Source organism: Streptomyces sp. NPDC085900 (assembly GCF_044540925.1).
Classification (GTDB): Bacteria; Actinomycetota; Actinomycetes; order Streptomycetales; family Streptomycetaceae; genus Streptomyces; species Streptomyces gilvifuscus.
Genome location: NZ_JBITSP010000001.1, coordinates 901,158 through 957,261, shown reverse-complemented (window position 1 = coordinate 957,261; position 56,104 = coordinate 901,158). Strand labels below are relative to the sequence as shown.

The following is a 56,104-nucleotide window of genomic DNA, read 5'->3' as shown; positions in this document are numbered from 1 at the left end:
TGGCTGGTGCAGCCCTCCAGCGCCTCGAGACCCGTCAGCCCCGCCCGCGCGGAGGCCGCTCCCCTGGGCGCCCGTGCCGTCGCCAGGACGGCCCGCACGTCGTAGTGGGCGATCGGCCAGTCCGAGCCGAGGGCGACCGTCGCGCCCGCGTCCCGCAGGTCCCGCAGCCGCCAGGCGTGCCCGGCGCGGGCGGTGCCCAGGCGGCGGGACCACTCGTCGGTGCCGTCGGCCCGGGTGTACGCGGTGTGCGGCGGCTGCATGGACGCAGCCACTCCCAGCTCGGCGAACCGCGGCAGCAGCGCGTCCGGCGCCGTCTCGATGTGCTCCACGCGGTGCCGGCCCCGGGCGTCGGGCCCGAGCCCCGCCACGACGTCCAGGACGTGCCGTACCGCGGCGTCCCCGATGGCGTGCGTGGCGGTGCGGACGCCGGCGGCGTGCAGGTGCCGTACCGCGGCCGCGTACGCCTCGGGGTCCGGCCAGAAGGCATCCGTTCCCTGGCCGTGGCAGTCCGCGTGCTCCAGCCATGCGGTGCCGCCCTCCACGGTGCCGTCCATGAAGAACTTCACCCCGCCGACCCGCCAGTGCCGGCCCCCGCGCCCCTGCACCTGCACGAGCTCCGCCAGCGCGGCCGCGTCCGCTCCGGGCATGCACCAGGGCGCGAACCGCAGCCGCACCGGCAGCACCGTCTCCCGGGCGACCGAGCCGACCAGCTCCATGTCCCCCGCGTCCATGACGTGCGCACCGGTCAGCCCGGTCGCGGCCATCGCCGTGAGCAGCTCGACCAGGCGGGTGCGGCGGGCCTCGTAGGAGGGCCGTGGCAGCACCTTCGTGAGCAGGTCCATCGCCGCGTGTTCGACGAGGTGCCCGGTGGGCCGCCCGGAGGCGTCGCAGACCACCTCCGAGCGCTGGGCGAAGACCCGCGGCCCGGTGACGCCCGCCGCGGCCAGCGCGGCGCCGGTCGCGAGGGCGGAGTGGCCGTCGTAGAGGCGCAGGAAGACGGGGGTACCGGCGCCGGTCACGTCCTCGACGAGGGCACGGTCGACCGGCCGCCCCTCGAAGGCGTTGTGGTCGAGGCCGAATCCGACGACCCACCCGTCGATCCGCTCGGCCCCGGCCAGCGCGGCCCGCAGCCCCGCCAGGTCACGCACCCCCGACAGGTCCACGCCGGTGGCCATGTCCAGCCCCCACACGGGATGGCTGTGCGCGTCCACGAGCCCGGGCACGAGATGCGCCCCCTCCAGGGCCACGACCTCGGTACCGGGCCCGCGCCACGCGGGTACGTCCGCCTCGTCCCCGACCGCCGAGATCACCCCGTCGCGGACGGCGACGGCGCCGGCGTAGGGGCGTTCGGGGTCGAGGGTGCGGATCTCGGCGCCGGTGAGGATCAGATCGGGGGCGAGCATGACTGGGGTGAACTCCCTTTTCTCGTACGGCTTTCTCGTACGGCTTTCTCGTACGGCTATTCGGCGGGCTCGGCGGCGAAGTCCCGGTACACCTCGGGCCGTTCGCGGCGCAGCCACCAGGCCAGGGCCAGGCCCGCCACGAACACGGCGGGGGCCGTGACGATCAGGACGGTGTCGACGGTGGACGAGGCGCCGGTGAACAGGTCGATGTGGGTGATGACGAGCCCTATCGCGGTGGCGAGCAGCACCGCCGCGACCACCGGCGCGACGATCGTGCGCAGGGCGCCCTCCTGGTGGCTCACCCGCCGGAAGTAGCAGGGCACGGCGATCGCGGCGAGCAGCTGGAGCAGGAACAGGCCGATCATTCCCGGGGTGTTCACCCACAGGAGCAGCTGCTGGTAGGGGTCGGCGCCGACGGCCCAGAAGGCGACGACGACGGCCGCGCCGAGGGCGGTCTGGGCGATCCCGGCGACGTACGGGGAGCGGTGGCGCGGGTGGACGCGGCCCAGCGCCTTCGGCAGGACGCCCTCCTCGGCGAGGGCGAGGGCGTACCGGTTGATCGCGTTGTGGAAGGCGAGGAGCGAGGCGATGACGCTGGTGACGATGAAGACGTGCATCAGGTCGGCCGCCCAGCCGCCGACGTAGGTGGTGATGGCGGAGAAGAACAGCCCGCCGGGGTCCTTGGCGGCCGCGGCGATCACGTCGGCGTTGCCGAAGGCCTGGATGACGATCCAGACGATGAAGGCGTAGAAGAGGCCGAGGAACGCGACGGCCACGTAGGTGGCACGCGGGATGGTGCGGTCGGGGTCTCGGGCCTCGCGGCGGTAGATGACGGTCGACTCGAAACCGGTGAACGCGGCGAAGGCGAAGGCCAGGACGACCGCGGTACCGGAGACCATGACGTGGCCCGGGGCGAAGGAGGCGCCCGACAGGCCGTGCGCACCGCCCTTGACCAGTACCCCTCCCGCGAGGAGCACCAGGATGCCGGTCTCGGCGAGGAGCAGTACGCCCAGCACCTTGGCGCCGAAGTCGATCGAGCGGAAGCCGCCGTAGCCGATGAGGAGCAGGCCGGCGAGGGAGATGGGCAGCCAGGGGACGCCGGTGCCGAACAGGGCGTGCAGGGTGTCCTTGGTGGCGGAGGCGAGGAGGCCGTAGACGCCGATCTCCATGCCGTTGTAGCCGATCAGGGCGAGCAGGGCGGCGCCGATGCCGACGGGGCGGCCGAGGCCGCGGGTGATGTACGCGTAGAAGGCGCCGCCGCTCTTCACGTGGCGGCTCATGGTGGTGAAGCCGACGGCGAAGACGGCGAGGGTGATGCCGGCGATGAGGTAGCCGGCCGGGGCGCCGATACCGCCGAGCAGGATCGCGAGCGGGGCGACGCCGGCCATGACGGTGAGCGGGGCGGCGGCGGACACCACGAAGAACGCGATGTCGGCGCTGCCGAGGGAACCGGAGCGGAGAGTCGCCGTGGCGGCCGGCGTTCTCTCCTCGGGGGTGGTGACGGACATGGGCAAGCCCTTCGGGCGCGGCGGACGGGGAGGATTCCGGGCGTGCGGGTCGGCCGACGGCCCCCGGGCGGGAGGATGGCACCCGGGACCGTAAACCTAAAGGCTTTCGGTTTCGGCAATGTAGCCTCCTCGTGGGCATCCGGGAAGACCTCAAGGGGGACCGCCAACCATGGGACGGCCGCGCACACCGCTCCTCGACCGCGAGCGCATCACCACGACGGCTCTGCAACTGGTCGACGAGCAGGGGGACTTCAGCGTCCCGCAGATCGCCAAGCGGCTGGGGGCGCAGACCGGCTCGGTGTATCACCATGTGGACGGCCGGGACGGGATCGTGGAGCTGCTGCGGGAGCGGGTGGCCGAGGCGATCGACCCCGGGACGCTGGACCTCGCCCCCTGGGACACGGCGCTGGAGGCCTGGGCCCGCTCCTACCGCGCGGCCTTCGCCGCCCACCCGAGGGCGATCCCGCTGCTCATGACCTCACCCGTGCGGGCGCCCCGGGTGCTGGAGCAGTACGAGCGCGCGGTGAACCTCCTGCTGACGGCGGGCTTCGCGGCGAGCGAGGTGATGCCGCTGATCATCGCCCTGGAGAACCTGATCCTGGGGTCCGCGCTGGACCTCGCGGCGCCGGAGACGATGTGGGAGCTGACGGAGCGGACCCCGACGCCCCGGCTGGCGGAGGCGCTCGCCGCGGTGGGCGAGGGGCGGGCGGACCGGGCCTTCGAGGTGGGGCTGGCGGGGTTTCTCGGGCATGCGCGGGCTCTGCTGGGCAGGTGATCCGAGGGCTCGCTCAGCCCCGTGCGCTGCGTTCAGCCCGCGGAGGACCTCGCTCAGCCCCGTGAGTTCTGCTCAGCCCCCTGTAGGACCTCGCTCAGCCCCCGTAGAACAGCTCGTCCACCACCGACCGTGCCCTGCGCGCCGTGCGCCGGTAGGCGTCGAGCATGTCGCCGACCATTCCGTCGCCGAAGCCCAGGTAGCGCCCCACGGCGGCCAGCTCGCGACCGTCCGACGGGAAGGTGTCCCCGGCCCGGCCGCGCACCAGCATCACGGCGTTGCGCACGCGCGTGGCCAGGACCCACGCCTCGTCCAGGATCTCCGCGTCCTCGGCCGAGATCAGCTCGGCGGCACGCGCCGCCGCCAGCGCCGCGCGCGTCCGTGTCGTGCGCAGCCCCGGCTCCGCGTGCCCGTGCCGAAGCTGCAGCAGCTGCACGGTCCACTCGACGTCGGACAGGCCGCCGGGCCCGAGCTTGGTGTGCAGCTTGGGGTCGGCGCCGCGCGGCATCCGCTCGGCCTCCATCCGGGCCTTCAGGCGCCGGATCTCCCGTACGGCCTCGTCCCCGAGCCCGCGCGCCGGGTACCGCAGCGGGTCTATCAGCTCGACGAAGCGGCGGCCCAGGTCCTCGTCGCCCGCGACCGGTTCGGCCCGCAGCAGCGCCTGCGACTCCCAGCCCAGCGACCAGCGGCGGTAGTACGCCTCGTACGAGTTCAGCGTCCTGACGAGCGGGCCCGACTTGCCCTCGGGCCGCAGGTCGGCGTCGATCAGCAGCGGCGGGTCCGCGCTCGGGATCTGCAGCAGCCGCCGCATCTCGGAGACGACCTTGTTCGCCGCCTCGGATGCCTCCCGCTCCCCCACGCCCTCGCGCGGCTCGTGCACGAAGACGACGTCGGCGTCGGAGCCGTAGCCCAGTTCGTGTCCGCCGAAGCGGCCCATGCCGATGACGGCGAACCGGGTCGGCAGCTCCTCCCCCCAGCCGTCCCGCACCACCGCGCGCAGGGTGCCCGCGATCGTCGCCGCGGTCAGGTCGGACACCGCCGCGCCGACGCGGTCCACCAGCGCGCCCGGATCGGCCTCGGCGGGGTGCGTCTCGGTGCCGTAGGAGCCCACGATGTCCGCGGCGGCCGTGCGGAACAGCTCCCGCCGGCGTACGCCACGCGCCGCCGTGACCGCCTGGACCGCGCCGTCCGCGCGGCCGACCGCGGCGAGGATCTCCTGCTCCAGATGGTCCCGCCCGCGCGGCTCCAGCCCCCCGCCGTCGCCGTCGCCGAGCAGCGCCACCGCCTCCGGGGCGCGCATCAGCAGATCGGGGGCGAGCCGACCAGCGGACAACACGCGCGCGAGGTTCTCGGCGGCGGCGCCCTCGTCCCGCAGCAGCCGCAGGTACCAGGGCGTCTTGCCCAACGCGTCCGACACCTTGCGGAAGTTGAGCAGGCCCGCGTCCGGGTCGGCGGAGTCCGCGAACCAACCCAGCAGCACGGGCAGCAGGGTCCGCTGGATCGCGGCCTTGCGCGTCACGCCCGACGCCAGCGCCTCCAGGTGGCGCAGGGCGGCGGCCGGGTCGGCGTACCCGAGCGCGACCAGCCGCTCCCTCGCCGCCTCCGGGCTCAACCGCGCCTCTCCGGGCGCTAGTTGGGCGACGGCGTCGAGCAGCGGCCGGTAGAAGAGCTTCTCGTGCAGGCGGCGTACGACGGCCGTGTGCCGCCGCCATTCGCGGGTCAGCTCGGCGACGGGATCGGCGCGCAGGCCGAGGGAGCGGCCGATGCGGCGCAGGTCGGCGTCGTCCTCGGGGACGAGGTGCGTGCGCCGCAGCCGGTACAGCTGGATGCGGTGCTCCATGGACCGCAGGAACCGGTAGGCGTCGTCGAGTTGCACGGCGTCCTGCCGACCCACGTACCCGCCGGCGGCGAGCGCCTGCAGCGCGTCCAGCGTCGTCCCGCTGCGCAGCGACACGTCCGCCCGCCCGTGCACCAACTGCAGCAGCTGGACGGCGAATTCGACGTCCCGCAGGCCGCCAGGGCCGAGCTTCAGCTCGCGGTCGACCTCGGCGGCGGGGATGTTCTCGACGACCCGGCGGCGCATCTTCTGCACGTCCGCGACGAAGTTCTCGCGCTCGGCGGCCTGCCAGACGAGCGGTTCGAGGGCGGCGACGTACTCCTCGCCGAGCTCGATGTCGCCGGCCACCGGGCGGGCCTTGAGCAGCGCCTGGAACTCCCAGGTCTTGGCCCAGCGCTGGTAGTAGGCGAGGTGGCTGGAGAGGGTGCGCACCAGGGGGCCGTTGCGGCCCTCGGGGCGGAGGTTGGCGTCCACGGGCCAGATGGAGCCCTCGACGGTGGTCTCCGAGCAGACCCGCATCATGTGCGAGGCCAGCTTGGTGGCCGCCCTGAGGGCCTTGCCCTCGTCGGCGCCCTCCGCCGCCTCGCCCACGAAGATGACGTCGACGTCGGAGACGTAGTTGAGCTCGTGGCCGCCGCACTTGCCCATCGCGATCACCGCGAGCCGGCACAGCGCGGCGTCCTCGGGCGCGGCGGCGCGGGCCAGGGCGAGCGCGGCGCGCAGGGTCGCGGTGGCGAGGTCGGCGAGCTCGGCGGCGGTCTCGGCGACATGGGTGGTGCCACAGACGTCACGGGCGGCGATGGCCAGCAGGCAGCGGCGGTAGGCGACCCGCAGGGAGACCGGGTCGGTGGCCTCGGCGAGGCCCCGCTCGAACTCCTCCACGCCCGGGTGCAGGTCGCGCGGTTCGTACGTGACGAGCGCGTGCCAGTCCCGGGGGTGCCGGGCGAGGTGGTCGGCGAGCGCGACGGAGGCGCCGAGCACGCCGAGGAGGCGGTCGCGCAGCGGCTTGGCCGCTATCAGGGTGTCGAGCAGCTCGCGGCGGGCGGTGGGGTCGGGCTGCGCCTCGAGCAGTCGTACGAGACCGAGCAGCGCCTGGTCCGGGTCGGCGGTGGCACCCAGGGCCTCCAGCAGCACCGGGTCGTTGCGCACGGGCATCAGCTCGGCGCTGTCCAGCAGCCGCTCGGCGGCCGAGGCATCGGTGAAGCCGTGCCGCAGCAGCCGTGTGAAGGTACTGCTCCTGCGCCCCGGCGCCGTCATCCGCGGCCTCCCCTCGGATCAAGGTCGTACTGGCCCGAGCCTAACCGCAGGCAGTGACACGAGCGCCCGGGCGGAGACCCCGCCTTCGGCCTGTTCGTCGCCGGACCGGCCGCTGTTCGGTAGCGCCCCGACCGCTGTCCGGTGACGCCCCGGCCCGCTCTTCGGTGGCGGCCCGGACCGCTGTTCGGTGGCACCCGGGCCGCTATTCGGTGGCGCCCCGGCCGGTTTTGGGCTTCGGTGAGGAGCAGCCGTACGACGACGAGGGAGTCGTTTCCATGGACATGAGCCTTGAAGTGATCATGCTGCCGGTCTCCGACGTGGACCGGGCCAAGGAGTTCTACCGGGACAAGGTCGGATTCCACGTCGACCTGGACGGCGACGTGATGGAGGGGGTGCGGATCGTCCAGCTGACGCCGCCCGGCTCGGGGTGTTCCATCGCGCTGGTCGACGGGTTGCAGGTGCCGACCGGTATGCCGCAGCCTGGTACGTACCACGGGATGCAGCTCTGTGTGACGGACGCGAAGGCCGCGTACGAGGAGCTGACCGCACGTGGTCTCGAGGTCAGCGAGCCGCAGCGGTTCGCCGACCAGGACGGGGCCACTTTCATGTACTTCAAGGACCCGGACGGCAACGGATGGGCGATCCAGGAGTACCGGCGCCGGGCGCTCGAACCGCTGCACGAGGTGCTGGCGCGGCAGGCCGCCGAGCGGCTGTAGTTCATCCGCTCTTCATCCGTCCGGTTGGGCGCCGTGGGGTACGGGAATGTTGGCGTGTGCATGCTCTGTCCGCACCGCCAGCCCCGCCCTTCCCCCCTCCGGAGGTTGATGTGTCCGGCAGTACCGCAAGTCCTGCCCGTCCGAGGGCCCGCCGCGGCCGCGCCGCACTCGCGTCCACGTTCGCCTTCACGGCCGCGGCCGTCGGTCTGTGGACCGGTCTCGGCGGCTCCTCGTCCGCGGCCTCGGCCGTGCCGACCCCGGACCACGTGGTCGTCGTGGTCATGGAGAACCACGCCTACAGTCAGGTCATCGGCTCCTCCAGCGCGCCGTACATCAACTCGTTGAAGACCGGCGGTGCGAACCTGACCCAGTCGTACGGCATCACCCACCCGAGCCAGCCGAACTACTACGCCCTGTTCTCCGGCTCCACCCAGGGCGTCACCGACGACAGCTGCGTCACCCCGGGCTTCTCCTCGGCCGCCAACCTCGCCTCGGAGGCCATCGCGGCGGGCCGCACCTGGGCCAGCTACAACGAGTCGCTGCCCAGCCAGGGCTCGACCACGTGCAGCAGCGGCAACTACGCCCAGAAGCACGACCCGTGGTTCGGCTTCAAGAACGTGCCGACGTCCAGCGCCAAGACGTTCGCGCAGTTCCCCACGGACTACTCGACGCTGCCGCAGATCTCCTTCGTGACCCCCAACCTGTGCAGCGACATGCACGACTGCTCGGTGTCCACCGGCGACACCTGGCTGAAGAACAACCTGGGCGGCTACGCCACCTGGGCCAAGACCCACAACAGCCTGCTCGTCGTCACCTTCGACGAGGACAACCGGCTGTCGGGCAACCGCATCCCGACGGTCCTGTACGGCCAGCCGGTGACGGCGGGCTCGTCCTCGTCCACCACGTACAACCACTACGACCTGCTGCGCACCCTGGAGGACACGCAGGGGCTGTCCACGCACGCGGGCAACGCGGCCTCCGCGACGGACATCACCGGCATCTGGGCGTCCTGACGTGTACGTAGCGGACAGCCGGGCGACCCCGCCGGCGTCCGCGGAAGGCGCCGCCCGGCCTCCTCGCGCCGGGCGGCGCCGTGCCGCGGTCGCCCCCACGGTCCTCGCGCTCGGCACCGTCAGCCTGATCACCGACGTCTCGTCGGAGATGGTGACGGCGGTGCTCCCCCTGTACCTGGTGACGGGCCTCGGCCTGTCCCCGCTGGGATTCGGGCTCCTGGACGGCATCTACAACGGCTTCTCGGCGCTCGTACGCCTGGCCGGGGGCCATCTGGCCGACCGGGGCGGCGGCCGCCACAAGTGGGTGGCGGGCCTGGGCTACGGCATCTCGGCGCTCTGCAAGCCCCTGCTGCTCCTGGCCCACTCCCTCACTCCCATCGGCCTGGTCCTGGCCGCCGACCGCACCGGCAAGGGCCTGCGCACGGCCCCGCGGGACGCGCTCATCTCCCTGTCGTCGACGCCGGAGACACGCGGCCGCAGCTTCGGCGTGCACCGCGCGATGGACACGGGGGGCGCGCTGCTGGGCCCGCTGGTGGCGTTCCTGATCCTGCGAGCGACGGTGGACGGCTACGACGCGGTGTTCACGGTCAGCTTCTGTGTGGCGGCGGTGGGGGTGCTGGTGCTGGTGCTGTTCGTGCCGGGGGCGCCGGGAGTGTCGGGGGGACCGGCGGCACCGGCGGTCGGGCGGGCGGGTGACGCCAGGGACGGGGCTGCGCCACGTCCCACCCTGCGCGCCGCTCTGGGCCTCCTGCGCCGCCGCGACGTCCGCCGTGTCACGGTCTGCGCGCTGCTGCTGGGCCTGGCGACGGTGGGCGACTCCTTCGTCTATCTCCTCCTCCAGCGCCGACTCGGCGTCCCCGACCGCTGGTTCGCGCTCCTCCCCCTGGGCACGGCGGCGGCGTTCCTGCTGCTCGCGGTGCCGCTCGGGAGACTGGCGGACCGGGTGGGCCGGTGGCGGGTGTTCCTCGCCGGCCACGGCGCCCTGCTGACCGCGTACGTGCTCCTGCTCACCGCCTGGCACGGCCCCGCGCTCCCCTACGCCGTCCTCCTCCTGCACGGCGGCTTCTACGCGGCGACCGACGGCGTGCTGATGGCGGTGGCCTCGGACGGCGTACCGGAGCACCTGAGGTCATCGGGGCTGGCGGTCGTGCAGACCGGCCAGGCACTGGCCCGTTTCGCCTGCTCGCTGGGGTTCGGCGCCGCGTGGTCGCTGTGGGGCGACCGTACGGCGCTGCTGGCGTCGACGGCGACGCTGGCGCTGTGCGCGGCGGTCTCGGTCGGCTTCCTTCGACCCACCACGGCCCGGGAGGTCCCCGCATGATCCTGCGCAACCGCATCCTCGTCCTGCTGGCGGCCCTGGCCGCGCTCGCGGCGGTCGCCGTGGCCTCGGTCCTGCACGCCTCGGCGCGCGCGGATCGCCGTGACCGGGCCCAGCCGGGCGGCCCGCGGGTCACCTCGGGGACCGTCACCCTGACCACCCCCGGCCGCATGGTCTTCCGCAACATGGCGTGGGGCCCGCACCGCGACGAGCTGACGACCGTCCCGGCGACCGACCCCTCCGGCCCCCGCATCGCCTCCGGCGTCAAGTGCCTGCGCTTCTACGCCGCCTCGGGCACCGGAGTGTGCCTGCGGGCGGTGCACGGCGCGGTCTCCGACACCTACCGGGCGGTGATCCTCGACGCGCACCTGAAGGAGCGGGCGAGGTACGACGTCCCCGGCATCCCGTCCCGCGCCCGCGTCTCCCCGACGGGCCACTTCGCCGCGTGGACGGCCTTCGTGGGCGGCGACTCGTACGCCGGCACGAACTTCTCGACCCGCGCGGCGATCGTGGACGTCCGCACCGGGAAGCTGACCCCGTCCCTGGAGGCCTACCGGGTACTGAAGGACGGCCGCGCCTACCGCGCCGCGGACCTGAACTTCTGGGGCGTGACGTTCGCGCGGGACGACCGCACGTTCTACGCGACGATGGCGACGAAGGGCCGGACCTACCTGGTCCGGGGCGACCTGCGCGCCCGCACGGTCACCACGCTCCACACGAACGTCGAATGCCCGTCCCTGTCCCCCGACGGCACCCGGATCGCCTTCAAGAAGCGGGTGCGGGGCCTGCCGAAGGACGCCCCCTGGCGGCTGTACGTCCTGGACCTGCGCACCATGCGGGAAACCCCGCTGGCCGAACCCCGCAGCGTCGACGACCAGGCGGTCTGGCGCGACACCCACACCCTGGTCTACGCCCTCCCCGGCGACTACGGAGCAGACCTGTACACGATCCCCGCGGACGGCAAGGGAAAGCCGCGGCGCATCAGCACCGCGGCGGTGTCCCCGGTGTTCGTGGGCTAGTTCTGTCCGGCCGTCAGAAATCCGCGTGCGGAAATACGGTGAACTTGCCCAGCCGCGCACGCGGAAACGGCCGCACCAGCGGAAGAACATTCCGTGCGGCGCTCTCGGCGATTCCCGCAGCGAGCATTCGCCGATATGCCTCCAGCGCCTGGCGGTACCCCCGCACCAAAGCCTCCTGGGCCGACCTGTCCATCTGCGGCAGCAGATAGCAGCGGTCCGCGCTGAACTCCACAAAAGAAAGCCCCTCGCGAGACACGAAGTCGTCCGCCATCAGCGCCTTGAATTTCAGCTCGAAACCCGCTCGCCCCGCCGGGGTCATCCACGAGGCGTCGATCGACTGAATCTGATTGTCGTCGATCATGATGCCGTCGGCGCCGGTGACCGCGTCGAGGATCGGCTTCATGACGTTGTCGAGGTCGGCCACGAGATGGGTCCGGTAGCGGCGGGACTCCTCGAGGAGCCACACCAGGGACACTTCGACGTCGTGCGTGAACACACCTGTTGTGGCCTTCTGAACAGCCGAACCGAGCGCAGCCTTGAAACCGGCCTTCCGAGCGGGGTCGGCCTGAAGCGATATGGGGTCCACCGCGCTACGGATCTCGACCCGACCGTAATCGCGAAACTCCTCCACCACGAAGTCACGTTCGGTCACCACAGAACTGGACATGGGGGGCATGCTCTCAACGCGCGCCGATCACCACAAGCGAGTGGGGGCTTCCGGTCCACGACCGTCAGCCCCACTCGACGAACCGATCCGCGCTTACAGCACCGGCAGATTCTTCCGCAGCTCGAACGCCGTCACCTCGGAGCGGTACTCCTCCCACTCCTGCTTCTTGTTGCGCAGGAAGAAGTCGAAGACGTGCTCGCCCAGCGTTTCGGCGACCAGGTCGCTGCGTTCCATCAGGGTCAGGGCCTCGCCCAGGTTCTGCGGGAGCGGTTCGATGCCCATCGCGCGGCGCTCGGCGTCGGAGAGGGCCCACACGTCGTCCTCGGCGCCCGGCGGGAGTTCGTAGCCCTCCTCGATGCCCTTGAGGCCGGCGGCCAGCAGCACCGCGTAGGACAGGTACGGGTTGGCGCCGGAGTCCAGGGAGCGGACCTCCACGCGCGCGGAGCCGGTCTTGCCCGGCTTGTACATGGGCACGCGGACCAGGGCGCTGCGGTTGTTGTGGCCCCAGCAGATGTAGGAGGGGGCCTCGCCGCCGGCGCCGGCGGTGCGCTCGGAACCGCCCCAGATGCGCTTGTAGGAGTTGACCCACTGGTTGGTGACCGCCGAGATCTCCGCCGCGTGGCGCAGCAGGCCCGCGATGAAGGAGCGGCCGACCTTGGAGAGCTGGTACTCCGAGCCGGACTCGTAGAAGGCGTTGCGGTCGCCCTCGAAGAGGGAGAGGTGGGTGTGCATACCGCTGCCCGGGTGCTCCGAGAACGGCTTCGGCATGAACGTCGCCTGGACGCCCTGCTCCAGCGCCACCTGCTTCATGACCAGGCGGAAGGTCATGATGTTGTCGGCCGTCGAGAGGGCGTCGGCGTAGCGGAGGTCGATCTCCTGCTGGCCGGGGGCGCCCTCGTGGTGGGAGAACTCGACCGAGATGCCCATCGACTCCAGCATGGTGATCGCCTGGCGGCGGAAGTCCATGCCGATGTTCTGCGGGGTGTGGTCGAAGTAGCCGGAGTTGTCGGCGGGGGTGGGGCGGGTGCCGTCGAGGGGGCGGTCCTTCAGCAGGAAGAACTCGATCTCGGGGTGGGTGTAGAAGGTGAAGCCCAGGTCGGAGCCGCGCGTGAGGGCACGCTTGAGGACGTAGCGCGGGTCGGCGAAGGACGGGGAGCCGTCCGGCATGAGGATGTCGCAGAACATGCGGGCGGTGCCGGGGGCCTCGGCGCGCCAGGGCAGGATCTGGAAGGTGGACGGGTCCGGCTTGGCGATCATGTCGGACTCGTACACGCGGGCGAAGCCCTCGATGGCGGAGCCGTCGAATCCGATGCCCTCGTCGAAGGCCTGTTCCAGCTCGGCCGGGGCCACGGCCACGGACTTGAGGAAGCCCAGCACGTCCGTGAACCACAGGCGTACGAACCGGATGTCGCGCTCCTCCAAGGTCCGGAGCACGAACTCCTGCTGCTTGTCCATCTTCCGCTTCCCCATCCTTGCTGGTCAGGCCGCCTGTCTCCCTGTCCCACAGGAGGCGGTCGGGCACCTGAGCATCACACCACAACAGCATTTCATGCGCGTTGCCGACCTTGATCGTCGAGACGGCCTCGGTCTGAACGCCTCACATACGGCGGGTGTACGGCTCCGCAGCCCATCTTGCCTGCTCGGACTGACATCCGTAACGCCCGGACCCCCTCCATCCGTGGGCGACGCCACTCCCCGATAATTTGCATCTCAAATGCAAGTTTAACTACGGTTCCGAGCAGCCGAGTTCGCAGGACCGGGCTCGGACGACCATGAGGAGCCCCCGATGCTGTCCGAGCAAGCCGCCGCCACCGTCCGCGCCACACTCCCCGCCGTCGGCGCGCACCTCGACGAGGTCACCGAGCGCTTCTACGCCGGCCTGTTCACCGCCCGCCCCGAGCTGCTGCGCGACCTGTTCAACCGCGGCAACCAGGCGGCGGGCACGCAGCGCCAGGCGCTCGCCGGTTCGATCGCGGCCTTCGCGACGCACCTCCTGGAGCACCCGGAGTCGCGTCCGGACGCGATGCTGGCCCGCATCGCCCACAAGCACGCCTCCCTGGGCGTCACGCCCGAGCAGTACGCGCTCGTCCACGAGCACCTCTTCGCCGCCATCGCCGGCGTCCTCGGCGAGGCCGTGACTCCCGAGGTCGCGGCCGCCTGGGACGAGGTCTACTGGCTGATGGCGAACGCCCTCGTCGCGATCGAGAAGCGCCTGTACGAGGAGTCCGGCGAGCCGGGCTGGCGGAGCTGGGAGGTCGTCGAGCGCGTCGCCGAGACCGCGGACGTCGTCACCTTCCGGCTGCGCCCGGCCGACGGCGGGCCGGTCGACGACTTCCGCGCCGGCCAGTACGTCTCCGTACGCGCCGAGCTCCCGGACGGCGCCCGCCAGATACGCCAGTACAGCCTGTCCGGAGCGCCCGGCTCGGCCCTCCGGCAGATCAGCGTCAAGCGGGTCCGGGACGCCGGGGACGCGCCCGACGGCGAGGTGTCGAACCACCTGCACGCGCGCGTGCGCGAGGGCGACGTCCTGGAGCTGTCCGCCCCGTACGGCGACCTCGTCCTCGAGGACGCCGCCGACACGCCCCTGCTGCTCGCCTCCGCCGGCATCGGAGTGACGCCGATGGTCGCCATGCTGGCGCGCCTCGCGGAGACCGGCCACCGCGCCCCGGTCACGGTCGTCCACGGCGACCGCTCCCCCGCCGACCACGCCCTGCGCGCCGACCACGAGGCCTACGCAGGGAAGCTCCCCGACGCGGCCGTGCACTTCTGGTACGAGCGGGACGCGACGGAGGGCACCCGCGCCGGCCTGGTCGACCTCGACGCCGTCGACGTACCGGCGGGCACGCGCGCGTACCTGTGCGGACCGCTGCCCTTCATGCGAGCGGTGCGCGCCGGTCTGCTCCAGAAGGGCGTCGCCGCGTCCGACATCCACTACGAGGTCTTCGGCCCCGACCTGTGGCTGAGCCGGGCCTGACCCCAGGTCCCGCACCCGGCCCCGATCCCGACCGCGGGCGACGGGCCGGGAGCGACCACGCCCCGGAAGCAGCCACAGCACGGAAGAGCCCACAGCCCGGGAGCAGCCACGACCCGGGAGCGGCGACCGCCCGCCGCCCCGGGCCCCCACCAGGACGCCCGACCCGAGCGCTCATCCGCTCGTGCCGCCGGACGCCCGGAACCCCCACCCCCGTTCAGGACGCCTGCGCCCCCGGCCCCACGCCGAACCCGAAAGCCCCGCCCCCCTTCAGATCCCCCGCTTCAGACCCCCCGCGAAATCCCGAGCAGCAGCGGCCCCGTCGGTTCCGCGACCATGTCCGTCACGGTGAGTGGGTCCAGGGTGGCGAAGAAGGCCTCCTGGGCCCGTCGCAGGGCGCCGCGCAGGCGGCAGGCGGAGTTCAGGGGGCAGGGGGTCGAGCCCTCGCAGTCGACCACGTCGCCGTCGCCCTCGAAGGCGCGGACGACGGCGCCCACGGACGCCGTACGGCCCTGCTCGGTGAGGGAGAGTCCGCCGCCCCGGCCGCGGCGGGCGTCGACCAGCCCCATGTGCTGCAGTTCGGCGACGACCTTCGCCGCGTGGGTGTAGGGCACGTCCACGCCGGCGGCGACCTCGCGGGTCGTGGGGCTGGAGTCGCCCGCGACGGCGAGCCTCATCAGGACGCGCAGGGCGAGATCGGTGGAGCGCAGCAGCCGCATGAGGCCAGCGTAGATAATACGCATCTCCGGTTCAAATTATCGGTTCGCCTCGGTTGGCCGTGACCCGTCTACGAGATCACCCCCGGGCCCCACTACGATCAGGCACCCGACCGTCCCTTTCCCCAGAAGGACACCGCGATGGCTTCCGGCAACAAGAGCAGCGGCGCGGCACGCAGAGCGCGCATAGAGGAGATGCGGCGCGCCGAGCAGGCCCGCGAGCGGCGCAACCGGATCCTGACCATCTGCGCGAGCGTGGTCGTGGTCGCCGGTCTGGTCGTCGGCGGTGTCTTCGTCGTGAAGTCGCAGAACGGTGGCGACGGCAAGGAGGACACCGCGAGCGACGCCAAGGGCGGCAACTCCGGGGACTCGGGCCACTTCGTCACCGGCAAGGACGGCGTGCGGGCCTGGACGGGCAAGCTGTCGCGCACGCATGTCACCGGGACGGTGAACTACCCGATGCACCCGCCGGTCGGCGGCAACCACAACCAGGTGTGGCTCAACTGCAACGGCGACGTCTACACCAAGGCCGTGCACGACGAGAACGCCGTGCACGCGCTGGAGCACGGTGCGGTGTGGGTGACGTACACGAGCAAGGCGAAGAAGGCGGACGTGGACACGCTCGCCGCGAAGGTGAAGCAGACGCCGTACACGCTGATGAGCCCGTACGAGAAGCAGACCTCGCCGATCGAGCTGTCGGCCTGGGGGCACCAGCTCGGTGTGACGAGCGCGAGCGACCCGAAGGTCGCCAAGTTCTTCGAGACGTACGTGCAGGGCAAGCAGACTCCCGAGCCGGGTGCCTCGTGCACCGGCGGGACGATGTGACGTGAAGCGGCACATCGGCTGGATCGCGGGGGCCGCCGCCGCGGTGCTCGTCGCGGCCGGCGCGGTCACCTACGCGGTCGCCGAGGACGACGGTACCGGCCCGAGCACGCCGTCCGCCGACTCCGCGGACGCCGGGTTCGCGCGGGACATGGCGGTGCACCACCAGCAGGCCGTCGAGATGTCGTACATCGTGCGGGACCGCACGAAGAACGAGGAAGTGCGGCGGCTCGCCTACGACATCGCCCAGACGCAGGCCAACCAGCGCGGCATGCTGCTGGGCTGGCTGGACCTGTGGGGGCTGCCGAAGGTGTCCGCGGATCCGCCGATGACCTGGATGGGCATGGGTGACATGGCGTCCGGCAAGGACGGCGCGCTGATGCCCGGAATGGCCACCAACACCGAGCTGAAGAAGCTGCAGACGCTCAGCGGCAAGCAGGCCGAGGTGCTGTACCTGCAGCTCATGACGGACCATCACAAGGGCGGTATCCACATGGCCGAGGGCTGTGTCGCCAAGTGCGCGGTCGGGGTGGAGAAGCGGCTCGCGCAGGGCATGGTGGACGCTCAGCAGTCGGAGATCCAGTTGATGGCGGACATGCTCAAGGAGCGGGGCGCGAAAGCGCGTTCCTAGCAGTCCGGACCCCACCACCGCAGGGACGAAAGCCCCAATTCGCCCTTCCTGACCGTTCCTTGGGGTTCTCTTGGCCTGCGATTTCCCCTGGCATGAACGGTTCATCGAAAGAGTGGCCCCCATCGCTTGATCCACACCCCGCGCCTCCGCCGCGGAGCGGGATGTCTACGCGGATCAACGCGACGAGACGACCACACATGCGAAGAACCGCATCGCAGGGGGTTCCATGAGATCCAACCGCGCCAGACTGCGCGCCACGAGCATGGCGGCAACTCTGCCCATGCTCGCCGGTGCGTTGGCGCTCGGCATACCCGCGGCGCACGCCGCGGACAACCCGGCCAGGGACGCGCTCGCGGGCACCAAGCCCGCGTGGGCGACGGCCAAGGCGGACAAGGGCGATGCCTCCAACGGCGCCCAGGTCTCCCTCCGGGTCTATTTGGCCGGCAAGGACGCGGCGGGCCTCTCGGCCTACGCAAGGGCCGTGTCCGACCCGAGCTCGCCGCTCTACGGCAAGTACCTCAGCTCCAAGAAGGCGCAGACCCGCTTCGGCGCGACCAAGGCCCAGGTGGCCGCGGTCAAGTCGTGGCTGACGTCGAACGGCCTGAAGGTCACCGGCGTCACGCACCACTACGTCTCCGTCTCCGGTGACGTGGCCGCCGCCGAGAAGGCGTTCGGCACCCAGCTGCACAACTTCACCAAGGGCTCGAAGACCTACCGCGCGCCGTCGAAGACGGCCTCGGTGCCGGACAGCCTCAAGGGCGCCGTCCTGACCGTCACCGGCCTGGACAACGCCCCGCACATGTCGCGCCACGACGACCAGCTGCCGCCGCCGGAGACCGTGTTCCGCAACTCCGGGCCGTTCTCGTCGTACTACGGCTCGAACATCGCGAGCACGCTGCCGGACGCGTACGGTTCGAAGATCCCGTACGCCATCAAGGGTTACACCGGCAAGCAGCTTCGTGCCGCCTACGGCGCGGGCAGCTACACCGGCAAGGGTGTCCGCGTCGCCATCACGGACGCCTACGCCTCGCCGACCATCGCCCTCGACGCGCAGACGTACGCGACGAAGCACGGCGACGCCAAGTGGACGACGGGTCAGCTGCACCAGGTGCTGCCCACGAAGTACACGAACACCAAGGACTGCTCCGCCGCCGGCTGGTACGGCGAGGAGACGCTGGACGTCGAGGCCGTGCACGCGGTCGCGCCGGCCGCGGACGTCACCTACGTGGGCTCGGCCTCGTGCATGGACGCCGACCTGCTGGACTCGCTGAGCAAGGTGGTCGACAACCACCTCGCCGACATCGTCTCCAACTCGTGGGGCGACATCGAGGCCAACCAGACGCCGGACCTCGCGGCCGCCTACGACCAGGTGTTCCAGTTCGGCGCGGTCGAGGGCATCGGCTTCTACTTCTCCTCCGGTGACAACGGCGACGAGGTCGCCAACACCGGTACGAAGCAGGTCGACACCCCGGCCAACTCGGCCTGGGTGACGGCGGTCGGCGGTACCTCCCTCGCGGTGGGCAAGAGCAACAACTACCAGTGGGAAACCGGCTGGGGCACCGAGAAGGCCGTGCTGTCGGCCGACGGCAAGAGCTGGACCAACTTCCCCGGCGCCTTCACCTCGGGCGCGGGCGGCGGCACCAGCAAGACGGTCGCCGAGCCGTACTACCAGAAGGGCGTCGTCCCGGACGCGCTCGCCACGGCCAACAACGCCGAGGGCAACCGCGTGGTCCCGGACATCGCGGCCATCGCAGACCCGAACACCGGCTTCCTGGTCGGCCAGACCCAGACCATGCCGGACGGGAAGACCCAGGCCTACGACGAGTACCGCATCGGCGGCACCTCGCTGGCGGCCCCGGTCATCGCGGCCGTCCAGGCCCTGGCCCAGGAGGCCCGCGGCGGCAAGGCCATCGGCTTCGCCAACCCGGAGATCTACGCCCGTTACGGCAAGGGCGTGTACCACGACGTGACCGACAACCCGACGGGCTCCGGCCTGGCGGAGGCCCGCGTGGACTTCGCCAACGGCTACGACGCCACCGGCGGCCTGGTCACCTCGGTCCGCAGCCTCGGCAAGGACAGCTCGCTGTCCGCGGTCAAGGGTTACGACGACGTCACCGGCGTGGGCTCGCCCGCGAACGGCTACGTGGAGTCGTACAAGCGCCACTGACGTCCCCGCGACACCATTGGCACGCGCGCGCCCGTTCCCTCCGGGGAGCGGGCGTTCGCATACCCGGCGGGGGTAGGGTGCGAACATGACCGGATCGAGGAGCGGGGCGCACGGGCGGCTGTTGCTGCTCGCCGTGCTGCTTCTCGGCATCGTGACCATGCACACCCTGGGGCATCCCTCGGAGCAGGGCTCGGGATCCCCGTCACCCGTCGGGACGCACGCCGGTCACCGGACGGCGGCACCGCCGTCACCCGTCCCGGCGCACGTGTCGGTGACCGGTTCCGACTCCGCTGCCATGAGCGGCATGGACCCCGGGTCCGTGTGCCTGGCCGTCCTCGGCGCCTTCACGCTCGTCCTGCTGCTCGCGGCGGCGTTCGGCAGCACCCTGCCCGCGCCGCTCTCCCCGCCCCGGCCCGCCCGTCTGCTGCGGGCCCTGTGGCCGAACCCACCTCCCGCCGGACCGTCGTTCAACGGTCTGGCGGTGCTGCGCATATAGGCCTCGCACCGGCCGCTTCGGCCTGCCCTCATGGAGGGGCCCCCCGAAGCGGCAGACGCGTCCGGCCCATCTTCAGCACCCTTCAGACGAGGTGTCAGCACATCATGCGTACTCCCACACGCCGTTCCGTTCTCGGCGCGTCCGTCGCCCTCGCCGGGACGGGAGTCCTGGCCGCCTGCTCCGACTCGGTCGCGAGCACCACCAGCCGGGGCGGCTCCACCGTCAACGCCCCCAAGGGCTATGTCGTCCCGGACGGCGAGGAGGTGGCCGCCGCCGAGAAGAAGCGCGCCGCGAGCGGCGGCACCGTCCGCGACGTCCGCCTCACCGCCGTCGAGAGCCGGCTGGACCTCGGCGAGCGCACGGTCAGGTCCTGGTCCTACGGCGGTGACCTGCCCGGCAACGAGATCCGTGTCACCGCGGGCGACACCCTCGCCGTGACCCTGGCCAACCACCTCCCGGACAGCACCTCCATGCACTGGCACGGCATCGCCCTGCGCAACGACATGGACGGCGTTCCCGGCCTGACCCAGCGCCCGATCGACTCGGGCGCGGAGTTCGACTACCGCTTCACCGTGCCGCATCCGGGCACGTACTGGTTCCACCCGCACACCGGGGTCCAGCTGGACCGGGGGCTGTACGCCCCGCTGATCGTGGACGACCCCAGGGAGCCCCTGTCGTACGACAAGGAGTGGGTCGTGCTGCTGGACGACTGGGTCGACGGGGTGGACGGCTCCACCCCGGACGCCGTGCTCGACGAACTGCGCGGGGGCATGGGCGGCATGGACATGGGCGGCTCCATGTCCGACATGTCGATGCGGACGGAGAGCGCGGCGTCGTCTGACTCCGGCCCCTCCAGGAGGCTGACGGGCGCCCACAGCGACCTGCTGGGCGGCGACCCCGGCGACGTGGCGTATCCGTACTACCTCGTCAACGGGCGTACGGCGAACGCGCCTTCGGTCTTCCGGGCCCGTCCCGGGGACCGCATCCGCATCCGGTTCATCAACGCCGGCGGGGACACCGCCTTCCGCGTCGCCCTCGGCGGCCACGAGCTGACGGTGACGCACACCGACGGCTACCCGGTGCGGCACGCGAAGGGGGACGCGCTGCTGATCGGCATGGGCGAGCGGTACGACGTGGTGGTGACGGCCGGCGACGGCGCCTTCCCGCTGACCGCGCTGGCCGAGGGCAAGGACGCGTCCACGATGGCCGTCCTGCGCACCGGCGGCGGCGCGGCGCCCACCGCCGAGGCCCGCCCGCAGGAGCTCGACGGAAGGCTCCTGGCCGCGCACAAGCTCCAGGTGGACGAGTCGGTGGCGCTGCGGCGGAAGTCGCCGGACCGGACGATCAGGCTGCAGCTGACCGGCACGATGATGCACTACGACTGGGCCTTCGACGGCAAGCCCTACGACGCCTCGCAGCGCCACCCCGTGCGCGAGGGGGAACGGGTCCGGCTGGAGTTCCACAACCGGACCGCCATGTGGCACCCGATCCATCTGCACGGCCACACCTTCGCCCTGGCCACGGCAGAGGACGGGGTACGCAAGGACACGGCGCTCGTGCTGCCCAAGGGCACGCTCACGGTCGACTTCGACGCCGACAACCCGGGCCTGTGGATGCTGCACTGCCACAACGTCTACCACGCGGAGTCGGGAATGATGACGGTGGTGGGGTACCAGAGCTGAGGACGCGGGGCGCCCGGCGGGGGGTGCGGGAGTGGCGCGAGCCACCCCCGCACCCCCCATCGCGTCGCTTTGACGATTACACTGGGCGCCTGCCTCGACTCCGCCTTCACCCGAGGAAGCACCCTTGAACTTCTGGTCGATCTATCAGCACGGCTTCGCACGCGTCGCCGCGTGCACGGGCCACACCGTCATCGCCGACCCGCCCGCCAACGCCGAGGCGGTCCTGCGCCATGCGCGCAGGTGCGCCGAGGAGGGTGTCGCGGTCGCCGTCTTCCCGGAGATGGTGCTGTGCGGCTACTCGATCGAGGACCTGCTGCTGCAGGACGCCCTCCTCGACGAGGTCGAGAGCGCGCTGCGGGAGGTGGTGGCCGGTTCGGCCGACCTGCTGCCGGTCCTGGTCGTCGGCGCCCCGCTGCGGCACCGCAACCGGGTCTACAACTGCGCGGTGATCGTGCACCGCGGCCGCGTCCTGGGCGTGGTGCCCAAGTCGTACCCGCCGAACTACCGCGAGTTCTACGAGCGCCGGCAGATCGGTGACGGCGCCGACGAGCGCGGCGGGTCGATCCGGGTGGGCGGGCAGAGCGTGCCGTTCGGCGTGGACCTGCTGTTCGCGGCCGAGGACGTGCCCGGTCTGGTGCTGCACGCGGAGATCTGCGAGGACATGTGGGTGCCGGTGCCGCCCAGCGCGGAGGCGGCCCTCGCCGGTGCGACGGTCCTGGTGAACCTCTCGGGCAGCCCGATCACGGTGGGCCGCGCCGAGGACCGCAAGCTGCTGTGCCGCTCGGCGTCCTCCCGCTGTCTGGCCGCGTACGTCTACGCGGCGGCCGGTCTCGGCGAGTCGACCACCGACCTGTCCTGGGACGGGCAGGCCATGGTCTACGAGAACGGCGTGCTGCTGGCCGAGACCGAGCGCTTCCCGCTGGGCGACGAGTACGCGGTGGCCGACGTGGACCTCGACCTGCTGCGGCAGGAGCGGCTGCGGATGGGCACGTTCGACGAGAACCGCCGTACGCACCGGACCCGCACCGCTGACTTCCGGACGGTGGCGTTCGAACTCGAGCCGCCCATGGGCGACCTGGGCCTCAAGCGCCGTCTCGAACGCTTCCCGTTCGTGCCGGCCGACGCCGAGCGGCTCGCCCTGGACTGCTACGAGGCGTACAACATCCAGGTCGCGGGCCTGCAGCAGCGCCTCGCGTCGATCGGCGGCCCGAAGGTCGTCATCGGGGTGTCCGGCGGTCTGGACTCCACGCACGCGCTGATCGTCGCCGCCCGCGCGATGGACCGCGCGGGCCGGCCGCGCAGCGACATCCTGGCCTGGACCCTGCCCGGGTTCGCCACCAGCGACCACACCAAGGACAACGCCCACAAGCTGATGAACTCGCTCGGCGTCACCTCGGCCGAGCTCGACATCACGCCGACCGCGCGGCTGATGCTGCGGGAGATGGACCACCCGTTCGCCGCCGGCGAGCCGGTGTACGACGTCACCTTCGAGAACGTGCAGGCCGGTCTGCGCACCGACTACCTGTTCCGGCTGGCCAACCAGCGCGGCGGCATCGTGCTCGGCACCGGTGACCTCTCCGAGCTGGCCCTCGGCTGGTCGACGTACGGCGTGGGCGACCAGATGAGCCACTACAACGTCAACGGCGGTGTGCCGAAGACGCTGATCCAGCATCTGATCCGGTGGGTCATCAGCAGCGGCCAGTTCGACGAGGAGACCGGCAAGACGCTCGCCGCGATCCTCGACACCGAGATCAGCCCGGAGCTGGTGCCGGGCGAGGAGATGCAGTCCACGGAGTCGAAGATCGGGCCGTACGCGCTGCACGACTTCACGCTCTTCCATGTGCTGCGCTACGGCTTCCGGCCGTCGAAGATCGCGTTCCTGGCCTGGCACGCCTGGCACGACCCGGAGGCCGGCGACTGGCCGCCGAACTTCCCCGACGCCAAGCGGGTCGCCTACGACCTGCCGGAGATCCGGCGGTGGCTGGAGGTGTTCTGCCGGCGGTTCTTCGGGTTCGCGCAGTTCAAGCGGTCGGCGATGCCCAACGGTCCGAAGGTGTCGGCGGGCGGTTCGCTGTCGCCGCGGGGGGACTGGCGGGCGCCGAGCGACAGTTCGGCGCGGGCCTGGCTGCGGGACCTGGAGCGGTTCGAGGAGTTGCGGGCGGGAGAGTAGGCCGCCCGTGGGGGCGCGGCCCGGGGGCCGCGCCCCCGTCGGCGCGAGGGCTTCGTCCTCAGACGCCGGACGGGCTGGACGAGCGCTGCGGCACGTGGGAGGCGACCACGCGTTCCCGTGCCGCTGCCGGAACGGTTCGGCGCCGGTCCACCGCGTACGCCACCGCCGCGACGCCCAGCCCCAGCACCGCCAGCATCGCTCCCGCCGGGGCCGGGGACGTGACCCCGAAGCCCGCGGCCAGGGCGACGCCGCCGATCCAGGCTCCGCCCGCGTTCGCCAGGTTGAAGGCGGCCTGGTTGGCCGAGGACGCCAGGGACGGGGCCGCCGACGCCTTCTCCATGACCATCAGCTGGAGCGGGGAGCCGGTGACGAAGGCGGCCGCGCCGAGCAGGGCCACCGCGAGGGCCGCGCTCCACTGGGTGGACATCAGCAGGGGGAACAGGGCCAGGACGACCGCCAGGGAGAGCAGGCCGCCGAAGAGGGTGCCGCGCAGGGAGTGATCCGCCAGGCGTCCGCCGAGCAGGTTGCCGATCGTCGCGCCGACGCCGAAGAGGGCGAGGAGCAGGGTGACGCTGGTCTCGGCGTATCCGGCGGCATCCGTCAGCATCGGCGTGATGTAGCTGTAGGCGGAGAACAGCGCGCCGAAGCCGGCGACCGTGGTGCCCAGGGCCAGCCACACCGGCAGCGACCTGAGGGCGGTCATTTCGCGGCGCAGCCCGGCGGACGGGGCCTGGGTGTGGTCGTGCGGGATCAGCAGGGCCAGCGCGACGATCGCCGCGATGCCGATCGTGCTGACTCCGAGGAAGGTGGCCCGCCATCCCAGGTGCTGGCCCATGAGCGTGGCGACCGGCACGCCCGCGATGTTGGCGACCGTCAGGCCGAGGAACATCAGCGAGACGGAGCGGGCCTTGCGCTCGGGCGCGACCATGTTCGTGGCGACGACCGCGCCCACGCCGAAGAAGGCGCCGTGCGGCAGGCCGCTGAGGAAGCGGGCCGCGAGCAGGGAGTCGTAGCCCGGGGCGAACGCCGAGAGCGCGTTGCCCGCCACGAACAGCGCCATCAGGCCGATCAGGACCGTGCGCCGGGACATCCGCGCGGTCAGCGCGGCGAGCAGCGGGGCGCCGATCACCACGCCCAGCGCGTACGCCGAGACCAGATGACCGGCGGTGGGGATGGAGACGTGCAGGTCGGTCGCGACGTCGGGCAGCAGGCCCATCATCACGAACTCGGTGGTGCCTATTCCGAAAGCGCCGACGGCCAGAGCGAGCAGGGCCAGGGGCATGAAGGGGCCTGTTCCTTTCCGAGATCGGGAAGTCAGAGGGACGCGTGTCCCGCCAGTGTATGTTCACTGGCGGAACAAAGTCTCTCAGGCCCACTATTCCGGCAGGTTAAGAGCCGGTGTCGAGGTTCACACGGGCCGCCACCGGCAGGTGGTCGCTCCCCGTCGCCGGCAGCGTCCACGAGCTCACCGGCTCGACGCCCTGGACCATGATCTGGTCGATCCGCGCCATCGGGAACGAGGCCGGCCAGCTGAACCCGAAGCCGTTGCCCGCCGCGCCCTGCGTGGAGCGCATCTGGGAGGTGACGCCGTTGAGGGAGCGGTCGTTCATGGTGCCGTTGAGGTCGCCGAGCAGCACCTTGCGCGGCAGCTTCTCGTCGGCGATGGCCTCGCCCAGCGCGTCGGCACTGGTGTCCCGCTGGCGGGCGGTGAACCCGGCCTTCAGCTTCACCCGGACCGACGGCATGTGGGCGACGTAGAAGGCGACCGGCCCCTGCGCGGTGGTGACCGTGGCCCGCATCGCGCGCGTCCAGCCCAGCTTGATGTCGACGGCCCTGACGCCGCTCATCGGATACTTGCTCCACAGGCCGACGGTGCCCTGCACCGAGTGGTACTTGTAGGTCGGCGCCAGCGCCTTCTCGTAGACCGGGACGACCGAGGCCTTCAGCTCCTCCAGGGCCAGCACGTCCGCGCCGGAGGCCGCCACGTCACGGGCGGTGCCCGCGGGGTCGGGATTGTCGGCGTTGACGTTGTGCGTGGCCACGGTGAGGTCGCCGCCGCCGCCGGTCTTGTCGGTGAGCAGGCCGCCGAAGAGGTTCAGCCACACGACGACCGGCAGGATCAGCGCGATCAGGGCCGTCGCCGATTTGCGCACCAGGGCGAGCAGGAGCAGCACCGGGATCAGCAGGCCCAGCCAGGGCAGGAAGGTCTCGGTGAGACTGCCCAGGTTGCCGATGGTGTTGGGGACCCGCGCGTGCAGCAGCATGACGAGGGCCAGGACCACCCCGAGGGCGGCGAGGACGATGCCGCGGCGCCAGATTCTGGGGTCGCCGCGCCAGCCGGAGATCAGACGGTTCATCAGGCGCCGGAACCGGTCTCCCCGACGCTCGGGCCCCGAGCCGCCGTTGTCCGTCTCCGTCATGTATGCCTGCTGCGCCATACCGCGTCGCCTCACTGCCTGCCGTGCACACCGTTCGTCCCCCGAGAAGGGGGAGGCCCCTTAAGACCCTAGGGGATGATCGGCGTCGTTCCTGCCGCCCCGCGGCGGCCGTACGGGCAGTGGGACGAAGGGGCCGACGTCACGGGTTCCGTGTGCATGGGCGGAAAGCGCGCTCTGTGACACAACGCGCACATTCGGGTTACGCGGACGGCGAACTGACGGGCCGTAGTCCTTCGAGGAGTGCGTCCACGATCTGCTCCGACAGGCCCTCGGAGAGGTCGGGCTCCGTCGCGGCCTGTGGGCGCATGACGGTGCGCACCAGCATCGGGGCGACGAACAGGTCGTGCAGCAGGTCGATGTCGACGTCCTCGCGGAGTTCGCCGCTCTGCTGTCCGCGGCGCAGGATCTCGATCTGCATCCTGCGCCGCGGCGCGACGACGGAGGCGTGGTAGGCGGCCCAGACCTTGGGGCTGCTCTTCATCTGTGCGAACACGTTGTGCAGCAGCGCCGAGCTGCGGGTCATGACACCGCGCTGGCGCAGCGGCTCCAGCAGGGCCACCAGGTCGTCGCGCATGGAGGTGCCGGGCAGTTCGGGGTCCGGCGGCTCGGCGGCGCGTACGACGTCGACGAACAGCTCCTCCTTGCCGCTCCAGCGGCGGTAGATGGTGGCCTTGCCGACGCCGACCGTGCGGGCGATGCGCTCGATGGAGAGGTCGGCGAGCGGCACGCCCTCCTCCAGGAGCTTCAGCACGCCCTCTATGACAGCGCGTTCGACCGCCTCGCTGCGGGGACGCCCCCGTGCGGGCGCCCCGGAGGCGGCTGGACTGTCGGCAAGACTCACTTCTGCGTCCCTTCCTCGTACTGGAGCGATTCTCCCCGCTGCCACCCGGTGCCGCGGAAGGTGTTATTCCGCCGCCGCCACCAACTGCTGCTCCTCCTCGCCCTCCTGGCGGGCCGGCGGCTTGCCGGGCAGGAACAGGAACACCACCAGCGCGCCGAGCAGGGCGACGACCGTGCCGCACAGGGCGGTGACGTGCATGGCGTGCAGGAAGGCGTCGTTGGCCGGTCCGACGAGTCCCTTGCCGCGCGGGCCGAGCTTGGCGGCGACGCCGAGCGTGGACTCGATGGACTCGCCGGCCGCGTCCCTGAGGCCGGCCGGCAGGAGGGAGAGATGGCCCTCGATGCCGTTGCGGTACGCCGTCGACAGCACCGAGCCGAGGACGGCGATGCCGAGGGCGCCGCCGACCTGGCGGAAGGTGTTGCTCAGCGCGGACGCGGAGCCGGCCTTCTCGCGCGGCAGGGCCTGCATGATGACGACGGACGTCGGGGTCATGACGTGCGCCATGCCGGTGCCCATGAGGAAGAACACGACCTCCAGGACCCAGATCGGGGTGTCCGCCTCGAACCCGGCGAACGCGGCCAGCATGCCCGCGAGCAGCACCAGGCCGCCGCCGGTCGTGGCCTTGTGGCCGAACCGGTCGACGACGAGCCGGGCCCGCGGCGCGAAGATCATCTGCGCGGCGGCCAGGGGCAGCATCAGCAGACCGGACTGCAGCGGCGAGTAGCCGCGCACGCTCTGGGTGTAGAAGACCGAGAAGAAGGTCACGCCCATCAGCGCGAAGAAGACCAGAGCGATGGCGGCCATGGCGGCCGAGAACACCTTGTTCTTGAAGTAGGAGACGTCCAGGGAGGGGTGGTCGCTGCGCTTCTCGAACACCACGAACGCCGCGAGGATCAGGACACCGGCGCCGATGGTGGCCAGCACCTGCGGGTCGGTGAAGTCGGCGAGCTCGCCGCCCTTGATGATGCCGTAGACGAGCAGGACGAGACCGACCACGGACAGCACCACGCCGACCGGGTCGAGGCGGCCGGGCCTCGGGTCGCGGGAGTCCGGCACCAGCCAGACCATCAGCGCGAGGGCGAGCAGCACGATCGGCACGTTGATCAGGAAGACCGAGCCCCACCAGAAGTGGTCCAGGAGCACGCCGCCGGTGATCGGGCCGATGGCGATGGCGAGGCCGACACCGCCGGCCCAGATGCCGATGGCCTTGGGCTGCTCCTCGCGCTCGAAGACGTTCATCAGGACGGCGAGGGTGGCCGGCATGACGAACGCGGCACCCAGCGCCATCAGCGCGCGGAAGGCGATGAGCTGCCCGGGTGAACCGGACTCGGCGGCCAGCGCGGAGCCGATGCCGAACACGACGAGCCCGCCGAGCAGCACCTTCTTGCGGCCTACCCGGTCGCCGATGAGCCCGGCGGTGAACAGCAGGCCGGCGAAGACGAGGGTGTAGGCGTTGATCGCCCACTCCAGCTCGCTCTGCGTGGCGCCCAGGCCGGTGGGGGCCGGGGTGGAGATGGTCTTGATGGCGACGTTCAGGATGGAGTTGTCCAGAACGACGATCAGCAGGCTCAGCATCAGCACGCCGAGGATCGCCCAGCGGCGCCGGTGCACCGCTTCGGGTATGCGAGGAGCTGGGGCGGCAGGAGTGGTCATGTCCCCACGTTAAGCAATTCCGATACGAGACGGTGCCGTATCGAAAATGTTTTTACCCAGCCCTTACCCATCGCGTCACGTGACGCAGGTCCTCTTGGCCGGGCCCGGCACGAGGTGCCACCATGGGGGTGATCCGGGGACGCCGTCAGGGCGCCTCGAGATGACGAAGGAGCCGTTGCCATGACGCAGCTTTCGGCTGCCCAGACCGCGCAGCACACCCCCTCCGACGGCAGCAAGGCGCTGTACGGGGGGAAGGGCACCCGCCGCATCACGGTCCGCGACATCGCCCTCGCCAAGGAGCGGGGCGAGAAGTGGCCCATGCTCACCGCGTACGACGCGATGACCGCATCCGTCTTCGACGAGGCCGGCATCCCGGTGCTTCTCGTCGGCGACTCGGCGGGCAACTGTCACCTCGGGTACGAGACGACCGTGCCCGTCACCATGGACGAGATGACCATGCTGTCGGCCGCCGTGGTGCGCGGCACGCAGCGCGCCCTGATCGTCGGCGACCTGCCCTTCGGCTCCTACCAGGAGGGCCCGGTGCAGGCGCTGCGCTCGGCGACCCGGCTGGTCAAGGACGCCGGGGTGGGCGCCGTGAAGCTGGAGGGCGGCGAGCGCTCGCACGAGCAGATCCGCCTGCTGGTGGAGTCCGGCATCCCGGTGATGGCCCACATCGGGCTGACCCCGCAGTCCGTGAACGCGATGGGCTACCGCGTCCAGGGGCGCGGCGAGGAGGCGGCCCAGCAGCTGCTGCGGGACGCCAAGGCCGTCCAGGACGCCGGCGCCTTCGCCGTGGTGCTGGAACTGGTCCCGGCGGAGCTGGCGGCCGAGGTCACGCGCGTGCTGCACATCCCGACCGTCGGCATCGGCGCGGGCCCGGAGACGGACGCGCAGGTGCTGGTGTGGACGGACATGCTGGGCCTGACCTCGGGCCGGGTGCCGAAGTTCGTCAAGAAGTACGCGAACCTGCGTGAGGTCATGGGCGACGCGGTGAAGGAGTTCGCGCAGGACGTGGTCGGCGGGGGCTTCCCGCTGGAGGAGCACAGCGTCCACTAGAGCCACTGCGGCACAGAGGCAGCCCGCCGATCTTCCCCCGTCGGCGGGCTGCTGCTTTGTGGGGGCACGGGCCGAAGGGTGTCGGTGGCCTGTCGGTGAGTCTGTCGGTGGCCTGTCGGTGCTGTCGGTGGGCTGTAGGCCGTTTGTCGGTGGGGGCTGGGAGCGTCTTCTCCATGACGCGAATCGACAAGAACTCCAGCGGCGGCGGCAACGCCGTCACCGTGCGGGGGATGGTCAAGCACTACGGCGAGACCAAGGCGCTGGACGGCGTCGACCTGGACGTGCGCGAGGGCACCGTGATGGGTGTGCTCGGGCCGAACGGGGCCGGCAAGACCACCCTCGTACGGATACTTTCCACCCTGCTCTCCCCTGACGCGGGCGAGGCGACCGTCGCCGGCTACGACGTGCGGCGCCAGCCCCGGCAGCTGCGCCGGGTCATCGGCCTCACCGGTCAGTACGCCTCGGTCGACGAGAAGCTGCCCGGCTGGGAGAACCTGTACATGATCGGGCGGCTGCTCGACCTGCCCCGCAAGGAGGCCCGCGCCCGCGCCGACGAGCTGCTGGAGCGGTTCTCGCTGACAGACGCCGCCAAGCGGCCCGCGAGCACCTACTCCGGCGGTATGCGGCGGCGGCTCGACCTCGCGGCCTCGATGATCGGGCGGCCCCAGGTGCTGTTCCTGGACGAGCCGACCACCGGTCTGGACCCGCGCACCCGCAACGAGGTGTGGGACGAGGTCAAGGCCATGGTCGGCGACGGGGTGACCGTCCTGCTGACCACCCAGTACATGGAGGAGGCCGAGCAGCTCGCCTCCGAGCTGACCGTGGTGGACCGGGGCAAGGTCATCGCCGGCGGCGCCATCGACGAGCTGAAGGCGAAGGTCGGGGGGCGCGCCCTGCGCGTGCGGCCCGCCGATCCGCTGCAGCTGCGCCCGCTGGCCGCCGCCCTCGACGAGCTCGGCATCACCGGGCTCGCCGCCACCACGGTCGACACCGAGAGCGGCGCGGTGCTCGTGCCGATCCTCAGCGACGAGCAGCTCACCGCCGTCGTCGCGGCCGTGACCGCCCGGGGCATCACCCTGTCCTCCATCACCACCGAACTGCCCAGCCTGGACGAGGTGTTCCTGTCGCTCACCGGCCACCGTGCCAGTGCCCCGCAGGACACCGTGCCCGCCGAGACCCGCGAGGAGGTCGCCGTATGAGCGCCGCAACCGCCACCGCAACCGCTCCGGCCGCCGTGACCGACGCCCGCATCACGCTGCGCGGCCACCTGCGCCACACCGGCGCCCTGATCCGCCGCAACCTGCTGTGGATCAAGCAGGACCCCGAGTCGATGTTCGACGCGGTGCTGATGCCCGTCGTCTTCACCCTGCTGTTCGTGTACGTCTTCGGCGGCTCCATCGGGCAGGCCCTGGGCGGCGGCCAGGACGGATACGTGCAGTACGTCATCCCCGGCATGATCGCGATGATGAGCATGACGCTGTCCCAGGGCGTCGGCACCGGCTTCAGCCAGGACTTCAACTCCGGTGTCATGGACCGCTTCCGGTCCCTGCCCATCGGCCGCGGCTCGGTGCTCTTCGCGAAGATCTCGGTGGAACTGGCGCGGATGCTGTTCGCGACCACCGTGCTGATGATCGTCGCCGTGCTGGTCGGGTTCGACATCCATCACTGGGGCGGTCTGTTCGCCGCCGTCGGCCTGTCCGCGGTGTTCGCCTCCTCGATCATGTGGGTGTTCCTCACCCTGGGCGTGGTGCTGAAGAACGCGCAGTCCGTGCAGGCGATGGGCTTCCTGGTGCTGTTCCCGCTGCAGTTCGGCTCGTCGATCTTCGCGCCGACGAAGTCGATGCCGGGCTGGCTGCAGGCCTTCACCGACTACAACCCGCTGTCCACGCTCGCCGACGCGGCGCGCGGGCTGATGATCGGCGGCCCGGTCGCGCACGACCTGTGGGTGACGCTGGCCTGGTCGGTGGCGATCACGGCGGTCGCTGCACCGTACGCGATCCACAAGTTCCGTACCAAGAACTGACGTTCGTCCGGACGGTTCAGACCAGGGCGGTGGCCTCCACGAGGGAGAGGCCGCCGCCCTCGGCGTGTGCGGCCTCGTAGTCCTCGTCGCCGAGCGCGGCGCGGGTGTGCCGCCGGGCCCGCTCGTACACCTCGCGCTCCAGCGAGGTCGGCGCGTGGCGCGGCGGCAGGGACGCCTCCGCGGCACCGAGGACCCGGGCGCCGTCACGGGCCCGGCGGCCGCCGTCGGTCTCGGCGAGGCCGATCGCGGCGAGGGCCAGGTAGAGCGGGTGCATGTGCGGGGCGATGGCCTTGGTCAGCGGGTCGGCGGCCCGCTCCAGGGTCTGCCGGGCCTTGGCCAGGGAGAGGTCGTAGTTGCCGTCCACCGCCTCGACCCAGGCCTCCGCGCCGAGGATGAAGGCCTCGAAGACGACGAAGTGGGCGACTTTGAACTCCTCGCGCAGCAGCCGCAGTTGCTCCCGCGCCTCGGCGATCCTGCCGGTCATGGCGAGACGGCCGGCGAGGAACATCCGGGCGGCCGGCATCGCCTCGTTGCCGGCGCCGTCCCGGCTGTCGATCACCTCGCGCAGGATCCGCTCGCCCCGCTCGGCCTCGCCGGCCTCCAGCAGGGCGCTGCCCAGCCGGGCGCCGAGCGCGGCCCGGTGGGCGCGGACGCCGAGGCGCTTGGCGAGCTCGATCGCGGACTCGTAGTCGGCGGCGGCCAGGCGGTACTCGCCGGTGCGCTCCAGGGACTCGCCGCGCGCGGACAGCGCCTCGGCGGTGCCCCACAGGTCGCCGATCCGCCGGTAGATCTCCAGCGACTCGTCGGCGTCGCGGGCGGCGTCGCCCGCCCAGTCGCTGCGGTTGGCGAGGAGGTTGGCCCGCATCTGCAGGGTGGCCGCGAGGTCCCACTCCATGCCGGGGGTGGTACGGCAGGTCTCGACGCAGGAGTCCAGGATCCCGGGCAGCCGGTCCACGCTGCCGCTCAGCATCACGGCGTAGAACCAGAGCATGCCCGGTGCCCGGCAGGTCTGCGGCAGGCCCGGCTCGTACACCTCGGTGATGACGCGCAGCTTCTCCTTGGCCGCCGGGGATTCCCAGGCCTCCAACTCGGTGTCCATGCAGGCCAGATGAGCGAGGTGGACGCCGCGCCGGGCCTCGGTGAGGAGTTCGCCGGACCACGGCGGCGGGGTGTCGGTGCAGCGCTGCCAGACCGGTTCGGCGCGCCGGACGGGGGTGGTGAAGGGGTCGGGGCCCAGCGCCATGACCTCGACACACCAGTTGCGGGTCTCGACCCTCACGTCGCGCATCTGCCAGTACCAGGCCAGGGAGAGGATCAGGCAGAGGGCTTCCTGCTCGTCGCGTTCGTTGACGGCGTGCCGCAGGGCCGTGCGCAGGTTCTCGTACTCGCGTTCCAGCAGGGCGATGGCGTCGAGCTGGCCGGGACCGCGCAGCAACGGGTCGGTGGTGCGGGCGAGTTCACGGAAGTACGTCAGATGCGCGCGCTCGGTCTCGCGGCGCCGGCCCACTTCGTCGAGCCGCTCGCCGGCGTACTCGGCGACGGTCTCCAGCAGCCGGTAGCGCATGCCGCCCTCGCCCGAAGGGGCCGCCACGACCAGGGACTTGTCGACGAGGGAGCCGAGCACGTCGAGGGCCCAGGGTCCGCAGACGGCCTCGGCGGCGGCGAGGTCGCAGCCGCCGGCGAAGACGGACAGCCGCCGCAGCACGTCCCGTTCCTCCTCGTCGAGCAGGTCCCAGGACCAGTCGACGACCGCGCGCAGGGTCTGCTGGCGGGGCAGGACGGTGCGGCTGCCGGAGGTGAGCAGCCGGAAGCGGTCGTCGAGCCGGTCGGCGATCTGCCGTGGCGTCAGCATCCGCAGCCGGGCGGCGGCGAGTTCGATGGCGAGCGGCAGGCCGTCGAGCCGTCGGCAGATCTCGGCGCAGGCCTCGGGGTCGTCCGCCACCCGGAACCCGGGACGCGCGGCGGCCCCCCGGTCGGCGAGCAGCCGCAGCGCGACGGGTTCCGGCAGCGGCTCCACGGGCCGCAGCAACTCCCCCGGCACACCGAGGGGTTCACGGCTGGTGGCCAGCACGGTCAGCCCGGGGCAGCGCTCCAGCAGCTCCTCCACCAGCCGCGCGGCGGCGTCGACGACATGCTCGCAGTTGTCGAGGACGATCAGCATCCGGCGCCGGCCGCAGTGCTCGGCGAGGCGCTCCACGGGGTCGCCGTGCCGCTCGTTGGCGGCGGCCCGCATCGCCTCCGCCCCCGCGCCGTACAGCACGGTCTCCCGCGCCCCCAGGGCGGTCAGCACGGCTTCCGGTACGGCCTCCGGGTCGTCGACCGGCGCGAGTTCGGCCAGCCACACGCCGTCGCGTACGTCCCGCACGGTCTCGGCGGCCTCCAGCGACAGCCGCGTCTTCCCGGCCCCGCCGGGGCCGAGCAGCGTGACGAGCCGTGCCGAGCCCAGGTCCCCGCGGATGGTCTCGATGTCGGCCTCCCGGCCGACGAAGGAGGTGAGACGGGCACGGAGGTTGCCGCGGGGCGGGGCGGCGAGGGCCTCGGGCCGCTCACCTGCGTGGGTGTCGGCCGGGAGGGAGACCGGGCGCTCGCCGGATGCGGCCGGCGCGGCGAAGGCCGCGGGGCGATCGCCGGCTCCGGACGCGGCCGGGGTGAAGGCATGCGTCGCGGCATCCGTGGCGGACGGGTTGTGCGTCCCGGCATCCGTGGCGGCCGGGTCGAAGCCACGCGTCCCGGCGTCCGTGGCGGCCGGGGCATCGGCGCCTGTCCCTCCGGGCCCGCGGCCCCCGTGAGCCCGTGAACGACTCGGCCGCCCCCAGGGGTCGGCCCCCTCCGTGCCCCCGTCCCGGTCTCGCTCCTCCGGCTGGAGCAACTCGGCGTACAGGGACCTCAGTTCGGGTCCGGGGTCCGTGCCCAGGCGGTCCGCGAGGAGCTGTCGTACGTCCTCGAAGGCGGCCAGCGCCTGCGCCGTGCGGCCCGCGTCGCGCAACGCGCGCAGCCGCAGGGCCTGGAGGGGTTCGTCGAGGGGGTGCGCGTCGCACAGGCCGGTCAGCTCGGGCAGCGACTGCTCGGCGTGGCCCAGGGCGAGCGCCGCGGTGTGGCGGGCGCGCAGCGCGTCCAGGCGGCGGGCCTCCCAGCGAGCCGCCTCGGCGGTGCGGTCGGGCAGGTCGGCGAGGGCGGGTCCGTGCCACAGGGCGAGGGCGTCGTCGAGGACGACGGCCGCCTTGGCGGGGTCGCCGTCGGCGAGCGCGCGCATGCCCTCGCCGGTCAGCCGCTCGAAACGGTGCAGGTCGACGTCGTCGGGCGCGGCCGTGAGACGGTAGCCGCCCTCCGCCGAGGCGACGGTGTCCGCGCCGAGGGCCCGGCGCAGGCGGCCCACCAGCGCCTGCAGCGCACCCGGCGCGTCGGCGGGCGGATCGCCGTCCCACACCTCGTCGACGAGCAGCCGCACCGGCACGGTCCGGCCGGGCCGCAGCGCGAGCACGGTCAGCAGGGCGCGCAGCCGCGCCCCGCCTACCGGGACGGGGCTGCCGTCGGGGCGGAGAGCCTGAGCTGTACCGAGGATGCGATAGCGCACGGGGTCCATTGTCTCCGGTCGGATCGGCGGCGGTCACCGGGTTGAGGGGGCGAAGGGGCGGTGGGGGCCGCGTGCCCCCACCCTTCCCGGAACCGAAGTCGCACCGCGAGACGTTTTCCCGGTGTGCCCGGTACCGTCGGGCAGTCCCACCCCGTGCTCGTCCAGTCCAGGGAGCCTCATGACCACCGCGACCACCCGCCACAGCGACCGGCGGGTCAGTCCCGTCTTCGTCGGCATCCTGGCCGTGACGGCGGTGACCGGCTGGGCCACCTGGTCCGGGTTCGCCGAGCAGCCGGGCGTGGCCGTGTTCCTGTTCGTGACGGCCGCGTGGGTGGTGTCGCTGTGCCTGCACGAGTACGCGCACGCCCGTACCGCCCTGCACAGCGGCGACATCACGGTGGGCAGCAAGGGCTACCTGACGCTCAATCCCATGAAGTACACGCACGCCCTGCTCAGCATCGTGCTGCCGGTGGTGTTCGTGATCATGGGTGGGATCGGCCTGCCCGGCGGTGCGGTGTTCATCGAGCGCCAGCGCATCAGGGGCCGCTGGCGGCACAGCCTGATCTCGGCCGCGGGCCCGCTGACCAACGTCCTGTTCGCCGCCGTGTGCACCGCCCCGTTCTGGCTGCACGCCCTGGACGGCGTGCCGACGCAGTTCCGGTACGCGCTGGCCTTCCTCGCCCTGCTCCAGGTGACGGCCGCGCTGCTGAACTTCCTGCCGGTCCCGGGCCTGGACGGCTACGGCGTGATCGAGCCCTGGCTTTCGTACAAGGTGAAGCGGCAGGTGGAGCCGTTCGCGCCGTTCGGTCTGCTGTTCGTGTTCGCGCTGCTGTTCGTGCCGGCGGTCAACCGGGAGTTCTTCGACGTGATCGACGCGATCCTGCGGGGTCTCGGGGTCAGCGACTGGGACACCTCGTACGGGTACTCCCTCTACCGCTTCTGGGACTGAGCCGCCCGGCCCCGCTTGATGTAGTACCAGCACATGTTGCTGGACAGGCCCGCCAGCAGCACCCACACGATCCCCAGCCAGCTGCCCTGTGCGAAGGAGACGACGGCCGCGGCCACGGCGAGCACGAAGACGATCAGGGCGTAGACACCAAGGCGGGGCATTTCAGTCGGCTCCTTCGGGGGACACTGCAACGGCGACCAGTGTCCCCCATCGGCCTATACGTCCGTGACGCGGAGCCCGGCGTGCGCCTTGTAGCGCCGGTTCACCGAGATCAGGTTCGCCACCAGCGACTCCACCTGGTGGGCGTTGCGCAGCCGGCCCGCGAAGATGCCGCGCATGCCCGGGATGCGGCCGGCGAGCGCCTGGACGGCCTCCACGTCGGCCCGCTCCTCCCCCAGCACCATCACGTCGGTGTCGATCTCCTCGATCTGCGGGTCCTGCAGCAGGACGGCCGACAGGTGGTGGAAGGCGGCGGTGACCCGGGAGTCCGGCAGCAGGACGGCGGCCTGCTCGGCGGCGCTGCCCTCCTCCGGCTTGATGGCGTAGGCGCCCTTCTTGTCGAAGCCGAGCGGGTTCACGCAGTCGACGACCAGCTTTCCGGCCAGTTCCTCGCGCAGGGACTCAAGCGTCTTGCCGTGTCCGTCCCACGGCACGGCGACGATCACGAGGTCGCTGCGCCGCGCGCACTCGGCGTTGTCCGCGCCCTCGACGCCGTGCCCGATCTCCTCGGCGGCGGCCCGCGCCCGCTCGGCGGCGCGCGAGCCGATGATCACCTTCTGGCCGGCCCTGGCCAGCCGGTAGGCCAGGCCCTTGCCCTGCGGCCCGGTCCCGCCGAGGACGCCGACGACGAGCCCGGAGACGTCGGGGAGGTCCCAGGGGTCCTTCGCGGGGGCCTTGGCCGGGGTCTGTGCAGCACTGTCGCTAGAGGTCATGGGCCGACTTTACGTCCGCCCCGCCCGCCCCGGCCGGTCAGGTGAGCCGCGTCACCGGCAGCCGCCGGAAGACGATCCGCTCGTAGGCGCCGAAGTCCCCCGTCTCGTAGAGGATCCCGACGGTCGAGGCGTCGACGCGGACGAGGTCCGAGTAGGCGGCGGGCAGGCCGTCCATGGTGTACACCGGCCGCCACGTGGTGCCGTTGTTCGTGGAGGCGCGGACGGTCATCAGGGCGCGCGCGTCGAGGTACGCGGGGCCGGAGAAGAGCAGCACGTCCGGGTCGCTGAGCTGGAGCAGGCTGCCCTCGCACGCCGGGCCCGCCAGGCCGGCCTGCGGGCGGAAGGGGATGCGCAGGCTTTCACCGCCGTCCTCGGAGCGGGCGTCGGCGCGGTTGCCCGGGGACGGGGAGTCGTTGCGGGTGTTGAAGTAGACGCTGCCGTCGGGGAGTTCGGCGGCGGTGGTCTCGTTCACGTTGATGTAGCCGTCGGTGTTGTCGTCGACGTAGCCGATCGACCAGGTCTCGCCGCGGTCGTCGCTGAGCAGGCAGTGGCCGCCGTTGTAGCGGGCCTCGGTGCCGACGTCGGTGCCGGTGGGCGGGAGGCTGTGGTTGGCGGGGACGACGACACGGCCGGTGCTCAGCTGGAGGGCGTGGCCCGGCGTGGTGGCGTACCAGCGCCAGCCCGGCCGCTTCACCGACGCGGTGATCTCGGCAGGCTCCGACCAGGTGACGCCGTCGTCGTCGCTGTACTGCACCCATACGCGGCGGCCGTCGGCGTCCTTCACCTTGCCCTGCCGGATGAGTTCCTCGGTGGCCGTGGCGGCCGCGCGGACGTGGACGAGCAGGACGCGGCCGGTGTCGAGGACCACCGGGGCGGGGTTTCCGGCGAGGCCGGTGCCGTTCGCCGCGGCCACCCGCAACGGGCTCCAGGTGCGGCCGCCGTCCGCCGAGCTCTTGAGCACGATGTCGATGCGGCCGTGGTCGCTCGCGGACGTCACCCGGCCCTCGCAGAAGGCGAGCAGGGTGCCGGTGGCGGTGGCGACCACCGCGGGGATGCGGTAACTGGCGTATCCCTCGAGGCCGGCGCGGAAGGGGACGGAGGCTTCGGTCATCCGCGCACTGTCCCCAAAGCGGGCGAATTCACGGTGAACGGCGGGTCACGAGTGGCCGGTTGGTGCAGGATGCGGACCCATGGACGCCGTACGGGTCGCCTTGTTGCGCGAAGTGCTCGCCGGAACCGAGTGGTTGGGGGCCACACGCCGGTTCGCGGGGGCGCTGCGCGGGTCGGTGGTGTCGCACGGGGGCGGGCTGCTGCTGGTGGGCACGCCCGCGTACGAACCGTGGCATCTGGCGGCCCATCTCGTCGACGAGGCCGCGTGGTCGGGGACGCCGGAGCTGGCGCCGACGCTCGTCCGGCATGACGCGCGCACCTCGGATCCGGCTCATCTGGCCGTCGGGCTGGGCAGGTTGGCGGCGGCGCGGCGGGGCGAGACGCTGTTGGTGGTGTCGCCCTGGCCGTCGGGGGCCGTGCGTCCGGGAGAGCCGACGGCCCCGCTGCTGGAACGGGTGCACGACGCGCGGCGGGCCGGGGCGACGGTGCTGGCGCTCGGCCCCGGCGAGGGGGACCTCACGTCGATGGCGCACGAGTCACTGGCCGTGCCGGACGGCTCCGAGCTCGACCTCGACACCGTGCAGCACCTGGTCAGCGCGGCGGCCGGGGAGAACGCGGTGCCGGTCCCCCGCGGCGGCCGCCGCTTCCGGGACCGCCTGTCGAGGCTGGCGGAGACACTGACCGAGCCGCCGGCGCGCTGGTAGCCCCGGAGCGAAAGCCGACGCCCCGGCGTGAGACCGACTGGCCGGTGTGAGTCCGACTGCCTGGCGCGAAGACCGACCGCCTGGCGTGAAACCGTCCTGCCCCAGCGTGGAACCCGGCTGCCCCGCGCGAAAACCGTTTGCCCCCCGCGGTCCGCGCGCCCACCATGAGCCGACGTGACCGACGACGCCCCTGAGCCCTCCTCCCGCCTGCGCGCGATCCTTCCCGACCTCGCCCCCTGGCGGGCCTCCGTGGACTTCCGGCGGCTGTGGGTGTCGGGTCTGATCTCGAACTTCGGGAGCTTTCTGACGTTCGTCGCGCTGCCGGTGCAGCTGAAGGAGCTGACCGGTTCCGCGGCGGCGGTGGGCGCGATCGGGGCGGTGGAGCTGCTGCCGCTGCTGGTGTTCGGGCTGTACGGCGGGGCACTGGCCGACGCCCTGGACAAGCGGAAACTGATCATCCGCACGGAGATCGGTCAGGGCCTGCTGTCGGCGGTGCTGCTGCTCAACGCGCTGCTGCCGTCCCCCGCCGTCTGGCCGCTGTACGTCGTGGCCGCCCTGTCCTCGGCGCTGGTCTCGGTCCAGCGCCCGGCGACCGACTCCCTGTGGCCCCGGATCGTGGCCCACGAGCACATGCCGGCCGCGACCGCGCTGAACTCGCTGCGCTGGACGGTCGGCGGTGTCGCGGGCCCGGCGCTGGCGGGCGTGGTGGTCGCCTACGCGGGCCTCGGCTGGGCGTACGGCGCCGACCTGCTGACGTTCCTCGTGTCGGTGGCCCTGATGCTGCCCATCGCCGCCTCGCCCGCCTCGCACGAGGCCGCGAAGCCGTCCCTCAAGGCGATCGCGGAGGGCGCCCGGTACGCCTGGAGCCGCAAGGAACTCCTCGGCACCTATGCCGTGGACCTCGCGGCGATGTTCCTGGCGATGCCGCTGGCCGTCCTGCCGTTCCTGGCGGACGAACTGCACGCGAACTGGTCGCTGGGCCTGATGTACGCCACCCTCCCCCTCGGGTCCATGCTGGTCAGCCTGACCAGCGGCTGGACCTCGCGGGTGCACCGGCACGGCCGCGCGGTGGTGCTGGCGGCGGCGCTGTGGGGCCTGGCGATCGCGGGCGCGGGCGTCGTCGGCAACGTGTGGCTCGTCCTGCTGTTCCTGACCGTGGCCGGCGGCTGCGACATGGTCAGCGGAATCTTCCGCGGGGCCATGTGGAACCAGACGATCCCGGACGAGCTGCGCGGCCGGCTCGCCGGGATCGAGCTGCTGTCGTACTCGGTCGGCCCGACGGTCGGCCAGGTCCGCTCCGGCGGGTTCGCCGCCTGGTGGGGCGTGCGGGCGTCGGTGTGGTCGGGCGGTCTGCTGTGCGCGGGCGCGGTCGGCCTGCTCGCCCTGTGCCTGCCGAAGCTGATGACGTACGACGTCCGGACGAACGAGCACGCGGTGCGACTGCGTGACGGCCGCACCGCAGCCGCACCGGCTCAGGCGCAGGCCTGATCAGTCCTCCTCCGCGCTCCCCGCCGGGGCGTCGTGCCACTTGGGGTCGTTCTCCCACTGGAGATTGCGTTCGCGGGCTGTCTCCATCGCGTGCTGGGCCTCCTGCCGGGAGGCGTACGGCCCGAAGCGGTCCTTGGCGGGGCATTCGGGCCCCTCCTCGACCTTCTTGTGCTCCAGGCAGTAGAACCACTCACCCGGCTTGCCGACCGTACGCTTCTTGAACAACGCCATGACCTGCTCCTCTCGCCTCCCACATGTTCCCCCGTCCCGGCTCGTTAGACTCGCTGGCATGTCTGGCCAGTCGCTGCTCGTACCAGGGGAGCTCTCCCCCACCCGTTCCGTGCCCGGAAACATCCGCCGCCCCGAGTACGTCGGCAAGCCCGCGCCGGCGCCGTACACCGGACCGGAGGTGCAGACGCCCGAGACGATCGAGGCGATGCGGATCGCCGGCCGGATCGCCGCACAGGCGATGGAGCAGGCCGCGAAGCTGATCGCGCCGGGAGTGACCACCGACGAACTGGACAAGGTGGCGCACGAGTACATGTGCGACCACGGCGCCTACCCCTCGACGCTCGGCTACCGCGGCTTCCCCAAGTCCCTGTGCACCAGCGTCAACGAGGTGATCTGCCACGGCATTCCGGACTCGACGGTGCTGCGCGACGGCGACATCGTCAACCTCGACGTGACGGCGTACATCGGCGGCGTGCACGGCGACAACAACGCCACGTACCTGGTCGGGGACGTCGACGAGGAGAGCCGTCTGCTCGTGGAGCGCACCCGCGAGTCCCTGAACCGCGCGATCAAGGCGGTCAAGCCGGGCCGCCAGATCAACATCATCGGCCGGGTCATCGAGTCGTACGCCAAGCGCTTCGGCTACGGCGTGGTCCGTGACTTCACCGGCCACGGCATCAACTCGTCCTTCCACAGCGGCCTGATCATCCCGCACTACGACAGCCCGCACGCGACGACGGTCATGCAGCCCGGGATGACCTTCACCATCGAGCCGATGCTGACGCTCGGCACGCACGAGTACGACATGTGGGACGACGGCTGGACGGTCGTCACCAAAGACCGCAAGCGCACGGCGCAGTTCGAGCACACGCTGGTGGTGACGGAGACGGGTGCGGACATCCTCACCCTGCCCTGACGGGCCCCGCATGAACTCCTTCTCCGCCGTCATCCGCACCGCCTCCCACGCGCAGCACGTGGAGGCGGAGACCTCGACGTTCATGGGCGACCTGCTGGGCGGACGGCTCGGTGTGGCGGCGTACGCGCGCTACACCGAGCAACTGTGGTTCGTCTACGAGGCGTTGGAGGCCGGGGCCGAGCGGCTGTCGGCGGATCCGGTGGCCCTTCATCCGCCCCGAGCTGTTCCGGCTGCCCGCCCTGGAGCGGGACCTGGCGCATCTGCGGGGCCCGGAGTGGCGGGCGGGACTCTCCGCGCTGCCGGCGACGAGGGTGTACGCGGCGCGGGTGCGGGAGTGCGCCGAGCGCTGGCCTGCGGGCTATGTCGCCCACCACTACACGCGCTACCTGGGCGACCTCTCCGGCGGTCAGATCATCCGGGACAGGGCGGAGCGGACGTGGGGCTTCGCCAGGAAGGGCGACGGGGTCCGCTTCTACGTCTTCGACCGGATCGCCAACCCGGCCGCCTTCAAGCGGAGTTACCGGGAACTGCTCGACGACGTCCGGGCGGACGACCTGGAGCGGCAGCGGATCGTGGCGGAGTGCAGGCGGACGTTCGCGCTGAACGCGGCCGTCTTCGGGGCGCTGGGCGAGGAGTTCCCGATCGGCGCCTGACCCGGGCGGCCCTCAGCGCTCCGGCTGGCGCTCCAGGAACACGCGTCCGCCGATCTCCACCCATCCGTACGGCTGCGGGGCGGTGAGGATCTGCGACCCGGCCCCCTGCGTGATGTTGAGCGCACGCCCCAGCCGGTCGGTCAGCAGCAGCGCCGCCGCGCCGGTCGCCTCGTCCTCGTCGATCCCGTCGTCCCGCCCGGGGAAGGCGCGCGCCCGCACCCGCCCGGCCGCCTCGTCCTCCCACGCCCAGGCGTAGATCCACTCGCCCTTGGGCGGCACGGGCAGCTCGTCGACCTCGGCGGCCGTGGCGTACTGGCGCAGCGTGCGCGGCGGGGCCCACTCCGCCCGCGCCTCGATCCAGCTGAACTCCCCGTCCTGGCGTGCCCCGACCACACCGGCCGGCGTCACCAGCTCCTCCACGTCCAGGAGCCAGGCCACACCGACACACGGGTGACCGGCGAAGGGCAGCCGCAGCGTCGGCGTGTAGATGTCGATCACACCGCGCTCGGGATCGTCGACGAAGACGGTCTCGCCGAACCCCAGCTTCCCGGCGAACGCCTGCCGCTCCGCCCGCTCGGCCATCACCGAGCCCTCCCGCACGACACCGAGCTCATTGCCGTAGCCACCGTTGGCCGCACAGAAGACGCGCAGCACGTCGTAGTCAGTCACCCAGAAATTGAAACACCGTCCACGGGCAGGTCGTCCCAGTCGGCGGGGGTGCCGGCGAGGGGCCAGACCTCGGTGGGCGCCTCCTCGTAGGGAAGCGAGGCCAGGGCGGAGGCGCAGCCCTCGTCCCGCACCGCACGCATGCGCTCGGCGCCGGGGGACGCCTGGTGTTGCGCCGACTCGGCCGTCTCCCGCCGATACCGCTCCGTCATCTCGGCGGCGCTGCGCCGCCACTGCTCGTCGTCCTGCACACGGGTGAGGACGACACAGGGCGGGACGCCACCCTCCTCCAGTGCGGCCACGGCCCGGTCGTGGCCGTCGAGGAGCAGCCACCCGTCCAGGAACGACACCCACCACAGCAGTACGGGGGCGAGCGTGCCCTCGCGGGCGTGCTTGCGGTACGCCTTCACCCGGGAGGCGTCGGGCGACGAGAGCCGACGCAGCGGGAGGACACCGTGCCAGCCGCCGCCGCATAACAGGTCGAGGCGGCCGTCGGGCCATCCGGTGACGAAGTCCTCGGTCCAGACACCGGGCTGGAACCAGCTCCGCTCCCCCAGCAGCCACCGTCCGTCGTGCAGCGGGCTCTCGTCGGCGTCCTCCAGCCACCGCGCGTACCGGTGCGGCCAGTCGCCCGGGGCCCGCATCGTCTCCGCACGCACCGGCGGCAGCGGTGAGCGATGGCCGTCGAGGCGGCGTACACGCAGCTCGTGGCAGCAGCCGTCACCCTCCAGTCGGCCGAGCATCAGCGGCCGCCCTGCCTGCCGCAGCAGCCTTCGTTCGCCGTCGGCCTCGAATCGCAACGGAGGCGGACCCGGACGGTCCGACACGGCCAGCACGAGCCCGCCTCCGGGCAGCGGCTCCCTGATCGTTCTCTTCACGCCCTCAGTCTCGGCGCCACCCGGACCCTTGAAGCTTCCTTTACTTACCCTTGGGGTCTGCTTTTGGCCACCGTGACCGGGGCGTGCTCATACAGCGTCCATGAGAGCTGAATCACCGCATGGGTGGGTATCACGCAGGCAAGCCTTAGATAAGTTAGGCGAGCCTCACCATCCCTGGTGGGTCCGGACACGCGATTTTTCGCCAGCACTTGGAGCCTGCATGCGAGCCGCCAGACTCTCCGTCGTCACCGCCGTAGCCACGGCCGCGGCCCTGACCGCCGTCACCGGCTGCACGGAGAAGAGCAAGGGTGACGGTGACGGGGCGATCAAGGTGACCGCAGCCGACTCCAAGTGCGACACCTCCGCGAAGTCGATACCGGCCGGCCAGGTCACGCTCAGCATCCAGAACACCGGCTCCCAGGCGACCGAGGTCGAGATCCTCTTCCCCGACGACCGGATCGTGTCGGAGAAGGAGAACATCGGGCCGGGCACCAAGTACACGCTGACCGCCGAGGTGAAGGCCGGCGACTACGAGATCGCCTGCCGGCCCGGCATGAAGGGCCACGGCGTCCGCCAGAAGCTCACCGTCACCGGCGCGAGTGCCGCCGCCAAGCGCGACCCGCGGCTCGACAAGGCCGTCGCCGCCTACCGCGAGTACGCGCAGGAGCAGGCCGACGCGACCATCCCCAAGGTCGAGGTCTTCGCCAAGGCGATCAAGGCCGGCGACCTCAAGGCCGCCCAGAACGCCTACGCCCCCTCCCGCGTCGGCTGGGAGCGCACCGAGCCGATCGCCGAGTCCTTCGGCGACATCGACCCCAAGACCGACACCCGCGCCGACGGCCTGGAGAAGGGCCAGAAGTGGACCGGCTGGCACGCGCTGGAGAAGGCGCTGTGGCAGGACAAGAAGATCGGCGCCGACCAGAAGGCCCTCGCCGACCAGCTCGTCACCGACCTGAAGGACTGGCAGGAGCGGATCGGCAAGGCCGAGATCACCCCGACCTCCATGGCCAACGGCGCCAAGGAGCTGCTGGACGAGGTCGCCACCGGCAAGGTCACCGGCGAGGAGGACCGCTACTCGCACACCGACCTCAGCGACTTCAAGGCCAACGTCGAGGGCGCGCAGAAGGCGTACGAGCTGCTCGAGCCCGTCGCGCAGAAGAACGACAAGGCGCTGACCGCCGAGCTGGACAAGCGGTTCGCCGCACTCGACACGACGCTCGACAAGTACCGCTCGGCCAACACCTCGGACGGTTTCGTCTCGTACGACACCGTGACCGAGACCCAGCGCAAGGAGCTCTCGGACGCGGTGAACGCGCTCGCGGAGCCGCTGTCCAAGCTCGCCGCCGCCGTCGTGAAGTAGGGGACGACTGACCATGACGGACACGCAGGAAGCCATCGCCGCGGACGCGGGCGACAAGAAGGCACCCAGCCGGCGCTCGCTGATCGGCTGGGGCGGTGCCGGGCTCGCGCTCGGAGCCGCCGCGGCCGGCGGCGCGGTCGCGATGACCCGCGTCGGCAACGACGTGGACCCGGCCGCCGCCGAGACCGGTGCCGCGGTCGCCTTCCACGGCGCCAACCAGGCCGGCATCGCCACCCCGGTGCAGGACAGACTGCACTTCGCCGCGTTCGACGTGCAGACCGACGACCGCGCCGAGTTCGTGCAGATGCTCAAGGACTGGACCGAGGCGGCGCGCCGGATGACGGCGGGCAAGGCCGTCGGCGAGGGCGCGTACGGCGGGCTGGCCGAGGCCCCGCCGGACGACACCGGCGAGGCCCTGGGCCTCAGGCCCTCCCGTCTGACGCTCACCATCGGCTTCGGTCCGTCGCTGTTCGAGAAGTTCGGCGACAAGTTCGGGATCAAGGGCAAGCGGCCCGAGGCCCTGGTCGACCTCCCGCAGTTCGCCGGCGACAACCTGGACAAGACCCGCACGGGCGGCGACCTGTGCATCCAGGCCTGCGCGGACGACCCGCAGGTCGCGGTGCACGCGATCCGCAACCTGGCCCGCATCGGCATGGGCACGGTCAACATCCGCTGGTCCCAGCTCGGCTTCGGCAAGACCTCCTCCACGACGCCCGACGCGCAGACCCCGCGCAACCTGATGGGCTTCAAGGACGGCACCCGCAACATCGCGGGCACCGAGACGGACCGGCTGAAGAAGTTCGTGTGGGTGGGCGAGAAGGACGGGCCGGACTGGATGACCGGCGGGTCGTACCTGGTCGCCCGCCGCATCCGGATGCACATCGAGACCTGGGACCGCACCTCCCTGCAGGAGCAGGAGGACGTCTTCGGCCGCGACAAGGGCGAGGGCGCCCCGGTCGGCAAGGCCAAGGAGCACGACGCGCCGTTCCTGAAGGCGATGAAGCCCACCGCGCACGTGCGGCTCGCGCACCCCGACTCCAACGGCGGGATCACGATCCTGCGCCGGGGCTACTCCTTCACCGACGGCACCGACGGCCTCGGCCGCCTCGACGCGGGCCTGTTCTTCCTGGCCTACCAGCGCGACGTGCGCAAGGGATTCATCCCGCTGCAGCGCAGGCTGTCGGCGCAGGACGCGCTCAACGAGTACATCCAGCACGTGGGTTCGGCGGTCTTCGCCGTCCCGCCGGGCGTCCGCGACAAGGACGACTGGTGGGGCAGCACGCTGTTCTCCAAGGAGGCGTAGCCCGTGTTCTCCAACTATCTGATCGGCCTGCGCGAGGGCCTGGAAGCCAGCCTCGTCGTCTGCATCCTGATCGCCTACCTGGTCAAGACCGGGCGCCGGGACGCCATCCGGCCCATCTGGATCGGCATCTCCATCGCCGTACTGATCGCCATGGGCTTCGGCTGCGTCCTGGAGTTCGGCTCCCAGGAGCTGACGTTCCAGGCGCAGGAGGGCCTCGGCGGCACCCTGTCGGTCGTCGCGGTCGGCCTGGTGACGTGGATGGTGTTCTGGATGCGGCGCACCGCGCGGCATCTCAAGTCCGAGCTGCACGGCAAGCTGGACGCGGCCCTCGCGATGGGCACGGGCGCGCTGGTCGCCACCGCGTTCCTCGCCGTGGGCCGCGAGGGCCTGGAGACCGCGCTGTTCGTGTGGGCGTCCGTCCACGCGGCCAGCGACGGCACCCCGCGCCCGCTGATCGGCGTCGCCCTGGGCCTGGCGACGGCCGTCCTGCTGGGCTGGCTGTTCTACCGCGGCGCCCTGAAGATCAACCTGGCCAAGTTCTTCACCTGGACCGGCGGCATGCTGGTGGTGGTCGCGGCGGGCGTGCTGGCGTACGGCTTCCACGACCTGCAGGAGGCCGACGTCCTGCCCGGTCTGACGCACCTGGCCTTCGACATCTCCGGCACCATCCCGCCGGACAGCTGGTACGGCACGCTGCTGAAGGGCGTGTTCAACTTCCAGCCCGATCCGACGGTGCTTCAGGTCACGGTGTGGCTGCTGTACTTGATCCCGACGCTCGCGCTCTTCCTCGCCCCGGTAGGGTTCGCCTCCGGGAAGGGGAAGGTGAAGGATCGCGATGAGCAGGGATCGCAGCCGTCCGAGGCGTCCAAGGCTTGACCGGCGCGTACTGATAGCGGCCTCGCTGACCGCTTTGTCGTTGACGGCGAGCGGTTGCGTGGTGGTGCACGGGGAGCGCGAGGTGCTCCCCTCCGCCACCCGCGCCGAGGCCGCCAAGGCACTGACGGCGTTCACGACCGCGTACAACAAGGCGGACAAGGCGTACGACAGTTCGCTCGACGCCGCCCATGTCACCGGCGCCCTCGGGGACATCGACGCGGCCAGGCTGAAGGCCGGCCACACGACGAACCCGGGCGGCAATCCGGCGTACTCGCCGCTGAAGCTGACCGACGCGACGTTCACGATCCCGAAGAAGGCCGGCTGGCCGCGCTGGTTCGTGGCCGAGGCGCGGGGCAACAAGGGCGGCAGTCTGCGCTGGCTGCTGGTGTTCACCCGCGACGGACTGGGCCGGCCCTGGCAAGTGGCGTATCTGACGCTGGTCAAGCCCGGCTCGCTGCCGCGGATCAAGACCGACGGGGACGGCCGGGCGGAGGCGGTCCCCGCGAACTCCACCGGCTTGGCCGTCCCGCCCGAGGACCTGAGCAAGGACTACGCGACCTACCTCAAGGGCGGCGGCAAGACCTTCGCCGACGGCCCGCACACCAGCGAGTGGCGGGCGGCCCGCGCCAAGAACGCCAAGAAGCCGGGCCTGGCCACGCAGTTCATCGACCAGCCGCTCACCGACGGCGACTACGCCCCGCTGGCGCTGCGCACCGAGGACGGCGGCGCGCTGGTGTTCTTCGCCCACCGCCGCTTCCAGAAGATGACCGCGGCCCCGAACTCCTCGATCCCCGCGCAGAACGCGGCCGTGCGGGCGCTGACGACGGGCGAGGTCAAGCAGTCGCTCACCATGCAGTTCATGTCGAACGAGGTGGCCCTGGTCCCGGCGGGCGACGGCCAGGTGACGATCCTGTCCCGCCTGGAGGGCATGACCTCGGCCGAGGGCAGCTAGGGCTGTCGGCCCGTCACCGGCGCAGGGGCCAGGCCGCGCCCTGGTGGTCGGCCTCCTCGCCGGCGTAGCGGGCGCAGGCGTCGGTGAGGACCTCGAGGAGGGTCAGCGGGTCGGGCAGGGGGTGCTCGGGGCCGCGGACCCAGTGCACGCTCTGGTCACCGGGGAGCCGGGCGGGCGGCACCAGGACGTAGGAGCCCCGGCAGTGCCAGCGCAGTCCGGGGTGCTCGTCCATGGTCTCGGGGTGGCAGTCCAGTTCGCAGGGCCACCACTCGTCCTCGTCCTCGGGGGTGCCGCGGGTGAGGGTGAAGAACAGCATGCGGCCGTCGTCGCTCTCGGCGACCGGCCCGACCTCGATCCCCGCGCCGAGCAGCCGCTCCAGCGCCTCCCGGCCCGCCTCCAGCGGTACGTCCAGGACATCGTGGACCATGCCGGTCGCGGTGACGAAGTTGGCCTGCGGCTGGTGCCGGGCCCAGCGTTCGATCTGCGCGCGGTCCGTGGTGGACTGCGTCTGCCAGGCGAAGGACACCGGGTGCCGGGCGGGAGTGGGACAGCCCACGCGGTCGCAGGAGCAGCGGTAGTCTGGGCCCGGGTGGGCGGCGGGCGCGAGCGGCAGGCCCGCTTCGGCGGCGGCCAGCAGCAGGGCCTCCCGGCCGCGGTCCTCCGCGGCGGTCTCCTTCGGGCGGCGTCCGCGCAGCCACTGGGAGAGTTTGCCCTGCAGGCCGGTCCGGCCGCCTACGTCCCCGCTCATCTATCCCCTCGCCTCGCCTTCGTGCGAATCAGCATGCCCTATGGTCCCACCATCTGGCGCATCGGGGGTCGGGAGCCGTGAATCGGGGCAGGCGGGACGAGGGGTACGAGGCGACCACCGGTCAGCGGGGCGCGAGGCCGTTCAGGGCGTAGTCGACGAGGGTGTCCGTGTAGTCGTGGGAGATCGGGCCCGTGTGCTGCAGCCAGCGCTGGGCCAGCGGTGAGACGAACAGTTCGAGGGCGATGCGCGGGTCGATCTCCGGGCGCACCTGGCCCGCCTCCTGGGCGGCGCGCAGCCGGTCGACGTACAACTGCAGGCTGGGCTCCAGCAGCTTGGCCACGAACACCCGGCCGACCTGCTCGTCGACCAGGCCCTCGGCGGCCAGCGCGCGGGACGGCACCTCGAAGCGGGGGTCCGTGAGCTGGTCGACGGTGGCCCGCAGCACGGTCTTGAGGTCGGCGGCGAGGTCGCCGGTGTCCGGGATGGCGTACGGCTCCCCGCCGGCCTCGCGCGCCGCCTGCGCGCTGAGGTCGAGGAACGCCTCCAGCAGGACGTCCGCCTTGGACCCCCACCACCGGTAGATCGTCTGCTTGCCGACGCCGGCGCGGGCGGCGATGGCCTCGATGGTGGTCCTGGACCAGCCGACCTCGCCGACCAGCGCGAGGGCGGCGTCGTGGATCGCGCGACGGGAGCTCTCACTGCGGCGGGTGGCGTCCGGGGCCGGCTTCTTGACCATGGGTCGACGGTATCGGCTCGGCGGCTACGGCTGTGCCGCGCGCGGCGGCCAGGAGTCGCCCCAGTCGGCGTCCCGCGCGGCCTTGTACAGCTCGCCGTGCCGCTTGGTGACGGTCGTGCGGCGCAGCTGTTCCTCGCTCTCGCAGAGGTCGAGCAGGACCTGGCCCTTGCGGATCTGCGGGCGGCGCACGACCCGGGAGGGGGCGGGGGTGACGGGGAAGCGGGTGGCGGCGACGTAGCTGAACTTCTCGTCCTCGTAGGGCAGCGATCCGCCCTTGACCCGGCGGTGCAGCGAGGAGCGGCTGACCCGGGCCGAGAAGTGGCACCAGTCCTGGCCGGGGACGATCGGGCAGGCGGCGCTGTGCGGGCAGGGGGCGGCGACCTGGAACCCGGCGCCGATCAGGCGGTCGCGGGCCTCGATGACGCGGGCGTAGCCGGCGGGTGTGCCGGCCTCGACGATCACGACGGCCTGGGCGGCGGAGGCGGCGGCCTCGACGAGGGCGGCGCGGTCGGCCTCGGTCAGCTCGTTGAGGACGTAGGAGACCGTGACGAGATCAGTGCTCTCGACGGTGAGCGCCGCTCCGATCCGAGAGCGCCGCCAACTGGCGTCCCGCAGATCGGGGTTGGCCGCGGCGAGCTCCTTGCCGAGGGCGAGGGCGGGTTCGGCCCAGTCCAGGACGGTGACGCCGCGCTCGCCGGGCCAGACGTCGGTGACGGCCCAGGTGGCCGCGCCGGTCCCGCCGCCGACGTCCACATGACTGCCGGGCACCCAGTCGGGCACGGCCTCGGCGAACGCGGCGAGCGCCGACCGCACGGCCTCGAAGGTGGCCGGCATCCGATAGGCGGCGTAGGCGGCGACATCCGCTCGGTCGCGCAGGATGGGGGCGTCGGTGGGAGTGGCGCCCCGGTAGTTGGCGATCAGCCGCTCGACAGCCTGAGCGGCCTGCTTGGGCGGCAGACCGTCGAGGAGGGCGGCGAGGGTGCCGCGCAGGGTCTCGGCCGGGGATACGGGGGCGTTCACCGGGCGATTCTAAAGGGACCGCGCGGTCCCTCAAGGCGCCGGTCGGGCATGTACGGCCCGTCCGGCGTCTTGAGGACGAGGCCCGTTCAGGGCCGACGGGGGTCTGCGGGCGGAGCCCCGAGGACGGCCCGCGCCACCCGTGTCCCCGCGGCCGCCCGCGGCCCGCTGTCCGACCGCCGCCGCCTCGGATGCACCGTGTTCCCCAGCAGCACCACGAACGTGTCCGTGGCCGGGTCCAGCACCAGCGACGTCCCCGTGAACCCGGTGTGCCCCGCCGCCCCCCGCCCCGCCAACTCCCCCATGAACCAGGGCTGGTCCACGGCGAACCCCAGGCCGGGAGGGCTCAGCAGCAGTTCCACGAAGTCCGGGCCGAGGATGCGGGCGGGCCCGTACGACCCCCCGGCCAGCAGGGTCCGGCAGAAGACCGCCAGGTCCCGTCCGGTCGAGAACAGGCCTGCGTGTCCGGCGACGCCGCCGAGCGCCCACGCGTTCTCGTCGTGGACGACGCCCCGCAGCATCCCCCGGTCCGCCTTGGCCCACGGCCGCCGCTGGTCCTCGGTCGCCGCCGCGCCGGGGCAGGGCCCGAAGTCGGTGGCGGTCATGCCGAGGGGGCGGGTGATGCCCTCGTGGATCAGGACGTCCAGGGTCCGGCCGGTGATGCGCTCCAGGAGGTGCTGCAGGAGCAGCATGTTGAGGTCGGAGTAGGTGTAGGTGCCGGGCACCCCGACGGGTGCCTCCGCGCGCAGCATCGCCATCCGTTCGGCGTCGTCGGCGCAGTCGTACAGGGGGAGTTCGGGCCGCAGTCCCGAGGTGTGCGTGAGCAGTTCCCGCACGGTGATCCCGTGCCGGGCCGCCGCCCGGAACTCCGGCAGGTAGGCGCCGATCCGCGCGTCGATGCCGAGGGTGCCGCGCTCGATCTGCTGCACGGCGGCGACGGACGTGAACAGCTTGGTGAGGGAGGCCACGTCGAAGGGGGTGCCGACGGTCATCGGCACCCGGTCCCGCGCGGGCAGCTCGATGCCGGCGTCGGTGTCGGGGTCGTAGGCGGAGTAGCGAACGGCGAAGCCCGCCGCCTGCTCGACGGCGATCACCGGTCCGCGTCCGGCGACCACCACGGTCCCGGCGGCCCAGGGGCGTTCTCCGGTGGTGAGGTCGTGGACCTCCCGGGCGAGGAGTCGCAGTTCCCCGGGGTCGAGTCCGGCCCGTTCCGGGGTGTCGGCCCGCAGTCTCGGCGCGCTCAGCTGTCCGCTCCCTCCGCCGCCACACGTCTGTTCCAGGGACGGCACAGTGCCATGAAGCAGGCCAGCGCCACCAGTGCGGCCGCCAGTTGGACGACGGCCATCGGGACGGCGGTGTGCTCGCCGGCGATGCCGACCAGCGGGGAGGCGACGGCGCCGATGAGGAAGGAGGACGTGCCGAGCAGCGCGGACGCGGACCCGGCGGCGTGCCTGGTGCGCATCAGGGCGAGGGCCTGGGCGTTGGGGAGGGTGACGCCCATGGCCGACATGAGGACGAACAGCGCGGCGGCGACCGGCACCAGCCCCGTCTCGCCGAGGACGCCCGTGGACATCAGGAGCAGGGCGGTGGCGGCCGCGATGACGACCGCGAGGCCGATTCCGAGCACCTTCTCCAGGCTCACCCGTCCGACCAGCACCTTGCCGTTGATCTGGCCGACCGCGACCAGCCCGACGGAGTTCAGGCCGAACAGCAGGCTGAAGGTCTGCGGGGAGGCGCCGTAGATCTCCTGGATCACGAACGGGGAGGCGGCGATGTAGGCGAAGAGCGCCGCGAAGGCGAAGCTCCCGGCCAGCATGAACCCGCTGAACGGCAGGTCGGCCAGCAGCCGTCGCATGGAGTGCAGCGCCTCGCCCACTCCCCCGCCGTGCCGCTCCCCGGCCGGCAGCGTCTCGGGCAGCTTCGTCCACACGAGCCCGCCGAGCAGCAGCCCGACGGCGGTGAGGACGACGAACACGCCCCGCCAGTCCGTCACCCGCAGGATCTGCCCGCCGATCAGCGGGGCCACGATCGGCGCGACCCCGGAGACCAGCATCAGGGTGGAGAAGAAGCGGGCCATCGCCACCCCGTCGTACAGGTCGCGTACGACGGCCCGGGCGATGACGATCCCGGCCGCGCCGGCAAGGCCCTGCGCCAGCCGGAAGGCGACCAGGGCCTCGACGGTCGGCGCGAGGGCGCACAGGGCGGTGGCGACGACGTACACGGCCAGGCCGGACAGCAGCGGCCGCCTGCGCCCCCACTTGTCGCTCATCGGGCCGACCACCAGCTGCCCGACCGCCATGCCGAGCAGACAGGCGGTGAGGGTGAGCTGGACGGTGGCGGCGGGGGCGTGCAGGGAGCGGGTGACCTCGGGCAGGGAGGGGAGGTACATGTCCATCGCCAGCGGGGGCGTGGCGGTGAGGCCGCCCAGGACGAGGATGACGAGCAGACCGGTGCGGCGCACCGCGGCACCGGCGGCCGGTTCCGTCTCCGGTCCGGCCGCCTGCTGTATGGGGGATGTCGGTACGCCCTGCTCGGGCATGTGCCCCTCCCTTTCCGAGTGCTGCGGCACCTATGCTCTCAGCTCGAACACAGTGCCGGGCGTCACATGAGCGAGGGTGGAGATGACGGCGGAAAGCGTGCGGTGGGGGATTCTGGCGACCGGCGGGATCGCCGCCGCGTTCACGGCGGACCTGGTGGACCTGCCGGATGCGGAGGTCGTCGCGGTGGCCTCGCGGTCGCAGGCTTCGGCGGACGCGTTCGCGGAACGGTTCGGGATCGAGCGGGCCTACGGCGAGTGGGGCGCGCTCGCCGAGGACGCGGACATCGATGTCGTGTACGTCGCCACCCCGCACTCGGCGCACCGGGTGGCCGCCGGCCTGTGCCTGGAGGCCGGGCGGAACGTGCTGTGCGAGAAGGCGTTCACCCTGAACGCGCGCGAGGCGGAGGAACTGGTCGCGCTGGCGCGGGGGCGCGGGAGCTTCCTGATGGAAGCGATGTGGATGTACTGCAATCCGCTGGTGCGGCGACTGAAGGCGATGGTCGACGACGGGGCGGTCGGCGAGGTGCGCCATGTGCAGGCGGACTTCGGGCTGGCCGGGCCGTTCCCTCCCACCCACCGGCTGCGCGACCCGTCGCAGGGCGGCGGCTCGCTGCTGGATCTCGGGGTGTATCCGGTGTCGTTCGCGCACCTGCTGCTCGGGGAGCCGTCGGATGTCACGGCGAGAGCGGTGCTCTCCGAAGAGGGCGTCGATCTCCAGACCGGAGCACTGCTCTCCTGGGAGAGCGGCGCTCTCGCTTCGGTGCACTGCTCCATCGTCGGCGGTACGGCGACCTCGGCGTCGATCACCGGCTCGCAGGGCCGCATCGACATCCCGCACGGGTTCTTCTTCCCGGACCGCTTCGTGCTGCACCGGGACGGCCGCGACCCCGAGGAGTTCGCCGCCGACCCGGCGGACGGCCCGCGCAACAGCCTCCGGCACGAGGCCGCCGAGGTCATGCGGGCCCTGCGCGCCGGCGAGACCGAGTCCCCGCTCGTCCCGCTCGACGGCACACTCGCGGTGATGCGGACCCTGGACGCGATCCGGGAGCGGATCGGCGTCCGCTACCCCGGCGAGGACCCGGCACCGGAAGCCGGCCCCCTCAGCCCGGTGCGGGCCGTCACGCCGGCTTGAGCCCCGGGCTGCCCGCCTCCGTCACGAAGGAGGCGGCCGTGGAGATCGGCGCGCCGGACGTGGTCACGTACGGCACGGTCTTGAAGTCGGCGCGCGCCTGCGTCTGGTCGAGCGTGACCTTCACGTAGCCGCGCCGACCGTCGTAGAACTTCAGGTGCGGGTTCGCGGTCATGTACGTCGACCAGTTCGACGGCTTCTCCGTGCCGTCCTGGCCGCTGGCGATCGAGGTGGCCACGATCTCCGTGCCGAGCGTGCGCGAGGACGGGTCGTCGAAGTCGTCCTTGATGTCGAAGGCGTACGCGACGTGCACGTCGCCGCTGAGCACCATCAGGTTGGCGACGCCGGCCGCCTTGGCGCCGTCGAGGATGCGGCGGCGGGACGCCGGGTAGCCGTCCCAGGCGTCCATCGAGACCTTGGCGACGGCGTTGAGGTCCAGCTTGCGCTGGGAGAAGCAGACCTGCTGCGGGACGACGTTCCACACCGCGGTCGAGGCCTGCCAGCCACTGATCAGCCACTGCTCCTGGGCGGTGCCGGTCATGGTGCGCGCGGGGTCCTCCGACTCGGGGCCGGGGACGTGCTTGCCGTCGCCGTAGGCCTGGTCGGAGCGGTACTGGCGGGTGTCCAGGACATCGAACTGGGCGAGCCCGCCCCACTGCAGGCGCCGGTAGAGCTGGGCGTCGGGGCCGACCGGCAGCTGCGGGGCACGCAGCGGCTGGTTCTCCCAGTACGCGCGGTAGGCGGCGGCGCGGCGCAGCAGGAACTCCGCCTGCGGGGTGCCGTCCTCGGCGATGGCGCCCGCGTAGTTGTTGTCGGTCTCGTGGTCGTCCCAGGTGACGACGAAGGGGTGCGCGGCGTGCGCGGCGCGCAGGTCGGCGTCGGAGCGGTAGAGGGCGTAGCGCAGCCGGTAGTCCTCCAGCGTCACGGTCTCGTGGTTGTAGAGGTCGGGCAGCACGCGGTCGGTGTACTTGCGGGCGCCGCCGGCGGCGTCGACGGGGTACTCGTACATGTAGTCGCCGAGGTGGAAGACCAGGTCGACGTCGTCCTGGGCGAGGTGCTTGTGGGCGGTGAAGTAGCCGTCCTGGTACTGCTGGCAGGAGACGGCGGCGAAGGAGAGCGAGGAGGCGGCGGTGGCGGGCGACGGGGCGGTGCGGGTGCGGCCGGTCTCGCTGAGCCAGGTGCCGGTGCGGAAGCGGTAGTAGTAGACGCGGTCGGGGTCGAGGCCGTCGACCTCGACATGGACGGTGTGGTTGAACTCGGGGTGCGCGATGGCGGTGCCCTTGGCCGCGGTCAGGGCGAAGGTCTCGTCCTGGGACATCTCCCAGTCCACGTCGACGGGTTGGGCGGGCAGTCCGCCGTCGGCCTGGTAGGGGGCGGGCGCGAGCCGGGTCCACAGCACCACCGAGGTGGGCAGCGGGTCGCCGGAGGCGACGCCCAGGGTGAAGGGGTCGCTGTCGATGCGGGCCGCGTCCAGGGTGGCGGCGGCCGCGGTGCCGGTGGCGGGCAGGTCGACGGTGAAGGCGAGCGCGGCGGCGGCCGCGGTCAGGGTCAGAAAGCGGCGGCGGCCGAGCTGCCTGGCGGCGGCGCGGAACTCCGGTGTGTCCCACCGCGAACGGCGTGTGGTGATGGTCATCCAGTCCTCCCGTCACAGTTGAGGGAGCGGTCCCTCGGGAGGCCGTGGCCGACACACCTTGTCGGGTGCACAACACCCGGATGGCGGACGCACCGGTCCCGTATGCCGGACCCTCACCTACGCTGCCGGGCATGACCGACAGGGAAACGAGGACCGCGGTGGTGACCGGCGCCGGGTCGGGGATCGGACGCGCGGTCGCGGTGGAGCTGCTCCGGGCGGGCTGGTCCGTGGCGCTGGCGGGGCGGCGGCCGGAGACGCTGGCGCGGACGGCGGAGCTGGTGCCCGGGGGTGACTGTGTCGCCGTACGCACGGACGTCTCGCGGCCGGAGGATGTGGCCGCGCTGTTCGCTACCGCCGTGGAGCGGTTCGGGCGGGTGGATCTGCTGTTCAACAACGCGGGGACGTTCGGGCCGGGCGGGGTGCCGGTGGAGGAGCTGTCGTACGACGCGTGGCGGCATGTGGTGGACACCAACCTCAACGGGGCGTTCCTGTGCGCGCAGGCGGCGTTCCGGCAGATGAAGGAGCAGCGGCCGC

Annotated in this window: 48 protein-coding genes and 1 pseudogene (2 of these 49 only partly in view); 26 read left to right on the top strand and 23 right to left on the bottom strand. The window is 72.0% G+C overall.

The annotated features are described in order from the left end of the window. Positions 1-1,403, bottom strand: the 5' portion of a protein-coding gene (locus tag ACIGDI_RS04280; protein ID WP_399890228.1) for an amidohydrolase. The gene continues 172 nt to the left of window position 1, outside the view; 1,403 of the gene's 1,575 nt are visible here — the first part of the coding sequence; it begins with the start codon at positions 1,401-1,403; its stop codon lies off the left edge, out of view. Between the two features lie 56 nt (positions 1,404-1,459). Then, positions 1,460-2,911, bottom strand: coding sequence for an APC family permease (locus ACIGDI_RS04275; RefSeq protein WP_399890225.1), 1,452 nt, complete (start codon positions 2,909-2,911; stop codon positions 1,460-1,462). Positions 2,912-3,080: 169 nt separating this feature from the next. Here ACIGDI_RS04275 and ACIGDI_RS04270 point away from each other — a divergent pair, with 169 nt between their 5' ends. After that, positions 3,081-3,686 carry a TetR/AcrR family transcriptional regulator gene (locus ACIGDI_RS04270; RefSeq protein WP_399890222.1) on the top strand — a complete coding sequence of 202 codons (606 nt, stop codon included), beginning with the start codon at positions 3,081-3,083 and terminating at the stop codon, positions 3,684-3,686. 94 nt (positions 3,687-3,780) lie between these two features. Here ACIGDI_RS04270 and ACIGDI_RS04265 read toward each other — a convergent pair whose 3' ends face one another. Continuing rightward, the gene (locus ACIGDI_RS04265; RefSeq protein ID WP_399890219.1) at positions 3,781-6,777 is read right to left on the bottom strand and encodes a bifunctional [glutamine synthetase] adenylyltransferase/[glutamine synthetase]-adenylyl-L-tyrosine phosphorylase; all 2,997 of its coding nucleotides are present in this window, start codon (positions 6,775-6,777) and stop codon (positions 3,781-3,783) included. Between the two features lie 275 nt (positions 6,778-7,052). Between ACIGDI_RS04265 and ACIGDI_RS04260 the strand changes: the two genes are divergently transcribed. From ACIGDI_RS04260 to ACIGDI_RS04245, 4 genes are all read left to right on the top strand, one after another. Continuing rightward, the gene (locus ACIGDI_RS04260; RefSeq protein WP_200704130.1) at positions 7,053-7,493 is read left to right on the top strand and encodes a VOC family protein; all 441 of its coding nucleotides are present in this window, start codon (positions 7,053-7,055) and stop codon (positions 7,491-7,493) included. 110 nt (positions 7,494-7,603) lie between these two features. Then, on the top strand, positions 7,604-8,506 hold the full coding sequence (locus ACIGDI_RS04255; protein ID WP_390626181.1) for an alkaline phosphatase family protein: 903 nt from the start codon (positions 7,604-7,606) through the stop codon (positions 8,504-8,506). Position 8,507: 1 nt separating this feature from the next. Next, complete coding sequence (locus tag ACIGDI_RS04250) at positions 8,508-9,827, top strand: MFS transporter (RefSeq protein WP_399890216.1); 1,320 nt, start codon at positions 8,508-8,510, stop codon at positions 9,825-9,827. Beyond that, positions 9,824-10,843, top strand: a complete 1,020-nt coding sequence (locus ACIGDI_RS04245; RefSeq protein WP_399890213.1) for a TolB family protein — start codon at positions 9,824-9,826, stop codon at positions 10,841-10,843. Before ACIGDI_RS04250 ends, ACIGDI_RS04245 begins: the two co-directional genes overlap by 4 nt. Positions 10,844-10,856: 13 nt before the next feature. On the opposite strand, the gene ACIGDI_RS04240 is transcribed toward ACIGDI_RS04245, so the two are convergent. Next, positions 10,857-11,510: a RusA family crossover junction endodeoxyribonuclease gene (locus ACIGDI_RS04240; RefSeq protein WP_399890210.1), complete on the bottom strand. Its 654-nt coding sequence runs from the start codon at positions 11,508-11,510 to the stop codon at positions 10,857-10,859. 93 nt (positions 11,511-11,603) lie between these two features. Next, positions 11,604-12,965 (bottom strand): glutamine synthetase family protein, encoded by a 1,362-nt coding sequence (locus ACIGDI_RS04235; protein WP_208780024.1) that lies wholly within the window; start codon positions 12,963-12,965, stop codon positions 11,604-11,606. 331 nt (positions 12,966-13,296) lie between these two features. Between ACIGDI_RS04235 and ACIGDI_RS04230 the strand changes: the two genes are divergently transcribed. Continuing rightward, positions 13,297-14,484 (top strand): globin domain-containing protein, encoded by a 1,188-nt coding sequence (locus ACIGDI_RS04230; RefSeq protein WP_399890206.1) that lies wholly within the window; start codon positions 13,297-13,299, stop codon positions 14,482-14,484. A gap of 281 nt (positions 14,485-14,765) precedes the next feature. On the opposite strand, the gene ACIGDI_RS04225 is transcribed toward ACIGDI_RS04230, so the two are convergent. Then, positions 14,766-15,200: an RrF2 family transcriptional regulator gene (locus ACIGDI_RS04225; RefSeq protein WP_399890203.1), complete on the bottom strand. Its 435-nt coding sequence runs from the start codon at positions 15,198-15,200 to the stop codon at positions 14,766-14,768. Positions 15,201-15,338: 138 nt separating this feature from the next. Between ACIGDI_RS04225 and ACIGDI_RS04220 the strand changes: the two genes are divergently transcribed. From ACIGDI_RS04220 to ACIGDI_RS04195, 6 genes are all read left to right on the top strand, one after another. Further along, positions 15,339-16,022 carry a DUF3105 domain-containing protein gene (locus ACIGDI_RS04220; RefSeq protein WP_399890200.1) on the top strand — a complete coding sequence of 228 codons (684 nt, stop codon included), beginning with the start codon at positions 15,339-15,341 and terminating at the stop codon, positions 16,020-16,022. Position 16,023: 1 nt separating this feature from the next. Beyond that, positions 16,024-16,650: a DUF305 domain-containing protein gene (locus tag ACIGDI_RS04215; protein ID WP_399890197.1), complete on the top strand. Its 627-nt coding sequence runs from the start codon at positions 16,024-16,026 to the stop codon at positions 16,648-16,650. 226 nt (positions 16,651-16,876) lie between these two features. Continuing rightward, positions 16,877-18,817 carry a protease pro-enzyme activation domain-containing protein gene (locus tag ACIGDI_RS04210; protein ID WP_399890194.1) on the top strand — a complete coding sequence of 647 codons (1,941 nt, stop codon included), beginning with the start codon at positions 16,877-16,879 and terminating at the stop codon, positions 18,815-18,817. Positions 18,818-18,902: 85 nt separating this feature from the next. Further along, entirely contained in the window at positions 18,903-19,313 is a 411-nt protein-coding gene (locus tag ACIGDI_RS04205; RefSeq protein ID WP_399890190.1) for a hypothetical protein, read from the top strand. A 104-nt stretch (positions 19,314-19,417) separates the two neighbouring features. Continuing rightward, positions 19,418-20,995 (top strand): multicopper oxidase family protein, encoded by a 1,578-nt coding sequence (locus ACIGDI_RS04200; RefSeq protein WP_399890188.1) that lies wholly within the window; start codon positions 19,418-19,420, stop codon positions 20,993-20,995. A gap of 124 nt (positions 20,996-21,119) precedes the next feature. After that, positions 21,120-23,165, top strand: a complete 2,046-nt coding sequence (locus ACIGDI_RS04195; RefSeq protein ID WP_399890185.1) for an NAD(+) synthase — start codon at positions 21,120-21,122, stop codon at positions 23,163-23,165. Positions 23,166-23,223: 58 nt separating this feature from the next. On the opposite strand, the gene ACIGDI_RS04190 is transcribed toward ACIGDI_RS04195, so the two are convergent. The 4 genes from ACIGDI_RS04190 to ACIGDI_RS04175 all read right to left on the bottom strand — a co-directional run bounded on the left by ACIGDI_RS04190 (position 23,224) and on the right by ACIGDI_RS04175 (position 28,097). Next, positions 23,224-24,447: an MFS transporter gene (locus ACIGDI_RS04190; protein WP_399890182.1), complete on the bottom strand. Its 1,224-nt coding sequence runs from the start codon at positions 24,445-24,447 to the stop codon at positions 23,224-23,226. A gap of 106 nt (positions 24,448-24,553) precedes the next feature. Next, the gene (locus tag ACIGDI_RS04185) at positions 24,554-25,522 is read right to left on the bottom strand and encodes an endonuclease/exonuclease/phosphatase family protein (RefSeq protein WP_399890500.1); all 969 of its coding nucleotides are present in this window, start codon (positions 25,520-25,522) and stop codon (positions 24,554-24,556) included. A gap of 280 nt (positions 25,523-25,802) precedes the next feature. Beyond that, positions 25,803-26,444 (bottom strand): TetR/AcrR family transcriptional regulator, encoded by a 642-nt coding sequence (locus ACIGDI_RS04180; protein WP_399890179.1) that lies wholly within the window; start codon positions 26,442-26,444, stop codon positions 25,803-25,805. 63 nt (positions 26,445-26,507) lie between these two features. Then, positions 26,508-28,097, bottom strand: coding sequence for an MFS transporter (locus tag ACIGDI_RS04175; RefSeq protein WP_399890176.1), 1,590 nt, complete (start codon positions 28,095-28,097; stop codon positions 26,508-26,510). A 180-nt stretch (positions 28,098-28,277) separates the two neighbouring features. On the opposite strand from ACIGDI_RS04175, the gene panB reads away from it, so the two are divergent. The 3 genes from panB to ACIGDI_RS04160 all read left to right on the top strand — a co-directional run bounded on the left by panB (position 28,278) and on the right by ACIGDI_RS04160 (position 31,176). After that, positions 28,278-29,153 carry a 3-methyl-2-oxobutanoate hydroxymethyltransferase gene (gene panB, locus ACIGDI_RS04170; protein ID WP_200704020.1) on the top strand — a complete coding sequence of 292 codons (876 nt, stop codon included), beginning with the start codon at positions 28,278-28,280 and terminating at the stop codon, positions 29,151-29,153. 173 nt (positions 29,154-29,326) lie between these two features. Next, complete coding sequence (locus ACIGDI_RS04165) at positions 29,327-30,352, top strand: ATP-binding cassette domain-containing protein (protein ID WP_399890172.1); 1,026 nt, start codon at positions 29,327-29,329, stop codon at positions 30,350-30,352. After that, positions 30,349-31,176 (top strand): ABC transporter permease, encoded by an 828-nt coding sequence (locus tag ACIGDI_RS04160; RefSeq protein ID WP_399890169.1) that lies wholly within the window; start codon positions 30,349-30,351, stop codon positions 31,174-31,176. Before ACIGDI_RS04165 ends, ACIGDI_RS04160 begins: the two co-directional genes overlap by 4 nt. Before the next feature lie 16 nt (positions 31,177-31,192). On the opposite strand, the gene ACIGDI_RS04155 is transcribed toward ACIGDI_RS04160, so the two are convergent. Then, a complete protein-coding gene (locus ACIGDI_RS04155; RefSeq protein ID WP_399890166.1) occupies positions 31,193-34,759 on the bottom strand; it encodes an AfsR/SARP family transcriptional regulator in 3,567 nt (1,188 codons plus the stop codon). Between the two features lie 169 nt (positions 34,760-34,928). Here ACIGDI_RS04155 and ACIGDI_RS04150 point away from each other — a divergent pair, with 169 nt between their 5' ends. Continuing rightward, positions 34,929-35,699, top strand: a complete 771-nt coding sequence (locus ACIGDI_RS04150; RefSeq protein WP_399890164.1) for a site-2 protease family protein — start codon at positions 34,929-34,931, stop codon at positions 35,697-35,699. On the opposite strand, the gene ACIGDI_RS04145 is transcribed toward ACIGDI_RS04150, so the two are convergent. The 3 genes from ACIGDI_RS04145 to ACIGDI_RS04135 are packed head-to-tail and all read right to left on the bottom strand — an operon-like array spanning position 35,681 to position 37,742. Further along, positions 35,681-35,860, bottom strand: coding sequence for a hypothetical protein (locus tag ACIGDI_RS04145; RefSeq protein ID WP_200704524.1), 180 nt, complete (start codon positions 35,858-35,860; stop codon positions 35,681-35,683). The genes ACIGDI_RS04150 and ACIGDI_RS04145 overlap by 19 nt on opposite strands. A gap of 54 nt (positions 35,861-35,914) precedes the next feature. Further along, a complete protein-coding gene (gene npdG, locus ACIGDI_RS04140) occupies positions 35,915-36,631 on the bottom strand; it encodes an NADPH-dependent F420 reductase (RefSeq protein ID WP_399890160.1) in 717 nt (238 codons plus the stop codon). Positions 36,632-36,668: 37 nt separating this feature from the next. Then, on the bottom strand, positions 36,669-37,742 hold the full coding sequence (locus ACIGDI_RS04135; RefSeq protein ID WP_399890157.1) for an exo-alpha-sialidase: 1,074 nt from the start codon (positions 37,740-37,742) through the stop codon (positions 36,669-36,671). Between the two features lie 79 nt (positions 37,743-37,821). Between ACIGDI_RS04135 and ACIGDI_RS04130 the strand changes: the two genes are divergently transcribed. Both ACIGDI_RS04130 and ACIGDI_RS04125 read left to right on the top strand, forming a co-directional pair. Continuing rightward, positions 37,822-38,445: a hypothetical protein gene (locus ACIGDI_RS04130; protein WP_399890154.1), complete on the top strand. Its 624-nt coding sequence runs from the start codon at positions 37,822-37,824 to the stop codon at positions 38,443-38,445. 174 nt (positions 38,446-38,619) lie between these two features. Further along, positions 38,620-39,933, top strand: a complete 1,314-nt coding sequence (locus ACIGDI_RS04125) for an MFS transporter (RefSeq protein ID WP_399890151.1) — start codon at positions 38,620-38,622, stop codon at positions 39,931-39,933. Here ACIGDI_RS04125 and ACIGDI_RS04120 read toward each other — a convergent pair whose 3' ends face one another. Next, positions 39,934-40,164 carry a hypothetical protein gene (locus tag ACIGDI_RS04120; protein WP_142151561.1) on the bottom strand — a complete coding sequence of 77 codons (231 nt, stop codon included), beginning with the start codon at positions 40,162-40,164 and terminating at the stop codon, positions 39,934-39,936. A 58-nt stretch (positions 40,165-40,222) separates the two neighbouring features. Here ACIGDI_RS04120 and map point away from each other — a divergent pair, with 58 nt between their 5' ends. Further along, entirely contained in the window at positions 40,223-41,080 is an 858-nt protein-coding gene (map, locus tag ACIGDI_RS04115; RefSeq protein WP_399890147.1) for a type I methionyl aminopeptidase, read from the top strand. Between the two features lie 10 nt (positions 41,081-41,090). Further along, positions 41,091-41,733 (top strand): annotated as a pseudogene (locus ACIGDI_RS04110) (heme oxygenase (biliverdin-producing)). Positions 41,734-41,745: 12 nt separating this feature from the next. On the opposite strand, the gene ACIGDI_RS04105 reads toward ACIGDI_RS04110, so the two are convergent. Then, positions 41,746-42,402, bottom strand: a complete 657-nt coding sequence (locus ACIGDI_RS04105; RefSeq protein ID WP_399890144.1) for a PhzF family phenazine biosynthesis protein — start codon at positions 42,400-42,402, stop codon at positions 41,746-41,748. Then, positions 42,399-43,277: a hypothetical protein gene (locus tag ACIGDI_RS04100; protein ID WP_399890142.1), complete on the bottom strand. Its 879-nt coding sequence runs from the start codon at positions 43,275-43,277 to the stop codon at positions 42,399-42,401. The genes ACIGDI_RS04105 and ACIGDI_RS04100 overlap by 4 nt, the downstream gene beginning before the upstream one ends. A gap of 220 nt (positions 43,278-43,497) precedes the next feature. On the opposite strand from ACIGDI_RS04100, the gene efeO reads away from it, so the two are divergent. Genes efeO through ACIGDI_RS04080 form a run of 4 tightly spaced genes read left to right on the top strand, consistent with a single transcriptional unit; the run spans position 43,498 to position 47,768 of the window. Further along, a complete protein-coding gene (gene efeO, locus ACIGDI_RS04095; RefSeq protein ID WP_399890139.1) occupies positions 43,498-44,637 on the top strand; it encodes an iron uptake system protein EfeO in 1,140 nt (379 codons plus the stop codon). Between the two features lie 13 nt (positions 44,638-44,650). Continuing rightward, the gene (gene efeB, locus ACIGDI_RS04090; protein WP_399890136.1) at positions 44,651-45,940 is read left to right on the top strand and encodes an iron uptake transporter deferrochelatase/peroxidase subunit; all 1,290 of its coding nucleotides are present in this window, start codon (positions 44,651-44,653) and stop codon (positions 45,938-45,940) included. 3 nt (positions 45,941-45,943) lie between these two features. After that, the gene (gene efeU, locus ACIGDI_RS04085) at positions 45,944-46,816 is read left to right on the top strand and encodes an iron uptake transporter permease EfeU (protein WP_399890133.1); all 873 of its coding nucleotides are present in this window, start codon (positions 45,944-45,946) and stop codon (positions 46,814-46,816) included. After that, on the top strand, positions 46,776-47,768 hold the full coding sequence (locus tag ACIGDI_RS04080; protein WP_399890130.1) for a hypothetical protein: 993 nt from the start codon (positions 46,776-46,778) through the stop codon (positions 47,766-47,768). Before efeU ends, ACIGDI_RS04080 begins: the two co-directional genes overlap by 41 nt. 13 nt (positions 47,769-47,781) lie before the next feature. Here ACIGDI_RS04080 and ACIGDI_RS04075 read toward each other — a convergent pair whose 3' ends face one another. From ACIGDI_RS04075 to ACIGDI_RS04055, 5 genes are all read right to left on the bottom strand, one after another. Next, positions 47,782-48,516 (bottom strand): bifunctional DNA primase/polymerase, encoded by a 735-nt coding sequence (locus ACIGDI_RS04075; protein ID WP_399890128.1) that lies wholly within the window; start codon positions 48,514-48,516, stop codon positions 47,782-47,784. A 121-nt stretch (positions 48,517-48,637) separates the two neighbouring features. After that, positions 48,638-49,252: a TetR/AcrR family transcriptional regulator gene (locus ACIGDI_RS04070; protein ID WP_399890125.1), complete on the bottom strand. Its 615-nt coding sequence runs from the start codon at positions 49,250-49,252 to the stop codon at positions 48,638-48,640. Between the two features lie 24 nt (positions 49,253-49,276). Further along, complete coding sequence (locus ACIGDI_RS04065; RefSeq protein ID WP_399890122.1) at positions 49,277-50,272, bottom strand: small ribosomal subunit Rsm22 family protein; 996 nt, start codon at positions 50,270-50,272, stop codon at positions 49,277-49,279. 86 nt (positions 50,273-50,358) lie between these two features. Then, positions 50,359-51,558 carry a serine hydrolase domain-containing protein gene (locus ACIGDI_RS04060; protein ID WP_399890120.1) on the bottom strand — a complete coding sequence of 400 codons (1,200 nt, stop codon included), beginning with the start codon at positions 51,556-51,558 and terminating at the stop codon, positions 50,359-50,361. Continuing rightward, complete coding sequence (locus tag ACIGDI_RS04055; protein WP_399890117.1) at positions 51,510-52,808, bottom strand: multidrug effflux MFS transporter; 1,299 nt, start codon at positions 52,806-52,808, stop codon at positions 51,510-51,512. Before ACIGDI_RS04055 ends, ACIGDI_RS04060 begins: the two co-directional genes overlap by 49 nt. Before the next feature lie 82 nt (positions 52,809-52,890). On the opposite strand from ACIGDI_RS04055, the gene ACIGDI_RS04050 reads away from it, so the two are divergent. Beyond that, complete coding sequence (locus ACIGDI_RS04050) at positions 52,891-53,940, top strand: Gfo/Idh/MocA family protein (protein ID WP_399890114.1); 1,050 nt, start codon at positions 52,891-52,893, stop codon at positions 53,938-53,940. Here the strand turns inward: ACIGDI_RS04050 and ACIGDI_RS04045 are convergent. Then, on the bottom strand, positions 53,927-55,570 hold the full coding sequence (locus ACIGDI_RS04045; protein ID WP_399890111.1) for an alkaline phosphatase D family protein: 1,644 nt from the start codon (positions 55,568-55,570) through the stop codon (positions 53,927-53,929). The genes ACIGDI_RS04050 and ACIGDI_RS04045 overlap by 14 nt on opposite strands. A 131-nt stretch (positions 55,571-55,701) precedes the next feature. On the opposite strand from ACIGDI_RS04045, the gene ACIGDI_RS04040 reads away from it, so the two are divergent. Then, on the top strand, positions 55,702-56,104 hold the 5' portion of the coding sequence (locus ACIGDI_RS04040) for an SDR family oxidoreductase (protein WP_399890108.1). Its footprint extends 356 nt past the window's final position; only the first 403 of its 759 coding nucleotides appear in the window; it begins with the start codon at positions 55,702-55,704; the stop codon falls past the right edge of the window.

Excerpts from the sequence above, each read along its gene's own strand:
- ACIGDI_RS04275 (WP_399890225.1), bottom strand. The coding sequence starts at position 2,911 with ATGTCCGTCACCACCCCCGAGGAGAGAACGCCGGCCGCCACGGCGACT.
- ACIGDI_RS04270 (WP_399890222.1), top strand. The coding sequence starts at position 3,081 with ATGGGACGGCCGCGCACACCGCTCCTCGACCGCGAGCGCATCACCACG.
- ACIGDI_RS04265 (WP_399890219.1), bottom strand. The coding sequence starts at position 6,777 with ATGACGGCGCCGGGGCGCAGGAGCAGTACCTTCACACGGCTGCTGCGG.
- ACIGDI_RS04260 (WP_200704130.1), top strand. The coding sequence starts at position 7,053 with ATGGACATGAGCCTTGAAGTGATCATGCTGCCGGTCTCCGACGTGGAC.
- ACIGDI_RS04245 (WP_399890213.1), top strand. The coding sequence starts at position 9,824 with ATGATCCTGCGCAACCGCATCCTCGTCCTGCTGGCGGCCCTGGCCGCG.
- ACIGDI_RS04240 (WP_399890210.1), bottom strand. The coding sequence starts at position 11,510 with ATGTCCAGTTCTGTGGTGACCGAACGTGACTTCGTGGTGGAGGAGTTT.
- ACIGDI_RS04235 (WP_208780024.1), bottom strand. The coding sequence starts at position 12,965 with ATGGACAAGCAGCAGGAGTTCGTGCTCCGGACCTTGGAGGAGCGCGAC.
- ACIGDI_RS04230 (WP_399890206.1), top strand. The coding sequence starts at position 13,297 with ATGCTGTCCGAGCAAGCCGCCGCCACCGTCCGCGCCACACTCCCCGCC.
- ACIGDI_RS04225 (WP_399890203.1), bottom strand. The coding sequence starts at position 15,200 with ATGCGGCTGCTGCGCTCCACCGATCTCGCCCTGCGCGTCCTGATGAGG.
- ACIGDI_RS04220 (WP_399890200.1), top strand. The coding sequence starts at position 15,339 with ATGGCTTCCGGCAACAAGAGCAGCGGCGCGGCACGCAGAGCGCGCATA.
- ACIGDI_RS04210 (WP_399890194.1), top strand. The coding sequence starts at position 16,877 with ATGAGATCCAACCGCGCCAGACTGCGCGCCACGAGCATGGCGGCAACT.
- ACIGDI_RS04205 (WP_399890190.1), top strand. The coding sequence starts at position 18,903 with ATGACCGGATCGAGGAGCGGGGCGCACGGGCGGCTGTTGCTGCTCGCC.
- ACIGDI_RS04200 (WP_399890188.1), top strand. The coding sequence starts at position 19,418 with ATGCGTACTCCCACACGCCGTTCCGTTCTCGGCGCGTCCGTCGCCCTC.
- ACIGDI_RS04190 (WP_399890182.1), bottom strand. The coding sequence starts at position 24,447 with ATGCCCCTGGCCCTGCTCGCTCTGGCCGTCGGCGCTTTCGGAATAGGC.
- ACIGDI_RS04185 (WP_399890500.1), bottom strand. The coding sequence starts at position 25,522 with ATGAACCGTCTGATCTCCGGCTGGCGCGGCGACCCCAGAATCTGGCGC.
- ACIGDI_RS04175 (WP_399890176.1), bottom strand. The coding sequence starts at position 28,097 with ATGACCACTCCTGCCGCCCCAGCTCCTCGCATACCCGAAGCGGTGCAC.
- panB (WP_200704020.1), top strand. The coding sequence starts at position 28,278 with ATGACGCAGCTTTCGGCTGCCCAGACCGCGCAGCACACCCCCTCCGAC.
- ACIGDI_RS04165 (WP_399890172.1), top strand. The coding sequence starts at position 29,327 with ATGACGCGAATCGACAAGAACTCCAGCGGCGGCGGCAACGCCGTCACC.
- ACIGDI_RS04160 (WP_399890169.1), top strand. The coding sequence starts at position 30,349 with ATGAGCGCCGCAACCGCCACCGCAACCGCTCCGGCCGCCGTGACCGAC.
- ACIGDI_RS04155 (WP_399890166.1), bottom strand. The coding sequence starts at position 34,759 with ATGGACCCCGTGCGCTATCGCATCCTCGGTACAGCTCAGGCTCTCCGC.
- ACIGDI_RS04150 (WP_399890164.1), top strand. The coding sequence starts at position 34,929 with ATGACCACCGCGACCACCCGCCACAGCGACCGGCGGGTCAGTCCCGTC.
- ACIGDI_RS04145 (WP_200704524.1), bottom strand. The coding sequence starts at position 35,860 with ATGCCCCGCCTTGGTGTCTACGCCCTGATCGTCTTCGTGCTCGCCGTG.
- npdG (WP_399890160.1), bottom strand. The coding sequence starts at position 36,631 with ATGACCTCTAGCGACAGTGCTGCACAGACCCCGGCCAAGGCCCCCGCG.
- ACIGDI_RS04135 (WP_399890157.1), bottom strand. The coding sequence starts at position 37,742 with ATGACCGAAGCCTCCGTCCCCTTCCGCGCCGGCCTCGAGGGATACGCC.
- ACIGDI_RS04130 (WP_399890154.1), top strand. The coding sequence starts at position 37,822 with ATGGACGCCGTACGGGTCGCCTTGTTGCGCGAAGTGCTCGCCGGAACC.
- ACIGDI_RS04120 (WP_142151561.1), bottom strand. The coding sequence starts at position 40,164 with ATGGCGTTGTTCAAGAAGCGTACGGTCGGCAAGCCGGGTGAGTGGTTC.
- map (WP_399890147.1), top strand. The coding sequence starts at position 40,223 with ATGTCTGGCCAGTCGCTGCTCGTACCAGGGGAGCTCTCCCCCACCCGT.
- efeO (WP_399890139.1), top strand. The coding sequence starts at position 43,498 with ATGCGAGCCGCCAGACTCTCCGTCGTCACCGCCGTAGCCACGGCCGCG.
- efeB (WP_399890136.1), top strand. The coding sequence starts at position 44,651 with ATGACGGACACGCAGGAAGCCATCGCCGCGGACGCGGGCGACAAGAAG.
- ACIGDI_RS04080 (WP_399890130.1), top strand. The coding sequence starts at position 46,776 with ATGAGCAGGGATCGCAGCCGTCCGAGGCGTCCAAGGCTTGACCGGCGC.
- ACIGDI_RS04075 (WP_399890128.1), bottom strand. The coding sequence starts at position 48,516 with ATGAGCGGGGACGTAGGCGGCCGGACCGGCCTGCAGGGCAAACTCTCC.
- ACIGDI_RS04070 (WP_399890125.1), bottom strand. The coding sequence starts at position 49,252 with ATGGTCAAGAAGCCGGCCCCGGACGCCACCCGCCGCAGTGAGAGCTCC.
- ACIGDI_RS04055 (WP_399890117.1), bottom strand. The coding sequence starts at position 52,808 with ATGCCCGAGCAGGGCGTACCGACATCCCCCATACAGCAGGCGGCCGGA.
- ACIGDI_RS04050 (WP_399890114.1), top strand. The coding sequence starts at position 52,891 with ATGACGGCGGAAAGCGTGCGGTGGGGGATTCTGGCGACCGGCGGGATC.
- ACIGDI_RS04045 (WP_399890111.1), bottom strand. The coding sequence starts at position 55,570 with ATGACCATCACCACACGCCGTTCGCGGTGGGACACACCGGAGTTCCGC.